General features: G+C 76.0%; 32 protein-coding genes. 22 read left to right on the forward strand and 10 right to left on the reverse strand.

Features of this window, described 5'->3' with window-relative positions; genetic code table 11:
- Positions 1-105 precede the first annotated feature (105 nt).
- Genes E1266_RS11460 through E1266_RS11470 form a run of 3 tightly spaced genes read left to right on the forward strand, consistent with a single transcriptional unit; the run spans position 106 to position 2720 of the window.
- On the forward strand, positions 106-858 hold the full coding sequence (locus E1266_RS11460; protein WP_132046312.1) for a gamma-glutamyl-gamma-aminobutyrate hydrolase family protein: 753 nt from the start codon (positions 106-108) through the stop codon (positions 856-858).
- A 28-nt stretch (positions 859-886) separates the two neighbouring features.
- The gene (locus E1266_RS11465; RefSeq protein ID WP_243718369.1) at positions 887-1942 is read left to right on the forward strand and encodes an alpha/beta hydrolase; all 1056 of its coding nucleotides are present in this window, start codon (positions 887-889) and stop codon (positions 1940-1942) included.
- A complete protein-coding gene (locus E1266_RS11470; protein ID WP_132046313.1) occupies positions 1923-2720 on the forward strand; it encodes an enoyl-CoA hydratase/isomerase family protein in 798 nt (265 codons plus the stop codon). Before E1266_RS11465 ends, E1266_RS11470 begins: the two co-directional genes overlap by 20 nt.
- 43 nt (positions 2721-2763) lie before the next feature.
- Here the strand turns inward: E1266_RS11470 and E1266_RS11475 are convergent, their stop codons facing one another.
- Entirely contained in the window at positions 2764-3945 is a 1182-nt protein-coding gene (locus E1266_RS11475; protein ID WP_132046314.1) for an acyl-CoA dehydrogenase family protein, read from the reverse strand.
- 185 nt (positions 3946-4130) lie between these two features.
- Between E1266_RS11475 and E1266_RS11480 the strand changes: the two genes are divergently transcribed.
- Entirely contained in the window at positions 4131-5564 is a 1434-nt protein-coding gene (locus E1266_RS11480) for an aldehyde dehydrogenase family protein (RefSeq protein WP_243718370.1), read from the forward strand.
- Positions 5565-5586: 22 nt separating this feature from the next.
- On the opposite strand, the gene E1266_RS11485 is transcribed toward E1266_RS11480, so the two are convergent.
- On the reverse strand, positions 5587-6156 hold the full coding sequence (locus E1266_RS11485) for a TetR family transcriptional regulator (RefSeq protein ID WP_132046315.1): 570 nt from the start codon (positions 6154-6156) through the stop codon (positions 5587-5589).
- 167 nt (positions 6157-6323) lie between these two features.
- On the opposite strand from E1266_RS11485, the gene E1266_RS11490 reads away from it, so the two are divergent.
- Positions 6324-9539 carry a carboxyl transferase domain-containing protein gene (locus E1266_RS11490; RefSeq protein WP_132046316.1) on the forward strand — a complete coding sequence of 1072 codons (3216 nt, stop codon included), beginning with the start codon at positions 6324-6326 and terminating at the stop codon, positions 9537-9539.
- Between the two features lie 33 nt (positions 9540-9572).
- Here E1266_RS11490 and E1266_RS11495 read toward each other — a convergent pair whose 3' ends face one another.
- Positions 9573-10367 (reverse strand): SDR family NAD(P)-dependent oxidoreductase, encoded by a 795-nt coding sequence (locus E1266_RS11495; protein WP_132046317.1) that lies wholly within the window; start codon positions 10365-10367, stop codon positions 9573-9575.
- A gap of 248 nt (positions 10368-10615) precedes the next feature.
- On the opposite strand from E1266_RS11495, the gene E1266_RS11500 reads away from it, so the two are divergent.
- The 4 genes from E1266_RS11500 (at position 10616) to E1266_RS11515 (ending at position 15507) form a co-directional block, all read left to right on the forward strand.
- Positions 10616-12634, forward strand: a complete 2019-nt coding sequence (locus tag E1266_RS11500; protein ID WP_132046318.1) for an AAA family ATPase — start codon at positions 10616-10618, stop codon at positions 12632-12634.
- A gap of 94 nt (positions 12635-12728) precedes the next feature.
- The gene (locus tag E1266_RS11505; RefSeq protein WP_132046319.1) at positions 12729-13139 is read left to right on the forward strand and encodes a nuclear transport factor 2 family protein; all 411 of its coding nucleotides are present in this window, start codon (positions 12729-12731) and stop codon (positions 13137-13139) included.
- 104 nt (positions 13140-13243) lie between these two features.
- Positions 13244-14437, forward strand: coding sequence for an acyl-CoA dehydrogenase family protein (locus E1266_RS11510; protein ID WP_132046320.1), 1194 nt, complete (start codon positions 13244-13246; stop codon positions 14435-14437).
- Positions 14434-15507 (forward strand): acyl-CoA dehydrogenase family protein, encoded by a 1074-nt coding sequence (locus tag E1266_RS11515; protein ID WP_132046321.1) that lies wholly within the window; start codon positions 14434-14436, stop codon positions 15505-15507. Before E1266_RS11510 ends, E1266_RS11515 begins: the two co-directional genes overlap by 4 nt.
- Positions 15508-15557: 50 nt before the next feature.
- Here E1266_RS11515 and E1266_RS11520 read toward each other — a convergent pair whose 3' ends face one another.
- Complete coding sequence (locus tag E1266_RS11520) at positions 15558-16397, reverse strand: pyridoxal-phosphate dependent enzyme (protein WP_132046322.1); 840 nt, start codon at positions 16395-16397, stop codon at positions 15558-15560.
- On the reverse strand, positions 16394-16948 hold the full coding sequence (locus tag E1266_RS38765) for a universal stress protein (RefSeq protein WP_207945576.1): 555 nt from the start codon (positions 16946-16948) through the stop codon (positions 16394-16396). The genes E1266_RS11520 and E1266_RS38765 overlap by 4 nt, the downstream gene beginning before the upstream one ends.
- Positions 16949-17092: 144 nt before the next feature.
- Here E1266_RS38765 and E1266_RS11530 point away from each other — a divergent pair, with 144 nt between their 5' ends.
- Positions 17093-17590 (forward strand): XdhC family protein, encoded by a 498-nt coding sequence (locus E1266_RS11530; RefSeq protein ID WP_132046324.1) that lies wholly within the window; start codon positions 17093-17095, stop codon positions 17588-17590.
- Between the two features lie 14 nt (positions 17591-17604).
- A complete protein-coding gene (locus tag E1266_RS11535) occupies positions 17605-18672 on the forward strand; it encodes an alcohol dehydrogenase catalytic domain-containing protein (RefSeq protein WP_132046325.1) in 1068 nt (355 codons plus the stop codon).
- On the opposite strand, the gene E1266_RS11540 is transcribed toward E1266_RS11535, so the two are convergent.
- Positions 18633-22385: a helix-turn-helix domain-containing protein gene (locus E1266_RS11540; RefSeq protein WP_165966031.1), complete on the reverse strand. Its 3753-nt coding sequence runs from the start codon at positions 22383-22385 to the stop codon at positions 18633-18635. The two genes, E1266_RS11535 and E1266_RS11540, sit on opposite strands and share 40 nt — an antisense overlap.
- 270 nt (positions 22386-22655) lie before the next feature.
- On the opposite strand from E1266_RS11540, the gene E1266_RS11545 reads away from it, so the two are divergent.
- The 9 genes from E1266_RS11545 (at position 22656) to E1266_RS11580 (ending at position 34192) form a co-directional block, all read left to right on the forward strand.
- Complete coding sequence (locus E1266_RS11545) at positions 22656-27152, forward strand: tetratricopeptide repeat protein (protein WP_132046327.1); 4497 nt, start codon at positions 22656-22658, stop codon at positions 27150-27152.
- A 180-nt stretch (positions 27153-27332) separates the two neighbouring features.
- Positions 27333-28304, forward strand: coding sequence for a sigma-70 family RNA polymerase sigma factor (locus tag E1266_RS11550; protein WP_132046328.1), 972 nt, complete (start codon positions 27333-27335; stop codon positions 28302-28304).
- A gap of 169 nt (positions 28305-28473) precedes the next feature.
- Positions 28474-29139, forward strand: a complete 666-nt coding sequence (pcaH, locus tag E1266_RS11555) for a protocatechuate 3,4-dioxygenase subunit beta (protein WP_132046329.1) — start codon at positions 28474-28476, stop codon at positions 29137-29139.
- Positions 29139-29705, forward strand: coding sequence for a protocatechuate 3,4-dioxygenase subunit alpha (gene pcaG, locus E1266_RS11560; protein WP_132046330.1), 567 nt, complete (start codon positions 29139-29141; stop codon positions 29703-29705). The genes pcaH and pcaG overlap by 1 nt, the downstream gene beginning before the upstream one ends.
- Entirely contained in the window at positions 29695-30894 is a 1200-nt protein-coding gene (gene pcaB / locus E1266_RS11565) for a 3-carboxy-cis,cis-muconate cycloisomerase (RefSeq protein WP_132046331.1), read from the forward strand. The genes pcaG and pcaB overlap by 11 nt, the downstream gene beginning before the upstream one ends.
- Positions 30891-31685 carry a 3-oxoadipate enol-lactonase gene (pcaD, locus tag E1266_RS38770; protein ID WP_347876713.1) on the forward strand — a complete coding sequence of 265 codons (795 nt, stop codon included), beginning with the start codon at positions 30891-30893 and terminating at the stop codon, positions 31683-31685. Before pcaB ends, pcaD begins: the two co-directional genes overlap by 4 nt.
- Positions 31682-32077, forward strand: a complete 396-nt coding sequence (gene pcaC, locus E1266_RS40015) for a 4-carboxymuconolactone decarboxylase (protein ID WP_165966032.1) — start codon at positions 31682-31684, stop codon at positions 32075-32077. Before pcaD ends, pcaC begins: the two co-directional genes overlap by 4 nt.
- A gap of 26 nt (positions 32078-32103) precedes the next feature.
- Entirely contained in the window at positions 32104-32967 is an 864-nt protein-coding gene (locus E1266_RS11575; protein ID WP_243718372.1) for an IclR family transcriptional regulator, read from the forward strand.
- A 52-nt stretch (positions 32968-33019) separates the two neighbouring features.
- Positions 33020-34192 carry a 4-hydroxybenzoate 3-monooxygenase gene (locus E1266_RS11580; RefSeq protein WP_132046332.1) on the forward strand — a complete coding sequence of 391 codons (1173 nt, stop codon included), beginning with the start codon at positions 33020-33022 and terminating at the stop codon, positions 34190-34192.
- Here E1266_RS11580 and cphA read toward each other — a convergent pair.
- Positions 34153-36870, reverse strand: coding sequence for a cyanophycin synthetase (gene cphA, locus E1266_RS11585; protein ID WP_132046333.1), 2718 nt, complete (start codon positions 36868-36870; stop codon positions 34153-34155). The two genes, E1266_RS11580 and cphA, sit on opposite strands and share 40 nt — an antisense overlap.
- A gap of 2 nt (positions 36871-36872) precedes the next feature.
- A complete protein-coding gene (locus E1266_RS11590) occupies positions 36873-37709 on the reverse strand; it encodes a cyanophycinase (protein ID WP_132046334.1) in 837 nt (278 codons plus the stop codon).
- 122 nt (positions 37710-37831) lie between these two features.
- Between E1266_RS11590 and E1266_RS11595 the strand changes: the two genes are divergently transcribed.
- Together E1266_RS11595 and E1266_RS11600 are read left to right on the forward strand one after the other, a co-directional pair.
- The gene (locus E1266_RS11595) at positions 37832-38494 is read left to right on the forward strand and encodes a QsdR family transcriptional regulator (RefSeq protein ID WP_165966033.1); all 663 of its coding nucleotides are present in this window, start codon (positions 37832-37834) and stop codon (positions 38492-38494) included.
- Between the two features lie 93 nt (positions 38495-38587).
- A complete protein-coding gene (locus E1266_RS11600) occupies positions 38588-39943 on the forward strand; it encodes an AarF/ABC1/UbiB kinase family protein (protein ID WP_165966034.1) in 1356 nt (451 codons plus the stop codon).
- A 45-nt stretch (positions 39944-39988) separates the two neighbouring features.
- On the opposite strand, the gene E1266_RS11605 is transcribed toward E1266_RS11600, so the two are convergent.
- A complete protein-coding gene (locus E1266_RS11605; protein WP_132046335.1) occupies positions 39989-40834 on the reverse strand; it encodes a siderophore-interacting protein in 846 nt (281 codons plus the stop codon).
- Between the two features lie 72 nt (positions 40835-40906).
- The coding region (locus E1266_RS11610) for a serine hydrolase domain-containing protein (RefSeq protein WP_243718373.1) at positions 40907-41949 on the reverse strand (1043 nt) is incomplete at its 5' end.

A 41949-nucleotide genomic window follows, 5' to 3' on the forward strand; every position in this document is an offset into this window, starting at 1 on the left:
GGACGGCCCGGGGGCGGGTGAGGCGGCATGGGGGCAGCCGAACGCAGCACACGGCCCGGATCGGGGGTCGTCCCGCGGCCAACGCACGACAGAGGGGAACCGGGCATGTCAGAGGCCATCCGCGGGGGGCCGTCCCCGAACGCCGCCGGTGCCGGCGCGCCGCCGCTCATCGGCATCACCGCCTACCAGGAGCCGGCCCGCTGGGGGATCTGGGTGCGCGAGGCCGCGCTCCTGCCGGTGCCGTACGTCCGCGCCGTCGAGCGGGCCGGCGGGATCCCGGTGATGCTGCCGCCGACCGCGAAGCTGCGCGGGGTGGACGCGCTGGTCGGGCGGCTCGACGGCATCGTCCTGGCGGGCGGCGGCGACGTGGACCCCGAGCTGTACGGGGCCGCCCGGCACGCCATGACGGGCCCGCCGCAGCCGCAGCGCGACCGGTTCGAGCTCGCGCTCGCCCGCGCGGCCGTGGACGCCGACCTCCCCTTCCTGGCCATCTGCCGGGGCATGCAGGTCCTGAACGTGGCCCGAGGCGGGGCCCTCGTCCAGCACCTGCCGGAGGCGGTGGGCCATGACGGGCACGCGCCGGAGAGCGGCCTGGTCGGCTCGCACCCGGTGCAGATCAGCGCGACCAGCCTGGTCGGCAAGATCATGGGCGACTCCGCCGACGTCCCCACCTACCACCACCAGGCGGTGGGCCGGCTCGGCAGGGGCCTGGCGGCGGTGGCCTGGGCCGAGGACCAGGTGGTCGAGGCCGTCGAGCTGCAGGGGCACCGCTTCGGCCTCGCCGTCCAGTGGCACCCGGAGGAGGCCGGGGACGGGCGGCTGTTCGACGCCCTGGTCGCCGAGGCCGCCGGCCGCTGAGCCCTCCGGCCCGGGGCCCGGGCGCTGGGTGGGGGGGGTTGACGCGGCCGTCCCGGGGAAGTCGATCTGGTGGATCCCGCCGCTGACCCCCGGAGGCCGCCGCATGCCGCTGCACCCGCAGACCGTGAGCTTCCTGGAGTTCGTGGCCGCCTGGACGGCTCTGCCGCCCGGCGCGGGGGACCCGGCGGAACCGACCATCGAGGAGATGCGGCGGCGGGTCGGCGCGGTGCCGTCCCCCGAGGGCCGCGAGCTGCCGGAGGTGCGCGACCTCACCGTGCGCGGCCAGGGCGGGCCCGTCCCGGTGCGGCTGTACCGCCCGGTGCCGCCCGGGGGCCGGCCGCTGCCCGCGGTCGTTTACCTGCACGGGGGGGCGTGGGTCCTCGGAGGCGTCGACGACGTGGACGCCGTGTGCCGCGACATCGCGGCCGCCGCCGGATGCGTCGTCCTGAACGTCGGCTACCGGCTGGCACCCGAGCACCCGTTCCCCGCCGCCGTCGACGACGCCTGGGCCGTCGTGGCGTCCGTGGCGCGCGAGCCGCACCGCTACGGCGCCCTGCCCGGGGCCGTCGCGGTGGCCGGCGACAGCGCGGGCGGCAACCTCGCCGCGGCGGCGGCGCTGCTCGCCCGCGACCACGGCGTGCCGCTCGCCCACCAGCTGCTCGTCTACCCGGTGACCGACACGGCCATGGACGCCCCGAGCTGGCGGGAGTTCGCGTCCGGATACGCGCTGGACGCCGCGACGCTCGCCCGGTTCATGGGGCTCTACCGGGGCGGCGCCGACCGCGCGGACTTCCGGCTGGCCCCGCTGCGCGCCCCGGATCTCGCCGGCGCCGCCCCCGCGACCGTGATCACCGCGGAGTACGACATCCTGCGGGACGAGGGCGAGGCGTACGCGCGCCGGCTCGCCGCCGCCGGGGTGCCGGTCGAGCTGCGCCGCTACGACGGCGTCGTGCACTCGTTCTTCCTGCTCCCGGAGATCTTCGACGCCGGTGTCCGGGCGCGCGAATTCGCTGTGCGACGATTGCGCGCGGCATTCGACGCGCGGACGCGGGAGGCGAGCGGCCATGGGCAGCGGGCGGTATGACGGCTACGAGCGGCTGAAGATCGACTGGGCGGCGGACGGCGTGCTGCGGGTCGTGATCAGCACGCCCGGCAAGCTCAACGCGGTCGACACGACCGGGCACGGGGAGCTGGCGGAGATCTGGCGGGACGCCGACGCCGACGACGAGGTGCGCGCCGTCGTCGTGCGCGGCGAGGGCACGGCGTTCTCCGCGGGCGGCGACCTCGCCATGATCGAGGAGATGATGGTCGACCACGGCGCCCGCCGCCGCATCATGCGCGAGGCGCGCGACATCGTCATGAACGTGGTGAACTGCTCGAAGCCGGTGGTCAGCGCGATGCAGGGCCCGGTGGTGGGCGCGGGGCTGGCGGTGGCGCTGCTGGCCGACATCTCCGTCGCCGGCCGCACCGCGAAGATCATCGACGGGCACACGCGGCTGGGCGTGGCGGCCGGGGACCACGCGGCGATCGTGTGGCCGCTGCTGTGCGGGATGGCGAAGGCGAAGTACTACCTGCTGCTCAACGACGTCCTGACGGGGGAGGAGGCCGAGCGGATCGGCCTGGTCTCGCTGTGCGTGGACGACGGGGAGGTGCACGAGCGCGCCCTGGAGATCGCCGGCCGGCTCGCCGCCGGGCCCGCGGAGGCGCTGTCGTTCACCAAGCACGCGCTGAACAACTGGCTGCGCCTCGCGGGCCCGTCGTTCGACGCGTCGCTGGCGATGGAGTTCTTCGGGTTCACCGGCCCGGACGTGCGGGAGGGCGTCTCGGCCATCCGGGAGAAGCGCCCGCCCAGGTTCGGCTGAGCCCGTCCCTCCCGCGCGTCCGCGGCGGTCGGCAGGACTGCGCTCAGTACGACTTTGGCAGTCCCAGCTCGTGCTGGGCGATGTGGGCGAGGACGAGTTCCTCGGCGACCGGGATGTTCTTGGCGATGCGGGCGTCGCGGAACATCCGGGAGATCGGGTACTCCAGCGAGTACGCCATGCCGCCGTAGGTCTGGAACGCGCGGTCGGCGGCCTGCCAGGCTGCGTCGGCCGCGGTGAGCTTGGCGATGTTGGCCTCCGAGCCGCAGGGGCGGCCCCGGTCCCACAGCCAGGCGGCCTTGTAGGTCATCAGCCGGGCCAGCTCCACCTGCGCCTTGACCCTGGCGAGCGGGAACGCGATGCCCTGGTTCGTCCCGATCGGCTTGCCGAACGGCGCCCGTTCGGTGGCGTACTCGCAGGCGAGGCTCAGCACCAGCTCGCCGGACCCGACGCCGCCCGCCGCGGCCAGGATCCGCTCGGGGTTGAGGATGTCCCACAGGACGGTGAACCCCATGTCGACCTCGCCGAGCACCCGCTCGGCCGGGACGCGGACGTCGTCCAGGAAGACCGTGCTGGACGCGACGGTGTTGGTGCCGAGCTTGGGGATCGGCTGGTAGGTCAGCGTGCCCTCGGCGACGGCTTCCTTGAGGTCCACCAGCAGGACGGTGAAGCCCGCCGTCCGGGGGCGCGCCTCGGCGGCCGGGACCGTCCGGGTGACGAGGATCATGTGGTCCGCGCGCTCGACCCCGGAGATCCAGATCTTCTGGCCGTTGACCACGAACGAGTCGCCGTCGCGGCGGGCGTGCGTGGAGATGTTGATCGCATTGCTGCCCGCGTCCGGCTCGGTGATCGCGAAGCAGGTCTCCAGCTCCCCGGACGCGATCTTCGGCAGGAGCTCCTCCTGCTGCTCCCGGGTGCCGTGGCGGGCTATCGTCAGCCCGCCGAACGCGGGCGTCAGCAGGTACATGAACGACGCGGCGCCTCCCGCGCCGCCCTCGGCGAGGGCCTCGAGGGCGACCGCGAGCTCCAGCAGGCCCTGCCCCCCGCCCCCGTACTCCTCGGGGACGGCCAGCGCGTGCCAGCCGCCGGCGACCAGTTCCCGCCAGACCTCCTCGGGCCAGCGCTTGTCCGCGTCGCAGCGGCTCCAGTACTCCTGGTCGTACTTCCCCGCGATCGCCAGTACGCCCTCGCGCACCGCGGCCGCGCTCTCCGGCAGGTCGAAGTCCACCGCGCCTCCCTCGCACTCGGCTGTCGGGCCCCACGGTAGCCCATCGAGTAAGTAGTCACTGACATTCGGGGTCGGCCAATGAACGCCGCCGTCCCGGGTAGGCGACGCATGGGGGACCGAACACGTCGGGCGGGCGACCGCGGGTCCCGGGCGCGGCTCTGCCCGGGGGAGACGAGGGAGCGATCATGCGACCGCGTGACAGGTGGATGCTCGCCGGGGGGCGCTGGAGCCAGGGTACCGGGGAGCGGATGTTCACGATCACCGATCCGGCGGACGGCGATCCGCTCGGGGTGGTGCCCCTCTGCGCCGGCGGCGACGTGGAGGCGGCGGTGGGGTCGGCCCGCGCCGCCGCGCCCGGCTGGGCGGCGGTCCCGGCGGCCGAGCGCGGCGCCGCCCTGCACGCCGCCGCGCGCGCCGTCGAGGCGAACGCCGCCGAGCTCGCCGCGCTGGTGACCGCCGAGATGGGCAAGCCGTCCGGCGACGCGCTCGGCGGTGTCGAGGCCGGGATCGGGACGCTGCGCCAGTACGCCGAGCTGGGCCCGCTGCACGGCGGGCGCAGCCTGCAGGGCGGCTGGGACGCGGCGGACTTCATGGTCCGCGAGCCCCTCGGGACCGTCGCGGTGCTCACGCCGTGGAACGACCCCGTCGCGATCGCCTGCGGGCTGATCGGCGCCGCCGTGGTCACCGGCAACACCGTCGTGCACAAGCCGTCCGAGCGGACCCCGCACACCGGCGCCATGCTCGCCGAGCTGATCGCCGAGCGGCTGCCCGGCGGCGTCCTCAACCTGGTCACGGGCGACGCCGAGGTGGGCGAGGCCCTCGCCGGCCACGGCGGCGTGGACGTCGTGGCGCATGTCGGCTCGACCGGCACGGGCCGCCGCATCGCCGAGCTGACCGCGCGGACCGGGGCCAAGCTCCTGCTGGAGAACGGCGGCAGCGATCCGCTGATCGTCGACGCGGGCGTCGACCCGGCGTGGGCCGCCGGGCAGGCCGCCACAGGCTGCTTCGCGAACTGCGGCCAGATCTGCACCGCCGTCGAGCGCGTCTACGTGCACCAGGCGGTGGCCGCCGGGTTCCTGGACGCGCTCACCGCCCGGGCCCGCGCCCTGCGGATGGGCCCGGGCGCGGACCCGGCCACCGAGCTCGCCCCGCTGGTGGACGAGCGGCACCGCGCCGGGGTCCACGAGCAGGTCGAGAAGGCCGTCGCGGACGGCGCGCGGCTCCGGACCGGCGGGCGCATCCCCGGGGGCCCCGGCTGCTTCTACCCGGCCACCGTCCTCTCCGGCTGCACCGACGCCATGGCCGTGATGGCCGAGGAGACGTTCGGGCCCGTCGCGCCCGTCCGCACCGTCGCGTCCTTCGAGGAGGGACTGGAAGCGGCGAACCGCACCCGCTACGGCCTCGCCGCGACCGTCCTCACCCGCGACCCCGCGCACGCCCAGGCGGCCTGGCGCACCCTGAAGACCGGCACCGTGAAGATCAACGCGGTGTTCGGCGGCGCCCCGGGCGGGGCCGCGACCCCGCGCGGCGCCAGCGGGCGGGGCTTCGGCTACGGCCCCGAGCTCCTCGACGAGATGACGGCCGTCAAGGTCGTCCACCTGAAGACCGTCATCCCGTGACGGCCGTCATCCGAGGCGGCCGTCATGAAGAGGCGGCGACGTAGCGGGTCACCATGCGGGCGACGAAGTGGGCGAAGCGCTCCGGGGGGCCGGAGGGCAGCATGAGGTGGCTCATCGTCAGCCGCACCGCGGCGTCGGCGATCTCGGTGAGGGCGTCGCGGTCCAGGTCCGGCCAGTGCCGCAGCGCGTGCTCGGCGATCCGGGCGCTGGCGGTGAACAGCACCGGCTCGGCCTGCGTGGTGAGCAGCGGGAGCAGCTCGTCGCCGCCCGCGCCGGTCAGCACGGCCTTCTTGAGCTGGTCGTCCGCGGACGTCTCGAGCGTGTACATGACCGCCGCGGTCACCGCCGAGTACAGGTCGTCGTGCGCGGACAGCGCCGCGTCGATGCCGTCGAGGTACCGCTCGTTGTCGCGGATCACGACCGCCTGCGCCAGGCCCCACTTGTCGCCGAACTCGTTGTAGACGGTCTGCCGGCTCACCCCGGCGGCCGCCGCGACGTCCCGCATCCGGACGCCGCGGTAGCCGCGCTCCACGAGCAGGGAGGCGGCGGCGTCCAGCAGGGATTCGCGGACGGAACGGCCGGCGGTGCCCATGAGTTCGTCGATCCTCCGAGGTGAGCGCGGGGAGGCGGCCCTCCCGGACCATTATCACCCGGGCCCCCCGGCCGGTCACCGGCCGCCCGCCGGTCACCGGGACCCGGCCGCCTCTCTAGAGTGAGCCCCAGCCGAGGCGAGGGCGCGGAGCGAGGCGAGGAGGACGGGTGGGCGGGATCCTGGTGGCCAACCGGGGCGAGATCGCGCTGCGGATCGTCCGGGCCGCGGCGGAGCTGGGCCTGCGGACGGTCGCCGTCCGCACCCGCGACGAGGCCCCCGCGCCGCACGCCCGCCGCGCGGACGAGGTGCGGGTGCTGCCCGGCGAGGGGCCGGCGGGCTACCTGGACGCCGGCGCCCTGCTCGCCGCCGCGGAGGACGCGGGCGTCACCGCCGTCCACCCCGGCTACGGCTTCCTGAGCGAGAACGCGGCGTTCGCCGCGCGCTGCGCCGCCGCCGGCCTGACCTTCACCGGCCCGCGCCCCGAACTGCTGGAGCTGTTCGGCGACAAGACCCGCTCCCGGGCGCTCGCCCGGGAGGCGGGCGTGCCCGTGCCGCCCGGCACGGACGGCCCGGTGGGCCCCGCCGCCGCGGAGGAGTTCGCCCGCGAGCACGGGCCCGTGATGCTCAAGGCCGTGGCCGGCGGCGGCGGGCGCGGGATGCGCGCCGTCACCGATCCGGCCGGGATGGCAGCCGCGTACGAGCGGTGCCGGTCCGAGGCGCTCGCCTCCTTCGGCTCCGGCGACCTGTACGCCGAGCGGTACGTGCCGCGCGCCCGCCACATCGAGGTGCAGATCGCCGGGGACGGCACCGGCGCGGCCGTCCACCTGTGGGAGCGCGACTGCAGCGTCCAGCGGCGGCACCAGAAGCTGATCGAGGTCGCGCCCGCGCCGGCGCTGCCCGGGGACGTCAGGGACGCGCTGCTGGAGGCGGCGCTGCGCATGGCCGCCCGGGTCCGCTACGACGGCATCGGCACCTTCGAGTTCCTCGTCGCGGACGGGGAGTTCTGGTTCCTGGAGGCCAACCCGAGACTCCAGGTCGAGCACACCGTGACCGAGGAGATCACCGGGGTCGACCTGGTCAAGACGCAGATCCGGCTCGCGCTGGGGGAGGACCTCGCCGCCGTCGGCCTCGGCGGCGGGCCGCCCCGCGCCGCGGGCTGCGCCGTCCAGGTCCGGGTCAACACCGAGACCCTCGACGCGGACGGCACGCCGCACCCCCGGGCCGGGACGCTGACCGCGTTCGCGCCGCCGTCCGGGCCGGGCGTCCGCGTCGACACCTGCGGGTACGCCGGCTACCGCGCGAGCCCCCGCTACGACCCGCTGCTGGCCAAGGTCGTCGCCCGCGCGGAGGACCTGCCGTCCGCCGCCGCCCGCGCGCACGGCGCGCTCGGCGAGTTCGAGATCGCCGGGGTCGCCACCAGCATCCCGCTGCTGCAGGGCGTGCTGCGCCACCCCGGCTTCCTCTCCGGCGGGTTCGACACCTCCTTCATCGCCGACCACCTGCCCGAGCTGCTGGAGAGCGAGCACCGCCGCTACTACGTCGAGACCGTCCGGGACGAGACCGCCGCCCCCGCCGCCGCGGTACCGGACGCGCCGCCCGGCACGGTCGCCGTCCCCGCGCCCATGCAGGGCACGGTGGTGAGCGTGGACGTGGCCGAGGGCGACCTCGTGCGGGCCGGGGCGCCGGCTCTCGTCCTCGAAGCCATGAAGATGGAGCACGTCATCCACGCGGGGGAGGCGGGCATCGTGCGGGGCGTCGCCGCCGCGCCCGGCGACACCGTCGCGGAGGGCGCCCCGCTGCTGTTCGTGGAACCCGCCGAGGCCGGAGCCGGCCACGCCGCCGAGGACGCCGAGCCCGACCCCGGCGAGATCCGCGCCGACCTCGCCGAGACGCTGCGCAGGCACGAGACCGGCCTGGACGCGTCCCGTCCCGAGGCGGTCGCCAAGCGGCACGCGCGCGGCCGCCGCACCGCCAGGGAGAACATCGAGGACCTCTGCGACGCCGGCACGTTCGTCGAGTACGGCGCGCTGGCCATCGCCGCGCAGCGGCGGCGCCGGTCCCTGGAGGACCTGATCGAGCGCACCCCCGCCGACGGCATGGTCTGCGGCGTCGGGGACGTCGCCGGCGCGCAGGCCGTCGTCATGTCCTACGACTACACGGTCCTGGCCGGGACCCAGGGCTACCAGAACCACCGCAAGACCGACCGGATGCTCGACATCGCCCACCGCCGCCGCCTGCCCGTGGTCCTGTTCGCCGAGGGCGGCGGAGGCCGGCCCGGCGACACCGACACCTCGACCGTGTCCGGCCTGGACGTCGCGACCTTCCACGCGATGGGGCGGCTCAGCGGCCGCGTCCCGTCCGTCGGGATCGCCGCCGGGCGCTGCTTCGCCGGGAACGCCGCGCTGCTCGGCTGCTGCGACGTCATCATCGCCACCCGCGACGCCAACATCGGGATGGGCGGCCCCGCGATGATCGAGGGCGGCGGGCTCGGCGTGTTCGCGCCCGAGGAGATCGGCCCGATCACCGACCAGGAGCCCAACGGCGTCGTGGACATCGCCGTGGACGACGAGGCCGCCGCCGTCGACGCCGCCCGCCGCTACCTGTCCTACTTCCAGGGCCCGCGCGGCGACTGGACGTGCGACGACCAGCGGACCCTGCGGAACGTCGTCCCGGAGAACCGGCTGCGCGCCTACGACGTCCGCCGCGCGATCACCCGCCTCGCCGACACCGGGTCGGTGCTGGAGCTGCGCCGCGCCTTCGGGGTCGGGATCATCACCGCGCTGGTGCGGATCGAGGGGCGCCCGCTGGGCCTCATCGCCAGCAACCCCGCCCACCTCGGCGGCGCCATCGACCGCGACGCCGCCGACAAGGCCGCCCGGTTCCTGCAGCTGTGCGACGCCCACGGGCTGCCCGTGGTGTCGCTGTGCGACACGCCCGGCTTCATGGTCGGCCCGGACGCCGAGCGGACCGCCACCGTCCGGCACTTCAGCCGCATGTTCGTGATCGGCGCGAACCTGCGCGTCCCGATCGTCACGATCGTGCTGCGCAAGGGCTACGGCCTCGGCGCGCAGGCCATGGCGGGCGGCGGGTTCAAGGCGCCGCTCGCGACCGTCGCGTGGCCCACCGGCGAGATCGGCGGCATGGGCCTGGAGGGCGCCGTCCGGCTCGGCTACCGCAAGGAGCTCGCCGAGGCCGAGGACCCCGAGGAGCTGTTCCGGACGATGGTCGCCGCCGCCTACGAGAACGGCAAGGCCCTGCACGCCGCCACGGTGTTCGAGCTGGACGACGTCATCGACCCCGCCGACACCCGCCGCTGGATCACCACCGCGTTCGCCTCGGCCCCGCCGCCCGGGGACGGCCGCCGCTGGATCGACACCTGGTGACGGCCGCGCCGCCGGCGCCGGCCGCGGGGGGCGTCAGCTCTCCAGCCGCTCCCGGGTCCACTCCTTGACCCCGGCGACGAACGCGTCGACGTCGGCCGCCTTGCCCGAGGCCATCTCGTGGAACCACCCCGGCACGTACTGCTCGAACCGGCCCTCGCCGAGGACCTCCAGGACGGCCGCGGCCACCTCCTGCGGCGGCAGTCCCTCGGACACGTCGCTCAGCGGCTTCTCGTTGCCGGGCAGCGTGAACAGCTCGGTCCCCGCGATGAGCGCGGGCTGGACGACGTGCACCTCCACCCCGGTGCCGTCCAGGTCGACCGCCATGCTCTCCCAGAACGCGGTCAGCGCCGCCTTGGACGCCGCGTAGGCGGCCTCGTGCGGCGGCCCGAGCCGCGCCGCGACCGAGCCCACCGCCACCAGGTGGCCGTGCCCGCGCGAGAGCATCCCGGGCAGCAGCGCCAGCGTCAGCCGCACCGGGGACAGGTAGTTCAGCCGCATCACGTCCTCGGCCTCGGCGGGCGCCAGGTCCTGGACGCGGCGGCGCTTCGGCATCCCGGCGTTGTTCACCAGCACGTCCACGGAGCCGAACGCGCGCTCGACGTCCGCCGCGAGCCCGGCGACGCCGTCCAGGTCCGCGAGGTCGGCGACCCACATCGCCGAGTCCGGGGAGTGCTCGCGGCACCGGGCGAGCACCCGCTCCAGCCTGTCCTTGCGCCGCGCCACCAGCCCGACCCGGGCGCCGGCCCCGGCGAGCGCCTCCGCCACGACCGCGCCGATGCCGGACGAGGCGCCCGTGACCACCGCGGTCCGGCCGCTCAGCGTCACCATGCCATCACCATTCCGCTCCCCATGGCGCCCAACGTCACACACCGGCCCCCGCCCGGCAAGGAGGAACGCCGCGCGCAGCCGCACCCGGCCGGAAAACCGGTGGGCGGGAACCGGGGCGTCCCGGTAGGCTCGCGTCTTCGTCCAGCCGCTCTCCTCGCCGCCTGCTTCCCGGCCGCGCTTCCTCGCCGCGCGCCGCCCGTAGTCCGCTCCCTCGCCGTCCGCTCCCTCGCCGCCGGAGGTGTGCCCGCATGCCCGCCGAGTCCGCCGTCCTGGCCGCCGAGCGCGCCCACCTGGCCGAGTCCCGCGCCGCGCTGCGCCGGATGCGCGAGCACGCCGAGAGTTTGTCCGCCGATGCGGCGGGCGACTGGGTGTCCCGGCAGTTCCTGGAGTCGCTGCTCGAACAGCGCGTCGCGGCGCTCGCCGACCACCCCGGCGCGCCGCTGTTCTTCGGGCGCATGGACCGCGACGACGGCGGCAGTGGCGGTGACGGTGGCAGCGGCGACCTGCCCGCGGTCATGTACGTGGGGCGGCGGCACGTCCACGACGGCGACGAGGGCCGCCCGCTCGTCCTGGACTGGCGCGCGCCCGTCTCGCGCGCCTTCTACCAGGCCGGGCCCGCGGACCCCATGGGCTGGCGGCTGCGGCGGCGGTTCGGGTTCAGCGGCGGTGAGCTGACCGCGTTCGAGGACGAGCCGCTGCGCGGCGGCGCGGCCGGCCCGTCCCGGATCCTGACCGAGGAGATCGAGCGCCCCCGTACCGGGCCGATGCGCGACATCGTCGCCACGATCCAGCCGGACCAGGACGAGATCGTCCGCGCGGACCTGCCCCGCACCGTGTGCGTGCAGGGCGCCCCCGGCACCGGCAAGACGGCCGTCGGCCTGCACCGCGCCGCCTACCTGCTGTTCACCCACCGGGAGCGGCTGGCGCGGTCCGGAGTCCTCATCGTCGGGCCGAACCGGGCGTTCCTCGGCTACATCTCGGCGGTCCTGCCCGCGCTCGGCGAGGCCGGCGTCGAGCAGGCCACGATCGACGACCTGCTCGGGGCGCCCACGGCGGAGGAGCCGGCGGAGGCGTCCGCCGTCAAGGGCGAGGCGCGCATGGCGGACGTGCTCCGCAAGGCGCTGTGGCTGCACATCGCCAAGCCCGCCGAGGGCCTCGTCGTCGCCCGCGGGTCCGCCCGCTACCGGCTCGCCGACCACGAGGTGCGCGAGATCGCCGCCGCGCTGCGCGGCACGACCCGGTACGGCAGCGGCCGCGCGGCGTTCGCCCAGCGCCTCGCGCACCGGATCCTCGTCCAGATGGAGAAGCGCGGCGAGGCACCGGACGACCGGGTCCAGGAGCAGGTGGCGCGCAGCAAGCCGGTCAAGCACGTCCTCGACACCGTGTGGCCGAAGGTCACCCCCGAGCAGGTCCTGTACCGGCTCCTGTCGGATCCCGCCTTCCTCGGCAGGGCAGCGAAGGGCCTCCTGGACGAGGCGGAGCAGGCCGCGATCCTGTGGCCCGAGCCCGCCCGGTCGCACCGCTCGGCCCGGTGGACCGCCGCCGACCGCGCCCTCCTCGACGAGCTGCGCGACCTGGTCGAGCGCACCGCCTCGCTCGGCCACCTGGTCGTGGACGAGGCGCAGGACCTGTCGGCGATGCAGCTGCGCGCCCTGGGCCGCCGGTGCGGCACCGGGTCGGCGACCGTGCTCGGCGACCTCGCCCAGGGCACGACCGCGTGGTCGGCGCGGTCCTGGAAGGAGGTCCTCGCCCACCTCGGGCAGGACGGGGACGTGACCGAGCTGACCCTCGGCTTCCGCGTCCCGGGGACCGTCCTGGACTTCGCCGCCCGCCTGCTCCCGCACATCGCGCCGGGCCTGGAGCGGCCGCGCTCGCTGCGTCCCGGAGCGGGCGCCCTCGACGTGCGGCGCGTCCCCGACCTCGGACCCGCGCTGGTGGCGGCGGCCCGGGAGGCCCTCGCCCGCCCCGGCTCGATCGGCCTGATCGTGCCGGACTCGGCGGTCGCCGCCCACGCGGCGGCACTGGAGGCGGCCGGGCTGGAGCACGCCGTCCTCGGGCCGGGGCCGGGCGGCGAGACCCGGCTGCTCGTCGTCCCCGCGACGCTGGCCAAGGGCCTGGAGTACGATCAGGTGGTCGTCGCCGAGCCCGCCGCCATCGCCGCCGCCGAGGCCCGCGGCCTCGCCCGCCTGTACGTCGTCCTCACCCGCGCCGTGACCTCGCTGACGGTGCTGCACCGGGACGAGCTCCCCGCCGAACTGAACGGCTGAGGCTCCCGCCGTCCACCGCCGGACGGACACCGCGCACACGCCGCCGGCAAGTGAAGCCGTTGACAAGTGAAGCTCTGACTTGTAGTGGAGGGTCATGTCCGAGTTCGCCAGCCCCCGGGCCGTCTTCCAGCGGCTCATCGACGGGGTGACCGCGCGGCGGCCCGAGGCGCTGCCGCGGCTGTACGCCGAGGACGCGGTGGTCGTGCACCCGTTCGCCCATCCGACCACCCGCCTGGAGGGGCGCGACGCGGTGCGCGAGCACTTCGCGCGCCTGGAGACGCTGCCGCTGGAGATGACCGCGCGCAACGTCGTCGTCCACCACACCGCCGACCCCGAGGTGATCATCGCGGAGTTCGAGTACGCGGGCCGCAACACCGAGACCGGACGCGAGTTCGTCGTGCCGAACGTCTTCGTGCTGCGGGTGCGCGCCGGGCGCATCGTGGAATCGCGCGACTACCACGACCATTCCGGGCTCGCCCGCGCCATGGGGGCGGACGGCGGTTGACTCGCCGACCCGGCGCTTCCTAGGCTGGGCGGACCATACCGACCGGTTGGTATGTCCGTGGGGCGGCCCGGCCGCCGCCCCCTCGCCCTGCGGAGGTCCGCCCCGTGAGCACAGCACCGCCCGACGCCGAGGAGCTGGAGAGGCGGGTCGGCGAGTTCCTCGCCGCGCACGACCCGTCCGCCGGCGAGCCCCTGGAGTTCCTGCGGGCCCGGTTCGACGCCGGCCTCGCCTGGGTCCACTACCCCGAGGGCCTCGGCGGCCTCGGCGCCCCGCGGTCCCTGCAGCCCGCGGTCGACCGCGCGTTCGCCGCGGCCGGGGCGCCGACCAACCACCCCGAGCGCAACGGGATCGGGCTCGGGATGGCCGCGCCGACGATCCTCGCGTTCGGCACCGACGAGCAGAAGCGCCGCTTCCTGCGTCCGCTGTGGACCGGCGAGGAGGTGTGGTGCCAGCTGTTCAGCGAGCCCGGCGCCGGCTCCGACCTCGCCGCGCTCGGCACCCGCGCCGTCCGCGACGGCGACGCCTGGACGGTCAACGGCCAGAAGGTCTGGACGTCCATGGCCCACGAGGCGCGCTGGGCGATCCTCGTCACCCGCACCGACCCGGACGTCCCCAAGCACCGCGGCATGACCTACTTCGTCTGCGACATGACCGCGCCGGGCGTCGAGGTGCGCCCGCTGCGGCAGATCACCGGCGAGGCGGAGTTCAACGAGGTCTTCCTCACCGACGTGCGGATCCCCGACGAGCACCGGCTCGGCGAGGTCGGGCAGGGCTGGCAGGTGTCCACGACGACGCTCATGAACGAGCGGGTCGCCATCGGCGGCGCCCGGTCGCCCCGCGAGGGCGGCATGATCGGCGTGGTCGCCGCGCTGTGGCGCGACCGCCCCGAGCTGCGCACCCCCGACCTGCACGACGCCGTGCTGCGGGCCTGGGTCGAGACCGAGGCCGCGCGGCTCACCGGCGAGCGGCTGCGGCAGCAGCTCACCGCCGGGCAGCCCGGCCCGGAGGGCTCCGGGGCCAAGCTGGCGTTCGCCAAGATCAACCAGGAGGTGTCCGGCCTGGAGCTGGAGCTGCTGGGCGAGGACGGCCTGCGCTACGACGACTGGACCATGCGCCGGCCCGCCGAGGTCGACTTCACCCGCCGCTCGCCCGGGTACCGCTACCTGCGCGCCAAGGGCAACTCCATCGAGGGCGGCACGTCGGAGATCCTCCGCAACATCATCGCCGAGCGGGTGCTGGGCCTGCCCGGCGAGATCCGGGTCGACAAGGACGTGCCGTGGAAGGACCTGCCCAAGTGAGCGACCTGCTGTACAGCGAGATCGAGAACGACCTGCGCGCGAGCGTCCGCGAGGTGCTCGACGACAAGGCGCCCTGGACGGCCGTCCTCGCCGGGACCGAGAAGGACGAGCCGTACGACGCGGCGCTGTGGCGGGCCGTCGCGGGCCAGCTCGGCTGCGCCGGGCTGCCCGTCCCCGAGGACCTCGGCGGCGCCGGGGCCACCTGGCGGGAGACCGCCGTCGTCATGGAGGAGCTGGGCCGCTCCACCGCGCCCGTCCCGTTCCTGGGCAGCGCCGTCACCGCGACGGCCGCGCTGCTGGCCGCGGGGGAGCGCGAACTGCTCGGGCGGCTCGCGTCGGGCGGCACCATCGCCGTCCTGGCCGTGCCGTTCAGCACGGCGCCCGGTGACGGGGCGCCGGAGGTCCGGGCCGCGGCCGGCGCCGTGACCGGCGAGGTCACCAGCGTCGCCGACGGGATGGCGGCCGAGGTGTTCCTCGTCCCGGCGGACGGGGGCCTCTACGCGGTGGACGCCGCGGACGCCCGCCGCACCGCCGTGACGTCCCTGGACATGACGCGCCGCCTGGCCGACGTCGCGTTCTCCGGGGCGCCCGCGCGGCTCGTCGCCGAGGGGCCGGACGCCGTCCGGGCCGCGCTGCTCACCGGCGCCGCGATGCTGGCGTCCGAGCAGCTCGGGCTGGCCGAGCGCTGCCTGGACGACACCGTCGCCTACGTGAAGACCCGCTACCAGTTCGGCCGGCCGGTCGGCTCCTACCAGGGCCTCAAGCACCGCCTCGCCGACCTGTGGACGTCCATCACGCAGGCCCGCGCGGTGGCGCGGTACGCCGCGTCGTGTGTGGCCTCCGGCGATGACGACACGGCCGTCGCCGTGGCGGTCGCGCAGGCCCACTGCTCGGCCGTCGCCGTCAAGGCCGCCGAGGAGTGCGTGCAGATGCACGGCGGCATCGGCTTCACCTGGGAGCACCCGGCGCACCTGTACCTGAAGCGCGCCAAGGCCGACTCCATCGCGCTCGGCACCCCCGGCCGCCACCGCGCCGCCCTGGCCGGCCTGGCCGACCTGCCCCCCGCCTGACCGGACCGGTGACCGGGCGGCCCCGTGCGCGGCATGCGGGGCCCGCCCGGTCATCCCGTGATGACGGCCAGCACCCGTGCGCCCTCGGGGAACGCGCCGCGCTCGGCCAGCGCGAGTACGCCGGACATCATCTTCGCCGTGTAGACGCGGTCGAGGACGACGCCGTGCCGCTCGGCGAAGTCGGCGATGAAGGCGTCCAGCTCGCGCGTCCGCCTGGCGTAGCCGCCGAAGTGGAAGCCGTCCTCCACGCGCCAGGCCCCGCGCCGCCCGCCGTACGTCTCGCACTGGAGCCGTTCCACCTCCGCGTGGAGAAAGCCCCCTTTCAGGACGGAGAACCCGAGGGCGCGCTGGTCCGGGGCGAGCCCGGCGGCCAGGCCGGCCAGCGTCCCGCCGGTGCCGCACGGGCAGCAGACGACGTCGTAGCCCGGCACCTCCGCGCCGAGCTCCGCGCATCCCCTGACCGCCGCCGCGTTGCTGCCGCCCTCGGGGAGGAGGTAGAAGGGGCCCCACCGCTCGCGCAGGGCGGCGACGACGTCGGGCTCGTGCTTGCGGCGGTAGGCGGCGCGGTCCAGGTAGGCCAGCCGCATGCCCATCCGCTCGGCGTAGGCGAGGGTGTCGTTCAGCGGCAGGTGCTCCTCGCCGCGGATCACGCCGATGGTCGCGAACCCGAAGATCCTTCCGGCCGCGGCCGTGGCCCGGATGTGGTTGGAGTAGGCGCCGCCGAAGGTGAGGACCGTCCCGTGCTCCCGGGCCGGGCCGAGGTTGTGCTTGAGCTTGCGCCACTTGTTGCCGGGCAGCTCCGGGTGGATCAGGTCGTCCCGCTTCAGGAACAGCCGCACGCCCCGCCGGGCGGCCCGGTCGTCGGCCAGCTCCACGACGGGGGAGGTCACAGCGGGTGGCGCAGCCGCCGGCCCAGCCGCCGGAACCGGGAGCCGGACACGTGGCCGGGGGACTCGTCCTGCACGGCCAGGCGCTCCAGGAGCGTGTCGAACGAGGGCGTCTGCACGCAGACGAGGGTCGCCCGCGCCCGGCGGGCGCAGTGCAGCCGGACCGAGGGCCGCAGCAGCCGCGAGAACGGGCCGCGCGTCCCGTGCCCGACGACGAGGATGTCGCCGTCGCCCGCCAGCCGCACCAGCACCGCGCCCGGCTCGCCGACCAGCGCCAGCGCCGTCATGTCCACGCCCTCGGGCGGGCCGCCGCACACGTCGCCGAGGACCCGGGCGATGAGCTCCGCGCCGGACGCGCGCAGCGCCTCGGTGACGCCGCAGCCGAGCTGCCCCGCCGCCGACACGTGCGGCGGCAGCGGAGCGGCATGGACGACCAGCAGCGGCAGCCCGCGCAGCCGGGCCGCGCCGATCGCCCAGGACAGGGCGCCGCGGGCGCCCGCCGAGTCGTCCACCCCGACCACGACGCGGGGTCCGCCCTCCGGTCTCGTGATCACGGTTCCTCCCAGCCCGCCTGGTGTGCACTCTAGGGTGCAGGCATACCCGCTCCCAAGGAAGGGTCTCGCGTTGGGGAAACGCGGCTTTCCGCAAAAGGCGCGGCCCGCTGGACCGGCCGCGCCCGCGCGGGGCAGACTGCGGGTATGGGAACACCGCCTGAGAACGACCCCGCCTGCGCCGTCGCGCACGGCGACGCCCCGGCGCCCGCGGCGGAGCGGACGCTGGTCGCGGTGTTCGCCGGTCCCGTCGCCGAGCACCTGCTGCGCTACGGCGCCGACCTCGGCTACCGCACCTTCCTCGTCGACCCCGACAAGGACCGGGACGGCGCCGCCGACCTGCCGCACCTCGACGCGACGGCCGACGTCGTGGTCACCGACCACCACCGCCCCGAGCTGGGGCCGGTCCTGCGGGACGTCCTGACCCAGCCGGTCCGCTGGGTCGGCGTCATGGGCAACCCGCGCCACCCCGCCCCGCACATCCCGGCGCTCACCGAGCTCGGCGTCCCCGCCGGGGACATCGCGCGGGTCCACCGGCCCATCGGCCTCAACATCGGGTCGCGGACCCCGGCGGAGATCGCGATCGCGACCCTGGCCGGCCTCATCGCCGACCGCAACGGCCGCCCCGGCGGCTTCGAGTTCTAGGGGCGGGGCCTCCGATGCGGGCGGTCGTCTACAGCGGGTTCGGGGCGCCGCCGGAGGTCCGCGAGGTCCCCGATCCGCGGCCGCCCGCCGGCGGCGCGGTCATCCGCGTCGAGGCGACCGGGGTGTGCCGCAGCGACTGGCACGGCTGGCAGGGGCACGATCCCGGGATCCGGTCCCTCCCGCACGTGCCCGGCCATGAGCTGGCGGGCACGGTCGAGGAGGTCGGCGCGGGCGTCGCCGCCGCCCGCCCGGGCGACCGCGTCACGGTTCCGTTCGTGTGCGCCTGCGGCCGCTGCGCGGCCTGCGCGGCGGGGGACCAGCAGGTCTGCGAGGCGCAGACGCAGCCCGGCTTCACCCACTGGGGCTCCTTCGCCCACTACGTCGCGGTCGAGAACGCCGACGTCAACCTGGTCCGGCTGCCGGACGAGATGTCGTACACGGCGGCCGCCGCCCTCGGCTGCCGGTTCGCCACCGCGTTCCGGGCCGTCCTCGCGCAGGGCGGCGCCTCCGCGGGCATGTGGGTGGCCGTGCACGGCTGCGGCGGCCTCGGCCTGTCCGCCGTGATGATCGCCGCCGCGGCGGGCGCCCGCGTCGTGGCCGTCGACGTCGCGCCCGGGGCGCTGGAGCTGGCGCGGCGCAGCGGGGCGTCCGCCGTCGTCAACGCCGCCGGCCACGCGGACGTGGCGGGCGCCGTGCGGGAGGCGTGCCGGGGCGGCGCGCACGTCTCGCTGGACGCGCTGGGCAGCCCGGAGACGGCCCGCGCCTCGGTCGAGTCCCTGCGCCGGAGGGGCCGGCACGTCCAGGTCGGGCTGCTCCCGTCCGGCGCGGGCCCCGCGGACCTCCCGATGGAGCGGGTCGTCGCCATGGAGCTGGAGATCGTCGGCAGCCACGGAATGGCCGCCCACGCCTACGGCCCGATGGTGGAGCTGGTCCGGGCGGGGACGCTGCGCCCCGACCTGCTGATCGGCCGCGTCCTCGCGCTGGACGAGGCCCCGGCCGCCCTCATGGACATGCCCGCCCCCGGCATCACGATGATCGAGCCTCACCGGCAGGGCGGGTCGAAGGACGCCGAGGGCAGGTAGCGCCGCCACTCCGCCTCGGTGATCGGCGTCCCGGCGGTGGCGCAGATCCGCGCGGCGACCTCGTCCGGGTCCATCGACCACAGCCGCACGTCGCGGCCCACCCCGGCGGTGACGAGGAGCGGCCGGTCCGGGACGGCGGCGTCGATGTAGAGGCTCTCGGCCGACCCGGTGAGCGTCGCGAGGGCGCGCGGATCGGACGGGTCGGAGGTGTCCCACAGCCACACGGTCCCGTCCCCGGCGGCCGCGGCGAGCGTGTCGTCCGGGCCGTAGGCCAGCGAGTAGACGTAGTTCGCGGGGCCGTGCAGGCGCCGGGGCAGCGGTCGCGGGCGCGCCCGGTCGCGGACGTCCCACAGGACCACCGTGTTGTCGGCGCCCGCCGTGGCCATGGTCGCGCCGTCCGGGCTGAAGACCACGGCGAAGACGTAGCTCTCGTGGCCGCCCAGCGGCGGCCCCAGCCGGACGGGGTTCCGGGCGTCGGTGACGTCCCAGAGGTGGACCTTGCTGTCGGCGGTGCCGTAGGCCAGCGTGCGGCCGTCCGGGCTGAAGGCGGCCTGGTAGGCGTAGTTGGCCGCGCCGGTGAGCTCGGCCGCGCGCACCGGCTCGCGCGGATCGCCCATGTCCCACAGGTACACGCTCTTGTCGTTGCTCGACACGGCGAGGAGGCGGCCGTCGGGGCTGAAGGCCAGCCCCTGGACGAGGTCGCCCGGCCCGGTGAGCATCCCGGGGACGGCGGTGGGGCGCGACGGGGAGCGGACGTCCCACAGCCGCGTCTCGCCGCCGCGCGTGCCGACCGCGAGCGTCGCGGCGTCCGGGCTCAGCGCGGCGGCGCCGGACGCCGTGCCGCTCCCGGCCGCCCGCTCGATCACCGGCCCGAGCGGGACCGGGCGGCGCGGATCGGCCACCGACCACAGCCGCGCCGTGCCGCCCGCCCCCGCCAGCGCCAGCACCCTGCCGTCGCGGCTCAGCGAGACGGCGAAGATCCCGCCCTCCGGGCCCTCGACGACCGGGCCGGGAACCTCCCAGATCCGGGCCGTGCCGTCGGACGCGGCGGTGGCGAGCGACCCCGACCGCAGGAACGCCACCGCCGTCACCGGCCCCGGATGAGGCAGCGTCGTGGTCACGGTCCGCGCGCCGACGTCCCACACCCGGACCCGGCCATCGGAGCTCGCCACCGCCAGGGAGCGGCCGTCCGGCGCGAAGGCCACCCCGTTGACCCACTGGTCCGGCCCCTTCAGCGGCCGTCCCGACGGCACGGCCGACGAGCCGTCCACCCGCCACAGCCGGACCGTCCCGTCGGCGCTGCCCGCCGCGAGGGTCCGGCCGTCCGGGCTGAAGGCCACCCCGTACACGGTCCGTGCGCCCGCCGCGAGAGTGCGGGCGGCGGGCGCACGCCGGTTCATCTCGACGAGCCGGACCTTTCCGTCGGCGAAGCCCACGGCGAGCGTCTCCCCGCCAGGGCTGAACGCCACGCTGTGCGCGGCGGCGGACCCCTCGGCCACCACGCGGCCGCCCGGCTCGGGGTCGGCGACGTCCCAGGCGCGGACGGTCTCGTCCGCGCTCGCCGCGACGAGGGTCCGGCCGTCCGGGCTGAACGCCACCGCGTACACCGTGTTCCGCGGCCCGGTGAGCGCGACCGGGGCCGCGCCGGGCCGCCGGAGCAGGACGGTGCCCCCGCCGCCCCCGCTGGCGAGCGTCCTGCCGTCCGGGGCGAGCGCCACGCCGTACACCGTGTCGGGGTGCCCGGTCATCGGCGGCCCGGCCGGTACGGGGCGCCCCCTGTCCGCGATGTTCCAGAGCCGGACGGCGCGGTCGGCGCCCGCCGCCGCCAGCGTCCGGCCGTCCGCGGTGACCGCCACCGCCTGCAGGACCCCGCGCGCCCCGGTGATCCGGGTCGCGGCCGGGCCGGAGTAGGCCTCCAGCAGGCTGGACCGCGCCTCCGGCGTGCGCGCCACGCGGTACGCCGCGAGCGCGGTCATCCCCGCCAGCGCCACGTCCTCGCCGCGCAGCTTGGCCGACTCGATCGCGACCTGCCGGGACACCGCCAGGTCGCGCTGCGCGTCCGCCGCCGCGGCCTGCAGGTCGGCCGCCTGCCGCTGGCGCAGCGTGACCCCGGCGAGCCCGAGCGTCACCAGCGACACCGCCGACAGCACCGCGATCAGCCGCCGGCCGCGCCGGACCAGCCGGCGCGCCGCCCGCGCCTCCGCGTCCCGCTGCTCGGCCGACGCCCGTAGGAACCGGCGTTCCAGCTCGTTCAGGCCGCCGCCGCGCCGCGGGTCGGCGGCCAGCTCCCCGCCCTCGGCCAGCCACGCGCCGCGCAGCAGCGCGCCGGGGTCGCGGCCCGACTCCTCCCACGCCTGGGCGCCCTCGGTGACGCGGCGGTGGGTGCGCAGCCCGGCCCGGTCGGCGTCCAGCCACCCGCGCAGCCGCGGCCAGGCGGACAGCAGCGCCTCGTGCGCGATCTCGACCCCGTCGGCGCGGGCGGTGACGAGGCGCTGCCGGACGAACCGGTCCAGGACGTCGCGCACCTCGTCCCCGAGCTCCCGCTCGGCGACCCGGCGGCGCGTCACGCCGGTGTCGCCGGTGATGTGGACCAGCCGCAGGAACAGGAGGCGGGCGATGTCGCGCTCGTCCTCGTCCAGGCCGCGGTAGGCCTCCTCCGCGGTGGCGGCGACCGCGTCCGCGATCCCGCCGCTGTCCCGGTAGTCGGCGATCGTGAGCGTCCCGTGCCGGCGCCGCTCCCAGGTCGACAGCAGCGCATGCGACAGCAGCGGCAGCGTGCCCGTCTCGTGGGCGGCGCCCGGGCGGGCGTCCGGCGCCGGGCTCACCTCGCGCAGCAGCAGGTCGGCCAGCCCCGGTTCGAGCTCCAGCCCGGCCCGCTGCGCCGGCGCCACGATCGCGCGGCGCAGCTCGTCCTCGTTCATGGGCGTGACCACGACCTGGCCCGCCTGCAGCACGCGGGCCAGCCCCGGATGCCGCAGCGCCCGGCCGTAGAAGTCGGCCCGCAGCGCCAGGACCACGGTGGCGGGCAGCTCCAGCAGGGTGGTGACCAGGTCGTCCGCCGCCGCGTCGGAACGGCCCGCGAAGACGTCCTCGAACTGGTCGACGACGACCACGGCCGTCCCGGCCTCGCACAGCCCGGCCACATCGTCCGCGTCGATCTCGTCGGCCGTGCGGAGGACGATCCCGGTGTCCTCGCGCAGCGCGGGGACCAGCCCGGCGCGCAGCAGCGACGACTTCCCGGCGCCGGAGGGCCCGACGACGACGATCGCGCCGCCGCCCTCCAGCGCCCGCACGCGTTCGGCCAGCACCGAGGTCAGCGCCTCCCGGCCGAAGTACCACGCGGCGTCCTCGGTCTCGTACCGGGCCAGGCCCCGGTAGGGGACGACCGCCGGGCGCCGCCCGGGGGTCCGCCGGACCCTGCGCAGGGCCTCCAGCCATGCCTCCACCTCCGCGTCGCCGGTCACGCCGCACGCGCGCAGCAGCGCGGGGAGCCGCGCCGGTTTCAGCGGCGGGAGGTGCCGCCCGGCGAAGTAGTCGCCCGCGCTCGCGTGCGGGATGCCCGCCTCCCGCGCGGCGTCCCTGACCGTCAGGCCCGCGTGGTCGCGCAGCAGCGTCAGCTCCCGCGCGAAGTCCTGCCGCGTGACGACGCGCCGCGGGTCCGGCGCCTCGGCTCCGCTCCTGGACGGGTTGCGCAGCACCATGTGAACCCCCACGGCCTGAATCGCACGGCGAACCGGTGCCGTACGGCACCCCGATTCACACACAGGACGGCGGCGCCGTATGTGGCACATGACATACGTGCGGCCGCTCCCACCGGAAACCGGGTTTCCCCGGACTGCCTCACGGTGCGTGGTGCCGCGGATCCGCTGCGGGAACGCCGCGCTGTACGGCCTTGTACGGGTATTGGACGAGCCGTTGTGCGCGCCCGGGCCAGGGGGTCGGCTGGAGGGGACCCGATCATGACAGGGAGGCGGGGCCCGGCCATGACACGAGACCCGGACACGACACCGGAACCGGCCAGGAGACCAGACCCGGACACGACACCGGAGGCGGCGGCACCGGAGCCGACGGCGGGGACCCCGGCGGCGGGGACCCCGGCGGCGGGGAAAGGGCCGCCCGCGAACCACTTCCACGGCGCCGTCCACGTCGACGGCGACATCGTCCATGAGAAGACCGTCCACCTTCCCCCGCCGCGGTTCGTGCCGCCGGTCCGCCAGCTCCCCGCGGCGCCCCGCGACTTCGTCGGGCGCGAGGAGGAGCTCGCGGCGATGGACGCCGCCCGCGCCGCGGCCGGGGAGCGCGGCCCGGCGGCCGTCGTGCAGATCCACGGCATGGCCGGCGTCGGCAAGACGTCGCTCGTCCTGCACTGGGCGCACCAGAACGCCCGCTACTTCGACGACCAGATCTTCCTCGACCTGCACGGGCTGTCCCCGGACGCGGCGTCCCCCGCGCGTGCGCTGTTCCGGCTCCTCGGCGACCTCGGCCTGGCCGCCTCCGAGATCCCGGGGGACGAGGGGCGCCGCGCCGCGCTCTTCCGCTCCCTGGTCGCCGACCGCCGCATCCTGGTGGTCCTCGACAACGCCGCCGGCGCCGAGCAGATCCGCCCGCTGATCCCCGGCGGGCGGGGCTGCCTCGTCGTGGTGACCGGGCGCTCCCTCCTGGAGCACCTCGCCTTCGAGTACGGCGCGTTATCCGTCCCCGTCGAGCCGCTCACCATCGCCGACTCCTGGAAGCTCGCGGCGCGGCTGCTCGGCGGCGGGCGCGGCGAGCGCGAGCCGCAGGCGGTCGCCGCCCTCGCCGAATCGTGCGCGCGGCTGCCGCTGGCCATCCGGATCGCGACGGTCGGCCTGGCCGCAGGGCGCTTCGAGTCCGTCACGTCCCTGGTCGAGGAGCTGACCGGCGGCGGCAGGCTCGACGTCCTCGCCCTCGACGGCGCCGGGGTCGCCATCCGCACCGCGTTCGACCTGTCCTACGACAGCCTGCAGCCGCGCGAGCAGGGCGTCTTCCGGATGCTCGGCCTCCTGCACGGCTACGACTTCGGCGCCGACAGCCTCGCCGCCCTGCTCGCCGTGCCCGTCGAGGAGGCCCGCCGGCTGCTGGGCCGCCTGGTCCGCAAGCACCTGGTGGAGCCCGGGACGGTCGGGCGGTACCGCCTCCACGAGCTGCTGAGCGAGTACGCCGCCGAACGCCTCGCCCGCGAGGACGGCGCGGCGGCCGACGCGGCGGCGCGGCGCCTGCTGGACCGGTACCTGACCCGCGTCCGCGAGGCCGCGGCGGCGATCGCGCCGTCGGCCGTCGGCCCGGGGTCCGGTGCGGCGGAGGTCTCCCCGCGCAGGGCCGCGTCGTCCCTGGCGTGGTTCGAGGAGGAACGGGCCGCGGTGGTCGCCATGGCCCGGCGCGCGGCGGAGCGGGGCGAGCCCGCCCTGGCCTACGAGTTCGCCGACGCGCTGTTCCAGCTCCTCCGGCGCGACAAGCACGGCGCCGACAACCTGGAGGTCCACCGGCTCGGCCTGGCGGCGGCGCGCGCCGCCGGCGACCGGCACTGGGAGGCGCGGATGCTCGACCAGCTGGCCGTCGTGCACTGCGACCGCGGCAACCACGACGAGGCCGCCGAGGACGCCAGGGCCGCCTACGAGATCTTCACCGGCCTCGGCGACCACCGGCTGGCCGGCTGGGCGCTGAACACCCGCTCCCGCGCCGAGCGGCAGCGGTGCCGCTACCGGGACGCGCTGCGGTACGGCGAGCACGCGCTGCGGATCCTGACCCGCGAAGGCGACCGGCACGGCGTCGGCCAGGGACTGGAGCAGATCGCGCAGGTGCACTGGAGGCTCGCGCACTACCGGATCGCGCTGGCGCGCGCCCGGGAGTCGCTGCGCGTCCACCGCGAGCTGCACGGCGGAGACGGCGAGGCCGCCGCGCTGGAGATGATCTCCAGGGTCCTGCGCCGCCTCGGCCGGACCGACCGCGCCCTGCACTACGCGCGGCGGGCCCTCGCCGTCCGCGAGCGCCTCGGCGACCGGCGCGGCCAGGGCGAGGTCCTCGACAGCATGTCCCGCACCCTGCGCCGCAGCGGCCGGCTGCGGGAGGCCCTCCGCTGCGCCCAGGACTCGGTGCGCATCCGCGAGGACATCGGCGACCTCGCCGGGATGGCGATGAGCCTGATCAGCCTGTCGCGGGTCCTGCAGACGCTCGGCGACCGGCGCGGCGCGCTGGACGGCGCGAACCGCGCCCTGCGGATCAGCCGCGACGTCGGCGACCTGTACCGGGAGGACGAGGCGCTGTCGGCCATCGCCGCCTTCCACCACGACGCGGGACGCTACGAGGAGGCGATCCGGCACGCGCGGCACGCCCTCGCCATCCGGAGGCGGCTCGGGGACGAGCACGGGGTCGCCTCGGTCCTCAACCTCATCGCCATGGTGGAGCGGCGGCTCGGCCGGCACGCCGAGGCCCGCCGGGACGCCGAGCGGGCCATGGCGCTGCAGCGCGCGCTGAAGGACGGCCACGGCCTCGGCAAGACGCTGAACAACCTCGCCGAGATCGAGCGCGGCGCCGGCCGGTACCGCGACGCCCTCGCCCACGCCCGCGCCGCCCTCGCCATCGGCGTGCGGGCGGGAGGCGGCGGCGGCGAGCGGATCGGGCAGGGCGAGAGCCTCGCCACCATCGCCCGGATCCAGTGCAGGATGGGCGACCACGAGGAGGCCCTCGCCCACGCGGCCGAGGCGCTGCGGCTCCAGCGCGAGACCGGTGACCGGCCGGGCCAGGGCGTGACGCTGGACGTCTTCGCCCGCGTCGCCATCCGCACCGGCCGCTACGGCGAGGCCGCCGAGCACGCCGCCGCGTCGCTGCGGATCCGGCGGGAGATCGGCGACCGCCGCGGCATCGCCGAGAGCACCGCCAAGATCGCGCTCGTCCGGTGGCACCAGAGCCGCTACGACGAGGCCCTCGCCCACGCGGAGGAGGCACTGGCCGTCCAGCGGGAGATCGGCGACCTCGCGGGGGCGGGGAGCTCCCTCTACATCCTCGCCCGGGTCCACGCGCGCACCGCCCGCTACGCCGAGGCCCGCGCGTGCGCGCAGGAGTCCCTGGAGCTCTGCCGGCGGACCGGTGACCGCCCCGGCGCGACCGACGACCTCCTCACCCTCGCGCACATCGACCGCAGGCAGGCCGAGTACGCCCGCGCGCTGCGCACCGCGCGCACCGTCCTGAAGGCCAAGCGGGCCATGGACGACCGGACCGGCGAGGCGGAGGCCCTCACCCTCATCGGCCGGCTGGAGAACCGGCTGGGCGACCACGACGCCGCACTCCGGCACCTGGCGGAGGCCCTGGCGATCCAGCGCGCGACGGGCGACCGCTACGGCGAGGCGGAGACGCTGGAGACCATCGGCCGCGTCCGCTGCCGGCTCGCCGAGTACTCCGCCGCCCAGCGCGCGCTCAAGGAGGCGCTGCGCATCGACCGGGCCATCGGGGACCGCGCCGCGGCCGGCCGGACCCGCACCCTGCTCGCCGACGTGTGCCGCCGCCGCGGCGCGCTGAAGGCCGCCGTCAAGCACGCCCGCAAGGCCATCGCGATCCTGCGGGAGATCGGCGACCTCGACGCGGAGGGCGCCGCCCACACCGCGCTCGCGCGCGTCCACCACTCCCTGTCCCAGTACCGCAAGGGCCTGCGGCACGCCGGGATCGCGCTGCGCATACGCACGGACACCGACGACCGGCAGGGGCAGGCCGAGAGCCTCGACATCCTCTCGCTCAACCACCGCCGGCTGGGCCGCAACGAACTCGCCGCCGAACTCGCCGAGCGGGCACTGGCGCTGCACCGCGAGATCGGCGACCGCCGCGGCGAGGCTGACAGCCTCGCCACGCTCGCCCACGCCCGCTGGCGCCTCGGCGACGAGGACGCGGCCCTCGACGCCGGCCGGGCGGCGCTGCGGATCCGCCGGGAGGCCGCCGACCCGTACGGGGAGGCCGAGATCCTCGACCTGCTCGCCCGCATCCACCGCCGCGCCGGGCGCTGCGCCGAGGCGCTCGGGCTGGTCACCCAGGCGCTCGCGCTCCGCCGCGAGATCGGCGACCGGCACGGCGAGGCCGACAGCCTGACCACGCTGGCCCGCCTGCTGCGGCGGCGCGGCGACGCCGGCAAGGCGCTGGACTACGGCCGGCAGGCCCTCGTCGTCCGCCGCGAGATCGGCGACCGGCGCGGGACGGCCGACACCCTCGACCTCATCGCCCGCGCGCACGCCGACGGCGGCGACCACCGGGAGGCGCGCCGGCACGCCCGGACCGCCCTGGAGATCCAGGCGGAGATCGGCGACCGGTGGGGGCGCGGCCTGAGCCTGCTGCTGCTCGGCCGGATCCACCTCGGCCTCTCCCGGCCGGACGAGGCGCGGGAGTACCTGGCCCAGGCGGCCATCGTGTGCGGGAAGACCGGCAACGGGCAGGCCGCCGCGGAGGCGCGGCGGCTCCTGGACGCCCTGCCCGCCTGACGCCCCGGGCGCCCGCGGGGGCGGCGCCCGGGCGGGCGGCTCCCGGTGATCCCGCAGGTCGGCGGCGTAGAATGGGGCGGCGAGCGTGTTCTGTCGGTGGGTCCGCCTACCGTCGGGAGCGACGGGACCCGCCGGTGGCGCCCGTCCCAGCGACGATGCCCAGCGAAGGTGACGACCACGATGGCGAACAGCACTCTAGAGCGGGACTTCCAGGAACTCGCCGATCCGTACCGGCGGGAGCTGCTGGCGCACTGCTACCGGATGCTCGGCTCCATCCACGACGCCGAGGACCTGGTGCAGGAGACCTACCTGCGGGCCTGGCGCTCCTACGGGGACTTCGAGGGGCGCTCCTCGCTCCGGACGTGGCTGTACCGCATCGCCACGAACGTGTGCCTGACGGCGATCGACCAGCGCGGCAGGCGGCCGATGCCGTCCGGGCTCGGCGCCCCGAGCGACGAGCCCGAGCGGCCCGTCGTCGCCTCGCCCGAGGTGCCCTGGCTGGAACCCGCCCCCGACACCGTGACCGGCGCGGACGCCGCCGACCCCGCGACCATCGTCGCCGCCCGGGAGAGCACCCGGCTCGCGTTCATCGCCGCGCTGCAGCACCTGCCCGCCAAGCAGCGGGTCGTGCTGATCCTGCGGGACGTCCTGAAGTGGCGCGCGGCGGAGGTCGCCGAGCTGCTCGACACCTCCACCGCCGCGGTGAACAGCGCGCTGCAGCGGGCGCGGGCGCAGCTCGAGGAGCACGCGCCGGAGAGGGACGCGCTGGTCGAGCCGACCGACCCGGCGCAGCGCGACCTGCTCGAACGGTACGCCAAGGCGTTCGAGGACGCCGACATCACCGGCCTCCTCGATCTGTTCAAGAAGGACGTCGTCTGGGAAATGCCGCCGTACCCCGAGTGGTTCGTCGGCGCCGACACCGTCGTGCGGCTCATCCTCGCGCAGTGCGGCCCCGCCCCGGGGGACATCCGGATGGTCTCCACCACGGCGAACGCGCAGCCCGCGTTCGGGCTCTACTCGCGCGACGAGGAGGGGGTCCACCGCGCCTACCAGTTCCAGGTGCTCGACGTCACCGAGGACGGCGTCGCGCACGTCTCGGCGTTCTTCGACCCGGGCCTGTTCCCGCTGTTCGGCCTGGTCGAACGGCTCTGATCAGGCGGCTGCCCTTCCGCTCAGCGGAAACCCGGATGTGCCATCGGCGGCTTCTCCTGCCATGGTGGGCGGCGGCACCGGGCGGAGCCGCGCGGCGTTCCCGCGCGCGGCCGGCCGGGCACGACACCACAGAGCCGATCGAGCACGTCGCGGCGGAAGGGAACAGCGCATGACGCATCCTCCATACCTGTCCCCGGGCTACAAGAGCACCGTGCTCCGGGCGCCCGCGCAGGAACTGGTCATGCCGAAGCTCGGCCCGGACAGCGTCGAGCTGACCTCGCCGGTCTTCGGGCACCAGGAGTTCGGCCGGCTGGACGAGGACCTCACCGTCCAGCACCCCGGCGAGCCGCTCGGCGAGCGGATCATCGTGACCGGCCGGGTGCTCGACGGGCAGGGCCGGCCGGTGCGCGGGACGCTGGTCGAGGTCTGGCAGGCGAACGCGGCGGGCCGCTACGCGCACCTCGGCGACATCCACCCCGCGCCGCTCGACCCGAACTTCACCGGCGCCGGGCGGTGCCTCACCGACGACGACGGCCGCTACCGGTTCGTGACGATCAAGCCGGGCGCCTACCCGTGGCGCAACCACCACAACGCGTGGCGCCCCGCGCACATCCACTTCTCGGTGTTCGGCACGGCGTTCACGCAGCGGCTGATCACCCAGATGTACTTCCCGGGCGACCCGCTGTTCGCCTACGACCCGATCTTCCAGTCGATCCCGGACGAGCGGGCCCGCGAGAAGCTGATCTGCCGCTTCGACATGGACACCACCGAGCCGGAGTGGGCGCTCGGCTACCAGTGGGACATCGTGCTCGGCGACACCCCGATGGAGGCCTGATGACCAACGCTTCGCACGACGGCGCCCCCGGCCTCACGCCGTCGCAGACCGTCGGCCCGTTCTTCGGCTACGCGCTGCCGTACGAGACCGGCCCGCGGGTCGTGCCGGGCTGGCGCCCGGACGCGATCGACGTGCGCGGCCGGGTCCTGGACGGCGCCGGGGAACCCGTCCCCGACGCGCTGCTGGAGATCTGGCAGGCCGACGAGAGCGGGGAGATCCCGCGGCGGCCGGGCGGCATCGTCCGGGACGGGCACGACTTCTCCGGGTTCGGCCGGTGCGGCACCGACGCGGACGGCGCCTACTGGTTCACCACCGTCAAGCCCGGCGCGGTCGGCGACGGCGCCCCCTACATCGCCGTCCTGGTCTTCGCCCGGGGCCTGCTCAAGCCCGTCTTCACCCGGCTGTACTTCCCCGAGGACGAGACCGCCCACGCCGCCGACCCGCTGCTCGGCGCCGTGCCCGCCGAGCGGCGCGCGACCCTGATCGCCGCGCGCGAGGGGGAGCGGAGGTACCGCTTCGACATCCGCCTGCAGGGGGAGCGGGAGACGGTCTTCCTTGGCTTCTGAGGAACGCGGCCCCGCGCGGCCGGGCGCCGCGCCGCTCGACGCGGGCCTGCTGTCGCCCGTCCGCGCGGGGACCGAGGCCGAGGCCGCGACGGGCGACACGGCCTACCTGGCCGCGATGCTGGACGCCGAGGCCGCCCTCGCCAGGGCCCAGGCCCGCCTCGGGATCATCCCCGCGGACGCGGCCGCCGCGATCGGCGCCGCCGCCGACGCGGGCCGCTTCGACGCGGCCGACCTGGCCCGCCGGGCGCGCGGCTCCGGCAACCCGGTCGTCCCGCTGGTCGCGGACCTGCGGGCGCTCGCCGGCCCGGCCGGGCGGCACGTCCACCGCGGCGCCACCAGCCAGGACATCGCCGACACCGGCGCCATGCTCGTCGCGGCCCGGACCAGGCGCGTCGTCCTCGCCCACCTCGACCGGGCACTGGACGCGCTGGCCGGTCTCGCGGCGCGGTACCGCGACACCCCGATGCCGGCCCGCACGCTGGGGCGGCAGGCGCTGCCGACGACGTTCGGCGCGAAGGCGGCGAACTGGCTGCTGGGCTGCCAAGAGGCCCGCGGCCGCCTCGCCGCGCTGCCGCTGCCGGTGCAGCTCGGCGGCCCGGCCGGGACGCTCGACGCGTTCGGCGACCGGGCGTTCGACCTCGTCGCGGCCTTCGCGGAGGAGACGGGGCTGGACCGGCCCGTCCTGCCGTGGCACACCCGCCGCACGCCGGTCGCGGAGCTCGCGTCGGCGCTGGCGCTGACCGCCGGGGCCCTCGGCAAGATCGCCACTGACGTGTGGCTGCTGTCGCAGAGCGAGGTCGGCGAGGTCGCCGAGCCCGCCGGGGAGGGCAGGGGCGGCTCGTCGTCCATGCCGCACAAGCGCAACCCGGCCATGTCCGCCCTGATCCGCTCGGCCGCGCTGCAGGTCCCCGCGCAGGCGCAGGTCGTGCTGGCCGCGCTGGCCGCGCCGCACGAGCGGCCGGCGGGGGAGTGGCACGCCGAGTGGCAGCCGCTGCGCGAGAGCCTGCGGCTCACCGGCGGCGCCGCGGAGACGGCCGCCGAGCTGCTCGGCGGCCTGGAGGTGTCGCCCGCGCTGATGCGCGCCGACCTCGACGACCTGCTGGACGTGCTCGGCGACGACCCGGGGACCGGCGCGGCCGCCGCCCTCGTCGACCGGGCCCTCGACGCCTACCGGAGGAGCCGCGTGTGACCGGCCCGCCCGCACCGGCGGGAGCCCCGCCGCAGCACCGCCTCGACGGCCCGGCGGACGCACCCCTCGTCGTCCTCGGCCCGTCCCTCGGCACGTCCATGGACCTGTGGCTCCCGCAATTGCCCGCGCTGCACCGCGGCTGGCGGACGCTCCGCTACGACCTGCCCGGCCACGGCGGCGCGCCGCCGCCCGCCGGCCCGTTCACCGTCGAGGACCTCGCCGACGGCCTCGTCCGCCTGCTGGACGACCTCGGCGCCGACCGCGCCGCCTACGCCGGGGTGTCGCTCGGCGGCGCCGTCGGCACCGCCCTCGCGCTCCGCGCGCCGGAGCGGGTCGCGAGCCTCGTGCTCTGCTGCACGTCCCCCCGCTTCGGCGATCCGGGCCCCTGGCACGAGCGGGCCGCGCTCGTCCGCCGGGAGGGCGTCGGGCCGGTGGCGGACACCGCGGCCGGACGCTGGTTCACCCCCGGGTTCACCGGCGCGGAACCGTACGTCGCGATGCTCCGCGCGACCTCCCCCGAGGGGTACGCGGGCTGCTGCGAGGCGCTCGCGCGGTTCGACGCCACCGGCCGGCTCGGGGAGATCACCGCGCCGGCCCTGGTGATCGCCGGGGCGCAGGACGGGCCGACGCCGCCCGCGGGCCACGCCGACCGGCTGGCCGGCGGCATCCCGGGCGCCCGCCTCACCGTGGTCGACGGAGCCGCGCATCTCGCCAACGCGGAGCGGCCCGGCCCGGTGACCGAGGCGATCACCGCCCATCTCGACGCCACATGGAAGGGAGCCGGCCGATGAGCGAGGGGGCCCTCACCGACAGGGAGCGGCACGCACGCGGCATGAAGGCGCGCCGCGAGGTCCTCGGGGACGCGCACGTCGACCGCGCCGAGGCCCGCAAGGACGGCTTCACCGCCGACTTCCAGGACATGATCACCCGTTACGCGTGGGGGGAGATCTGGAGCCGCCCCGGCCTGGACCGCAAGACGCGCAGCTGCATCACGCTGACCGCCATGGTCGCCGGCGGCCATCTGGAGGAGCTGGCGATGCACGTGCGGGCCGCGCTCCGCAACGGGCTGACGCACGACGAGATCAAGGAGGTGCTCCTGCAGACGGCGATCTATTGTGGAGTGCCCGCCGCGAACTCGGCGTTCGCCGTCGCCCAGCGGGTGCTCACCGAGCAGCAGGAGTGACGGCGCGGAGCCGGCGGAGGAACCACGTGGGACGGGAGACGGCGGGCGGCGGCCTTGCGGACGGTACCGCGGGCGGTACCGCGGGCGGCGGGGCGAGTCCCGCGCGGCCGGTCAGCGTCGCGGGCAAGGTGATGGCCATCCTGAACGCTTTCGCGCAGGGCGGCGTCCGCCTCAGCCTGAGCGAGATCTGCCGCCGCTCCGGCCTGCCGCTCGCGACCGGCCACCGCCTCGTGGGGGAGCTGGCCGAGGGCGGGTTCCTGGAACGGGTCCCCGACGGCACCTACCGCATCGGGACGCGGCTGTGGCGCATCGGCAGCCAGGCGCCCGCCGTCATGGGCCTGCGGGAGCTGGCGCTGCCGCACATGGAGGACCTGTACGAGGCGACGCACGACAACGTGCAGCTCGGCGTGCTGCGCGACGGACACGCGCTGATCGTCGAGCGGCTGCGGGGGCGGCGGTCGGTGCCGGTCGTGACGCAGGTCGGCGGGCTGCTGCCGCTGCACACCACCGGGGTCGGGCAGGTGCTGCTGGCGTACGCGCCGCCCGAGGTCCGCGAGCGGGTCCTCGCCGGCGAGCTGCCCCGGCACGCGGTCCGCACCATCACCGACCCGGACGAGCTGCGCCGCTGCGTCGAGCGGGTCCGCCGCGACGGCTACGCGCTGACCCGCGACGAGATGACGCTCGGCGCGTCGTCCGCCGGCGTGCCGGTGCGGGACGGGGCGGGGGAGGTGGTCGCGGCGCTGTCGCTGGTGTCCGGGACGCGCGGCGCCGACCTGCGGCGGCTGCTCCCGCCGCTGACGACGGCGGCGCGGGCCCTGTCCCGGGACGTCGCCGCGCACTGGCACGGACATTCCGACATGTTCTCCGCCGGACGGAACACCGGCGCGTGAACCCGCGGCGGCGCGCGGCGAGAGCCGGGCCGCCCGACGAGGAGGAGGTTTGATGCGTACCCAGGTCGCCGTCATCGGCGCCGGCCCCGCGGGGCTGCTGCTGTCCCATCTGCTGCACCTGCAGGGCATCGAGTCGGTCGTGCTGGAGAGCCGGGACCGCGACTACGTGGAGCACCGGCAGCGCGCCGGGCTGCTGGAGCAGGGCACGACCGACGTGCTGCGCGAGAGCGGCGCCGGTGAGCGGCTCGACCGGGTGGGCCTCGTCCACCACGGCGTGGAGCTGCGGTTCGGCGGCGCCGGCCACCGCATCCCGCTGACCGGCCTCACCGGCCGCACGGTCACCGTGTACGCGCAGACCGAGATCGTGAAGGACCTGGTCGCCAAGCGGCTCGCGGACGGCGGCGACGTGCGGTTCGGCACCGAGGTGCTGGCCGTGGACCCGTCCGCGCCGAGCGTGACGTACCGCAGCGGAGGCGAGACCCGCACGCTCGACTGCGACTACATCGCGGGCTGCGACGGGTTCCACGGCGTCTGCCGCCCGGCGGTGCCCGGCGGGCGGACGTTCTCCCGCGAGTACCCTTTCGCGTGGCTCGGCATCCTCGCCGACGTCGCCCCGTCCACCGACGAGCTGATCTACGCCCAGCACGACCGCGGCTTCGCGCTGCACAGCCTGCGCTCGCCCAAGGTCAGCCGCCTGTACCTCCAGGTGCCGCCGGACGAGGACCTCGCGGCATGGTCCGACGCCCGCATCTGGGACGAGCTGGCGACCCGCTTCGCGACCGACGACGGCTGGAAGCTGCACGAGGGCCCGATCACCGACCGGTCGATCACGCCGATGCGCAGCTTCGTGACCGAGCCGATGCGCCACGACCGCCTGTTCCTCGCGGGGGACGCGGGCCACATCGTCCCGCCGACGGGCGCGAAGGGCCTGAACCTCGCGGTGTCGGACGTGATCGTGCTGGCGCGGGCGCTGGCCGAGCGGTACGCCTCCGGGTCGGAGACGCTGCTGGACGGCTACTCCGACGCGGTCCTGCGGCGGGTGTGGCGGGCCGAGCACTTCTCGTACTGGATGACGCACCTGCTGCACACCGACCCCGCCGCGAGCGACTTCGAGCGGCGGATGCAGCGCGCCCACCTGGACTACGTGGTCTCGTCCGAGGCGGCGTCGGCGTCGCTGGCCGAGAACTACGTCGGGCTGCCCGTCACCTGGCCCTCCGCGGACTGACCGCCGGCCGCCCCGTCCGGCCGGGCGCCGAGCGTGTCGAGCAGCTCGGCGACCGGCTGCAGCTTCTCGTACAGCAGCAGGACGGGCTCGCCGGGCCCGGCCATGTCCAGTGCCGAGGTCAGCGCGCCCTTCAGGTCGCCCGCGGGGTGGTGCCGGACGTCCGGGCGGGCCTCCCGCAGCCCCTCGGCGATCAGCCGGGTCATCTCGCCCGAGCGGCGGCCGCGCAGGTCCTCGTCCTCGTAGACGACGACGCGGCCGAACGTCCGGGCCAGGGCCCGCGCGGTCTCGCCCACCAGCTCGTCGGGCCGGTCGCCCGGCAGGGTGACCGCGGCGACGCCGCCGGTGCCCCAGCGCCGCTCGACGAGCGCGCCCACCGCGGCGACCGCCGCCGGGTTGTGCGCGTAGTCGACGAGGACCGGGTTGCCGCCGACCCGGTACACGCAGCCCCGGCCCGGGTTGTGGGTGTGGGGGTCGAACGTGCGCAGCGCGCGGGCGACGGTCTCCACCGGGACGTCGAGGGCGCGGGCGGCGGCGGCCGCGGCGAGCGCGTTGGCCACGACGTGGCCGGCGTGCCCGCCGAACGAGCCCGCCACGTCGGCGGCGGGCAGGATCCGGGTCCGGCGGTCGCCGTGCGCCTCGGTCAGCCAGCCGTCCGCGACGCAGTAGCCGACGCCGCCCTCCCGCAGGTGCTCCGCGAGGACGGGCTCGCCGGGGGACGGCGCGAAGTAGCGCAGCACGGGGCGGCGGTCCCGGACCGCCCGCCGCAGCGCCAGGCCCGCCGCCGGCGGGTCGGCGGCGTTGAGGACGACGTGCCCGCCGCGCCGGATCTCCTCGGCGACCAGTGCCTTGATCCCGGTCAGGTCGTCCAGGTCCTCGGTGTCGTCGACGCCGAGGTGGTCGCGGGTGATGTTGGTGACGACCGCGACGTCGGCGCGCTCGTAGCCGAGCCCGCGCCGCACGATGCCGCCCCGCGCGGTCTCCAGGACCGCCGCCTCCACCGAGCGGTCGCCCAGCACCATCTCCGCCGAGCGCGGCCCGGACGCGTCCGACCGGTGGACGAGCCGGCCCCCGATGTGCACGCCCTCCGTGCTCGTCATGCCGGTCCGCCGGCCGTCCAGCTCCAGCATGCGCGCGATCATCCGGACCGTGGTGGTCTTGCCGTTGGTGCCGGTCACCGACACGACCGGCACCCGCGACAGCGTCCCGGCCGGGTACATCAGGTCGATGACGTCGCCGGCGACGTCGCGGGCGGCCCCCTCGTGCGGGGCGAGGTGCATCCGCAGGCCGGGGGCGGCGTTGACCTCCAGGATCCCGGCGGCGCCGGGCTCGGCGGGCGGCGGGGAGCCGATGTCGGGCAGCCGCAGGTCGATGCCGCACACGTCCATCCCGACGGCCGCGGCGGCCCGCACGCACAGGTTCGCGACGTCCGCGTGCACCTCGCCGGTCACGTCGCGGCTGGTGCCGCCGGTGGACAGGTTCGCGTTGCGGCGCAGCCACACCCGCTCCCCGGCGGCCGGCACCGTCCCCGGGCCGTGCCCCTGCCGCGCCAGCTGGGCCAGCTCCGCGGGGCCGAGCGCCAGCCGGGTCAGCGGCCGGTCGTGGCCCGCGCCGCGGGCGGGGTCGGCGTTGACCCGGTCCACCAGCGCGGCGACCGTCGCGGCGCCGTCGCCGGTCACGCACGCGGCGGTCAGCTCCGCCGCCGCCGAGACCCGGCCGCCCACCACCAGGACCCGGTAGTCCTTGCCGGGGATGTAGGACTCGACGATGACCTCGCCGCCGCCCTCGCCGCCGGCTCCGCCCCCGCCCGCGGCCCCGGCGGCGGACGCGAACGCGGCCACGACCTCGGGCGCCGTCGTCAGCCCGATGTGGACGCCCTCGCCCTGGTGGCCGGCGAGCGGCTTGACCACCACCGGGCCGCCGATGCCGCGCAGCGCCTCCAGCGCCTCGGCCGGTGACGCCGCGACCCGCCCCTCGGGGACCGGCAGCCCGGCGTCGGCGAGGACCCGGTGCGCGAGCCGCTTGTCGCCCGCCACCTCCATCCCGATCGCCGAGGTGGCGTCGGTCATCGCGGCCCAGATCATCCGCCGGTACCGCCCGTACCCGAGGCGCAGCAGGTTGAGGCCGCCGACGCGGCGGACCGGCACGCCCCGGCGGCGCGCCGCCCGGGCCAGCGCGGCGGTGCTGACGCCGAGCCGCTCGCCCTCGTGGACGGCGGCGATGCGGGCCAGGTCCGCGGACGGGTCGGGCACCCGCCCGGCGAGGGCGCCCTGGACGGTCCGCAGCGCGAGCGCGACCAGCTGCTCCACCACCGTGCTGCCGGCGGGCTCGTCGCGCGGGCACTCCAGGACCACGTCGTAGTCGGCGGGCCCGCCCGCGCGGACGGTGCGGCCGAAGAACACCTCGCGGCCGATCGCCCCGGACAGCTCCAGCGCGACGTGCTCGGTGACGTGGCCGAAGTAGGTGCCGCGCGCCATCGCGTCCAGCAGCCCGCCGGGCCGGCCCGCCGCGCAGTGGTGCGCCGCCAGGCCCGGCAGGGCGTCCACCAGGCGCGCGGCGAAGCCCGGGTGGTCGGTGGTCTCGTGGCCGGCCAGGCCCTGAAGGTCGAGCCGGGCGATCGCGACGGGACGCGACAGGTAGACGTTCGGGCCGCTCAGGCGGCGCACATGGTCGAGGCGCACCGCTACTCCCCCTCCGCAGGGCCGCGCATGTTGCCGATCTCCGGGAGCCGGTCGTGCATCTGGAACGCGCAGCCGGCCGGCAGCAGGTGCAGCGACACGTCGAACATGGCCATCGGCTCGTCGTCCGAGGCCGCGTAGGCGACGGTGGACTGCCCCGCGTCGACGACCGTGACCACGCCCGTGCCGACGACGTCGAACCGGCCGTCGCCCACCACGATCGCCGTGTCCTCGTCTATCCCGACGCCGAGCAGCCGGGTGTCCAGCGCTATCCCGCTCATCAGCCGGGGCAGCCGCCCGCGCTCGTTGAAGTGCATGTCGATCAGCACGTTGTCGAGCAGGGCGAGGCCCGGCCCGACCTTCACGCTGGACGCCGCCACCTCGTGGCCGTGGCCGCCGAGGATCATCCAGTGCCCCATCGCGGTCGCACCGGCGCTCGTCCCGGCGATGACGAGGCCCTCCTGGTCGAGGCGCCGCTTGAGCAGCTCGTTGGTCTTCGAGCCGACCAGCGTCCGGATCCGCGACTGGTCGCCGCCGCTGAACAGCACCCCGGTCGCCGCGTCCAGCGCGCGCAGCGTCGCCGCGCTGTCGGCCGCGGCCCGGCCGAGCAGCCGCAGCTCCCGGACCGCCGCCACGCCGAGGCGGCCGAACACCCCGGTGTACTCCTCGGCGACCTCCTCGGGCACCTCGGTCGCGGTCGTCACCACCACGACGCGCGCGTCCTCGCCGCCCGCCAGCCCGACGAAGGTCTCCAGGGGCCCGGAGCCGCAGGTGCGGTTCTCCGCCCCGCCGATGATCAGCAGCCGGCCCTTGCGTCCGGCGTCCGCTCGTCTCTCTGTCACATCTGTCGACTACCCCTGATCACCCCGGGTAGTCTCCTGATGACATAAAGCCATGTATCCGGCGGGTCCCGGCCACCGGGAGCGCGGCGGGAGCACGGGCGGGCCTATGTCATGCTGAGCGGATGAACGGCAGCCCCGTTCCCCCGGACGGCCCCGCCCGTTCCGCGTCCGGGCCCTCCGGCCGGACGGCCGGTCCCGCCGCCGCGCTCGCGGCCGCGTCCGAGCACTACCTGCGCGGCGAGCCGATCGACATGTCGGCGCTGGCCACCGAGCTCGGCGTGGGCCGCGCGACCCTTTACCGCTGGGTGGGCAGCCGCGAGCAGCTGCTCGGCGCCGTCCTGGCGGAGATGACCGAGCGCACCTACCGCGTGGCGACGCGCGGGGTGGGCGGCTCCGGCGCGGACCGCATCCTGATGCTCCTCGACAGGTTCATGCACGCGGTGGTGGAGGCCGAACCGCTCAAGGCGTTCACCGAGCGCGAGCCGCGGCTGTTCATCCGGCTGGCCACCATGCCGGGCACCATCGAGGACCGCTCGACGGAGCTGCTGACCCGGGAGATGCAGGCCGAGATCGACCGCGGGGCCATGCGGGTGCCGCTGCCCACCCGGACCCTCGCGCAGGCGATCGTCAGGGTCGCCGACTCGTTCATGTACGCGCACTACCTGGGCGGGAACCGGCCGCAGATCGACCAGGCCCTGGAGGTCGTCGAGCTGCTGCTGCGGCCGTGCGGGGACGGCGCGGCGGCCGCCCGGGGGAACGGCCGGGGAATCTCCGGGCCCGCCTGAACGCTTCATTTGACGGGGGATGAACGTTTCGTGACATTTCCCCGCGTGAGACCCTGACAGTCATCGGACGCATCGTCGAACGAGGGACGGGCCGTGAGTGACATTCCCCGCCGCGCGGTGACGCGGACCGCCAAGCTGGCGTCCCTGCCGATCGGCTTCGCCGGGCGCACCGCGCTCGGGTTCGGCAAGCGGACGATCGGGCGCCCCGCCGAGGCCGTCGCGCTGGAGGTGCAGCGCCGCACCGCCGAGCAGCTGTTCGCGGTGCTCGGCGAGCTCAAGGGCGGTGCCATGAAGGTCGGGCAGCTGCTGTCGATCTTCGAGGCCGGGCTCCCCGAGGACATCGCCGGGCCGTTCCGCGCCAGCCTCACCCGGCTCCAGGAGGCCGCGCCCCCGATGCCCGCCGCCACGACCCACCGCGTCCTCGCGGAGGGCCTGGGGGAGGACTGGCGCGAGCAGTTCCTGGAGTTCGACGACCGGCCGGCCGCCGCGGCGTCCATCGGCCAGGTCCACAAGGCCGTCTGGCACGACGGGCGGACCGTCGCGGTGAAGGTCCAGTACCCCGGCGCCGCCAGGGCGCTGATGAGCGACTTCAACCAGATCTCCCGCGTCAGCAGGCTCTTCACCCCGCTGTTCCCCGGCGTCGAGGTCAAGCCGGTCATCGCCGACCTCAAGCGGCGGCTGGAGAAGGAGCTCGACTACGTCGACGAGGCCCGCGCCCAGACCGCCTTCCACGACGCGTACGACGGCGATCCCGACTTCCTCGTCCCCGCGGTCGTCGCCCAGTCCGGCAACGTCCTCGTCACCGAATGGCTGGACGGGACGCCGCTCGCCAAGGTCATCGCCGAGGGCGACCGGGAGCAGCGCGACCGCGCCGGCATGCTGCTGTTCCGCTTCCTGCTGTCCGGCCCGGCCCGCTGCGAGATGATCCACATCGACCCGCACCCGGGCAACTTCCGGCTGCTGGACGACGGCCGCCTCGGCGTCATGGACTTCGGCGGAGCCGCCCACGTCCCGGCCGAGCTGCAGTGGTCGATCGGCCGGCTCACCCGCATCGGGACGCTCGGCGACCCCGACGAGATCGTCGAGGCACTCCGCGAGGAGGGGTTCCTCGTCCCGGACGCCGAGGTGGACCCCCAGGAGGTCGCCGACCTCATCGGGCCGCACGCCGCCCCGTTCGCGGTGGATCGCTTCCGCTACACCCGCGAGTGGATGCGGGAGCAGACCGCCCACGGGATCGGCGTCGCCTCCGACATGCGCCCCGGCGCCCTGGCCCGCCAGTTCCGGCTCCCGCCCCAGTACCTCGCCGTCAGCCGCGCCCTGACCGGAGGCGGCGGCGTCCTCTGCCAGCTGGAGACCGAGGGCGACTTCCGCGCCGAGGTGGAACGCTGGCTCCCCGGCTTCGGCACCGGCGCCGACGAGACCGGAGAGCCCGAAGAGGCCACCGCCTGAACCCGTCGGGGTCCAGGCGGTGGGCCGGTCGGGATCCGGGGCGGGTCAGGCCAGGGCCTGGGCCTCTTCCTCCTCTACCTGGCGGTTCCAGTCGCTCTTGATCGACCGCCAGCCTTCATCGTCGCGGCCGCGGCGCCAGTAGCCGGAGATCGACAGCTGCTCCAGCGGCACCCCGCGGTCGATTCGGAGATGGCGCCGCAGCGCCCTGACGAAGCCCGCCTCGCCGTGGACGAACGCGTGCACCTCGCCCTCGGGGAACTCCAGCTTCTGGACGGCCTCGACCAGCAGGTCGCCGACGGGGCCGCCGCCCCGGTGCAGCCACACGATCTCCGCGTCCCCGGGCGTGGGCAGCTCCTGCTCCTCCTCGGGGCCGGCGACCTCGACGAACACGCGGACGGGGGCGCCCTCCGGGATCCGCTCCAGCGATGCGCCGATCGCCGGGAGCGCGCTCTCGTCACCGGCCAGCAGGTGCCAGCCGGCGTCGGCGCGGGGCGCGTAGGCGCCGCCGGGGCCGAGGAACAGGACCTCCTCGCCCGGCCGGGCGCTCGCCGCCCACGGGCCCGCGAGGCCCTTGTCGCCGTGGTGGACGAAGTCGAGGGTCAGCTCCACCGCGTCCGGATCCCACGCGCGGACGGTGTAGGTCCGGGTGACCGGCCACTGCTCGCGCGGCAGCTCGGCGCGGATCCGCTCCATGTCGAACGGCTCCGGGTACTCCACGCCCGGCCGCCGGAACAGCAGCTTGACGTAGTGGTCGGCGAACTCGCCGACGCCGAACCCGGCCAGCTCCGCACCGCCGATGACCACGCGGATCATGTGCGGGGTGAGGCGTTCGGTGCGCAGCACCCTCCCCCGGTTGAGCGTGCGCCCCTTGCGCGCCGGTCCCGTCGCCATGCGGCCTCCTGATGATCCGGATCACACTACTTAGGTAACCCTAACCAGCGAGGCCGCCTGCTTGTTCCCCGGTCACCCCGCGCGCGCCGTGCGCAGCGTGCGGGTCCGCGCGACCTCGGCGGCGACGGCCTCGAACGCGGCGTCGGTCTCCTCGCCGCCGGCGAGGGTGAAGAGCGTCGACTTGACGATGACGACGCCGTACCGCGGCGAGACCCAGATCAGCTGCCCGCCGAGCCCGCTGGCGGAGAAGTCGCCGTCCTCGCCGAGCCACCACTGGAAGCCGTACCCCGGCTTGAACGGCGCGGAGGGGCTCGTGGACTGCGCCACCCACGAGGCGGGCACGACCTGCCGGCCGCCGGCCTTCCCGCCGTTCAGGTACAGCAGGCCGAACCGCGCGAAGTCGCGGCCGGTCGCGTAGTAGCAGCAGTACCCCATGCTGTTGCCGTTGGAGTCGTTGCCCAGGTACGCCTTGGACGCCATCCCGGCCGGTCCCCAGATCTTCCGCTGGACGTAGTCGTGGTACGGCACGCCCGTCGCCTCGGCGACGGCCCAGGCGAGGACGAACGAGTTCATGCTGGTGTACTCGAACCTCGTCCCCGGCTCCCAGCCCCGCTTCTGCCGCTTCGCCATGGCGGTGAGCGGATACCCGAGGCTCGCGGCGACGTGCACCGGGGGGACGTCCGCGGTCTCGTCCCACTCGATGCCCGACGACATCCGCAGCAGGTCCCGGAGCGGGACGCCGTCGTAGCCGGACCCCGCCAGCTCGGGGACGTACCGGGTGACCGGGTCGTCGATCGAGTCGATGTGCCCCTCGCCGAGCGCGATGCCGACCGCGGCGGAGGTGAACGACTTGGCCATCGACCACGACTGGAAGAGGCTGTCGCGGCCGGCCGCGACGTAGCGCTCGAAGACGACGTCGGCGCCGTCCAGGACGACGAAGCCCTGGGTTCCGGTGCGGACGAGGTAGTCGTCGAGCGTGCGCCGCTGCCCGCCGTAGGTGTAGCCGACCGCGAGCGGGCGGTGCGCGTCCCGCAGTTCGAGCGGGTCGGACGAGGGGAGCAGCGGGTCGAAGCCCGCCCGGTGCTCGGTGACGGCGGCGGGCGGCGGAGCGGGCG

Origin of the sequence: Actinomadura sp. 7K534 (assembly GCF_004348575.1) — a bacterium.
GTDB lineage: Bacteria > Actinomycetota > Actinomycetes > Streptosporangiales > Streptosporangiaceae > Spirillospora > Spirillospora livida.

Coding starts and splice junctions, on each gene's coding strand:
- E1266_RS11495 (WP_132046317.1), bottom strand. CDS start 10,367: ATGGTGACGCTGAGCGGCCGGACCGCGGTGGTCACGGGCGCCTCGTCC.
- E1266_RS11485 (WP_132046315.1), bottom strand. CDS start 6,156: ATGGGCACCGCCGGCCGTTCCGTCCGCGAATCCCTGCTGGACGCCGCC.
- E1266_RS11500 (WP_132046318.1), top strand. CDS start 10,616: ATGCCCGCCGAGTCCGCCGTCCTGGCCGCCGAGCGCGCCCACCTGGCC.
- pcaG (WP_132046330.1), top strand. CDS start 29,139: ATGACCAACGCTTCGCACGACGGCGCCCCCGGCCTCACGCCGTCGCAG.
- E1266_RS11535 (WP_132046325.1), top strand. CDS start 17,605: ATGCGGGCGGTCGTCTACAGCGGGTTCGGGGCGCCGCCGGAGGTCCGC.
- E1266_RS11460 (WP_132046312.1), top strand. CDS start 106: ATGTCAGAGGCCATCCGCGGGGGGCCGTCCCCGAACGCCGCCGGTGCC.
- pcaC (WP_165966032.1), top strand. CDS start 31,682: ATGAGCGAGGGGGCCCTCACCGACAGGGAGCGGCACGCACGCGGCATG.
- E1266_RS11605 (WP_132046335.1), bottom strand. CDS start 40,834: ATGGCGACGGGACCGGCGCGCAAGGGGCGCACGCTCAACCGGGGGAGG.
- E1266_RS11595 (WP_165966033.1), top strand. CDS start 37,832: ATGAACGGCAGCCCCGTTCCCCCGGACGGCCCCGCCCGTTCCGCGTCC.
- E1266_RS11470 (WP_132046313.1), top strand. CDS start 1,923: ATGGGCAGCGGGCGGTATGACGGCTACGAGCGGCTGAAGATCGACTGG.
- E1266_RS11530 (WP_132046324.1), top strand. CDS start 17,093: ATGGGAACACCGCCTGAGAACGACCCCGCCTGCGCCGTCGCGCACGGC.
- E1266_RS11580 (WP_132046332.1), top strand. CDS start 33,020: ATGCGTACCCAGGTCGCCGTCATCGGCGCCGGCCCCGCGGGGCTGCTG.
- E1266_RS11480 (WP_243718370.1), top strand. CDS start 4,131: ATGCGACCGCGTGACAGGTGGATGCTCGCCGGGGGGCGCTGGAGCCAG.
- E1266_RS11550 (WP_132046328.1), top strand. CDS start 27,333: ATGGCGAACAGCACTCTAGAGCGGGACTTCCAGGAACTCGCCGATCCG.
- E1266_RS11545 (WP_132046327.1), top strand. CDS start 22,656: ATGACACGAGACCCGGACACGACACCGGAACCGGCCAGGAGACCAGAC.
- E1266_RS11505 (WP_132046319.1), top strand. CDS start 12,729: ATGTCCGAGTTCGCCAGCCCCCGGGCCGTCTTCCAGCGGCTCATCGAC.
- pcaH (WP_132046329.1), top strand. CDS start 28,474: ATGACGCATCCTCCATACCTGTCCCCGGGCTACAAGAGCACCGTGCTC.